Consider the following 57,671-nt stretch of genomic DNA (forward strand, 5'->3'; position numbering starts at 1 on the left):
AACAGCACGCGCGGCTGCAGAATGGAGGCGAAGCCGCGATGTAGTAACCGTCGCCGGGCCTGTAATTGTTAGGAACTGCCGAAGAGTGGGCCACTACGTCAGGTCCTGATAAGGGTTGTAGGCTACTTCCCAGTAATGACCTTCCGGATCTTGAAAGTAACCGGAGTAACCGCCCCAGAAAACCTCCACCGCCGGTTTAATGAGTTGAGCGCCTGCGGATACTGCCTGACTGAGGACAGTATCAACTTCTGACTTGCTTGCAACATTATGGGCCAGTGTAATGCCGGAAAAACCGACCTGAGTCGGAATGGGCAATCCGATGTCCTTAGCCAATTCCTCCCGAGGATAGAGCGCTAACCATGTTCCTTCCAGACTGAAAAAAGATATGTTGCCACCTTCAAAGTCGTGCCTCGGCAGGCCAAGGCCTTCGCCATAGAAACGAGAGGCCCTTTCCATATCGTCCACACCCAGTGTGATAATGCTGATTTTAGGTTTCATGACGTCCTTCCTAATGCTTGCAGCATGCACGCCTACAAAATGGAGCCGAAGGCGCAATGTAGTAGGCGTCGCCGTGCCTGAACTTGTTAGGCCAGGTTGTTTTTCGAGACCAAAAGTACACCACCCGCGCCTACGAATGTGCCGCCAAATAATCTGCCTGTAATTCTATATAGCTTAGAATTGCCTATCGTTGTGAACGTTCGACGTACTGCAATTAAGCAAGCATGAAAACGAAAGAGATATGAATGTTAATACCAGTAATAGGAATTGCGGCAATACATTCGTAGTAGGATCAATAAACTGTGGAAATAGTGCCGTTGTAAATAAAATTGCTTTTGGATTTGACAGAGCGACGGCAACTCCTTGAGCGTACAATGAAACCACACTTTTTTGTTTACTATCAGTTTTTGCATTCAAAGGTGATAAGCCCTTTCTCCACAAGTTCACTCCCAAGTAAATGAGATACATGGCTCCCATAATTTTGACAGCAGTGAACGCAATTGGAGTATGCACAAGTAGTGAACCGAGCCCAAGCACTGATAGCGTAGATAGAACGGTAAGTCCGGTGACATTGCCCGCAATAGTAAAAAAGGTTTTTGCAACACCGAAACCAGTGCTATGTGACGACACAAGCAACATCGCAGGGCCGGGAATGGCAGTAGCTACTACAGCCACCAAAACGAACATGATCCAAACCTCAATATCCATGTATTCTCCAAGGCGTATGGCCCCAACGCCCGCACAGAGCGCGCGAGGTACGAGCGGCGCATTTGACGCGATTGTTATGCTTGTACGGCATCGTTCCTGACTTTGGTCTTGGTGTAGTTAACCGGCGGATACTCACAGTGATTCTGGAAGTACCACCAAAGCAATTGTCCTTCAGCTTCCAACAGGGAACTACCGAACCGCTTAAAAGGACAGACCGCTATAGTTATTGGGCCGTATTCTCTAATGATTGCTTCAAACTTCAGTTTATTCGCTTTGGAAGAGGCATGAAGACTTGAGTACTGGAAATAGCGGTTTTTAAAGCTGCCCTTCGTTTGACCGATGTAAATAATCCTGCTCTCTCCGACAAGTCTCGGAATGGGCTGAGCCGATAGAAATAAATAAACTATCCCCTTCGCCAGAGAGGCCCTAGGCGAGCCATAGACAGTTTGAAACGCCTGCGTAGAAACATTATCTATCGCTCCAGGAAGAAGCTCAAACTCCCTAATCACTTCGTAAAAATTTGTACTATCTATCATCTGTCTCTCGAATATTGGTGTATAGCGCTGCGTTAAGTGGTGAACAACCCGATCACCTAACCTAAATCATTGTACCCTGAACACTAAATTCGACTTACACTGAAGTCGCCAAACGTTGTGAATCCACCTTAAACGCCTTGTTATGGGCAATCTAAACGCGCCTGACCATCTTTATATGAGGAACTCTCGTAATCTTGGCTATATAAGATTGACCTGAACCCTTAAATCCCAATTTTTCATACATTGATACGGCATGTAGCCTAGCATTTAAATAAATTTCTTTCGCTCCATTTGCAAGCGCTTCATGTGTGAGCTTCGTTAATACTCTAGTGCCTAAGCCCTGACCTTGCATGTTTGGGCGAACGACCATCTGTGAAATCTTAAAGACTCGATGACTTTCTTCGCTTAATCGTCCATATGCGCACAATGAATCATTTTCTATCGCTGCAATATGAAAACTACTACTCTCAAGACCATCAAACATAATTTCTCGCGGAAGGTCGAGAGCTCGGAAGAACAAGTCATACCGCAAATCTAATGCCTCTTTGTATAGCGCATCCGTACGTTCTAAGTGAATAAGTTCCATTTTATCTCCTTGTCCATAACACCCATTAAGGTGTGAGGCACGCAATACCGATGCTGCCGCATACCATCTTAAACACTAAAACCGACGCATAATAAAAATGCCACGCGTGCTGAATCACTCTTAATTTTTTGTTAGGAGATTGTTCTCGACATGCTGTAGAACCTATCATCAACGTTATCAACCACAAAACCAACTCTTTCATAGAGATGGAAGGCTGGGCTGACTTTAAATACACGTAACCTAAGTCGATTAGCGCCTGATTCAATTGCTAACCTTTCACATTCAGAAAGCGCTAACGCACCAATACCTTTATTTTGGTATTTCTCGCTGACTTGCAAGTCACGGGCATAGCAACCGTCGTTATCAAATGCCAAACGAATCGCCCCAACGACCTCACCATTGAACAGAATATCGAAATTGGTTAAATTATGGATTTGATCTTCAATTTTTGAGCAATCCCAATCAACAGAGTAATGCTCGTAGTATGAACGCATGTTTAAGTAAGTAATCTCAGCCGAAGCTGATAAATCTTCTGTTTGTCGATACGAAACCATTGAATCTCCTAACGTTGCCAACACGCGTGGCTTTGGAGTGGAGGCGAAGCCGCAACGGAAAAACCATCGCCGTGCTTGGCCTGGTTATGCGATTCTCAATGACTAGACTACCCATTTTCTCCCCAGATCCGTGGGACACTTCCTGTCTTTCTGGTCTGAATATTGCAGTAATCGACTGTTTCTAGGATTTCTACCGGGAAATTTTGTAGTGGCTGATTATCGTCAAACACCCAATGGTAGTATGCCAGCAAGATATTGTGCAGAACCCTTACGCTGAAATACCACCCTCCTTCAACTGTGACAGCCGGAACATTCTCATGGAAAAAATATGAGAACCAGTTGGCTTCAAGTCCATCGTGTACTTCGCTAATCTTCCGCTTATCTGCGGAGCTTTGATCCAACTGAAAGTGCTTACTTCCATTTGCCAGATCTCTAGTAATATCTAGTATAAGATTCATCTGCGTTGGCAACTTTGCACGGTTCCGTTTTGATCTACTTAGCGATGTCTTAGGATCACTTTTCGTCCAATCCTGAAAAAGATGCCAGGAAGTTATCAGAAAATCGGTAGCGTCATGAGCATCCCAACTTCCACGCAAACCTTCCGCATCCCGCAAGAGCTTTCTGTAATAATCTGTACTTGATGCAAAACCAAGTGTCGCGCCATCTCTACCTGAAAGCTTTTTACCCATTTTGATTTGGCCTTTCTAGTTGACCGCTCGTAAATGCGAAGCCATAGATAGAATCTACGACAGGATCGAATTTATTCACATAACAGTGATTATACGGAAGGATAGATAACCTCAATGAATTTTATGGTACGTTCATTAAGGTTATCTCGCTGCCTTGATCAAATCTGCCTCATTGATTCTATTAGGAGCAAAGAAAAACTTGGCTGCATATTAAAAATTCGCGCGCCTTCTCGCTTACCCTGTAGCGCACATAATTGGCGGCTGCGATCATGTTTCACCTACAGGCAGCGGCTAATGAGCTAGTCGCCTATTGATTAGCTGCGGGGCTGGCTTAATAAGTAGTGGAGATGTGCGCGCACTTCTGACCACTCTCCCCTGAGCAGGCTATACATCACCGTGTCGCGAATGGTGCCATCACGGCGCAGCTTTTGCCCTCGTATCACACCATCCTTTTTAGCCCCTAGGCGCTCAATGGCACGTTGGCTTGCGTAGTTAAAGTTGTCGGTGCGCCAGCCAACCACGTTACAACCCAACGTATCGAAAGCATGCGTTAACAGCAGCAGCTTGCAGGTGGTATTGATATGGGTACGCTGCGCACGTTTGGCATACCAGGTGTGGCCAATTTCTACCCGTTTTACCTCAGGCAAGATGTCGTGATAGCTCGTCGTGCCCAGCACGGTACCACTGGCCTCATCTATAACGGCAAAGGCAAAGCGGTGGCCTGCCTCTCGGTCTTTCAAGGCGGTTTTAATAAAGGCGCTTGTTTCATCAGGCGAAGGCACCGCTGTAACGCGTAGATTCCACAACTCACCATCGGCGGCGGCAGCACACAAACCCGCTTCGTGATCATGCGCTAATGGCTCAAGTTTTACACCGTGCGCGTTAAGGGTGACAGAATCAACGTAAGCCATATCTATTCAAATACCTCTTTTTATTGGCGATAGAGAAAGCGATTATTAGTTGATCTTACTAAAATCAGATTCAGAATAGCCGCTAATTTTTTTATAAAAACAGTGGTTCGGGCATGAAGCACGGGATTCTAACTTTCCTATGATGGATTTTCATCGCGACTCATCTCTGGCGAAAGAGCTTAAAGAAATGCCCGCGGTCTAGGCGTGGCAGCGTCCACGGTGATGAGCGCCCAGCCATCGGGTAGTCTAATCGATACTTAAAAAGGGCTTCAGGAAGCTATCAATGAACTCAAGAGTCGGCTGAGCGAAGAGGATAAAGAAGCTCGCCGCGAGCTTAAAGTGCAGAAGAAGATATGGCCAAACTTGACCGCACTCTGGCCCAGTTAAACTCCAATGCGCTCTACTCTTCGCTAGGCCAGATGCTGTCTACTACCATAAACAGTGCCAGCATAGCCGCTGTTAGCATTAGTGCAGAGGTTTAACTAGAACGACTGCTGAATGACGCTGTTTTTTTATGGCGAAACATTATTCACTGTTGCAGCAGTCGTTTAGCTAGCTAAGAGGTAGATCAAACGTAAAATTCTTGATAACACTAGGATGTAAACAGCTACGTAAAAACGTGTTCATAGGCTTCATATCATTTGACGAGTAGAAATCCAGCATCAATGTATTGAATTCCTGCTGACGTTTAGCGGGAACGTTAATAATTGGAAATCCATATGCCAGCAAGATGCCGTTCATCAAAAAACGACCTGTACGCTTGTTTACATCCCAAAAAAACTGAGCCCTGGCTATTTGAAGAAACGCAGTGATCGCTTGATCATAGCAATCAATTTCACTTTTCACCTGCCTCTGTAAGCTCTGCCATCTTGCTTCAAGCTGCTCAGGCGCGGGCGGCTCATAATCAGACCCTGAAATCGTGACATAGCCGGAACGAAACTTTCCCCATTCCAAAGCTTCCTCTTTACCCGCTATGGCATGGATATTTAAAACTGTTTCTTTATCAAAGCTAAACTTACCTTGATCGACTAGATCAAATATATATTTCCAAGCCTTCGCCTGATTAATCGCCATATTCTGATCGCTGATTTTGTGACCACCGACCGTAATCCCATCCAGAATCGTTTGCACTTCAGGTAGCGTCATGGCGACCCCTTCCAGGTTCACCGCATCGTAAACGAGGGCTGGTACATCCCGCACAGCAAGTTGCCGAGCCAAGCGAACGTTAGGCTTCATATTCCACTGTTTATCGTGTGCGGTTGTCATAGAACGTTCTCTGTATCCAGCAAGTTGATTAAATATATCACTACGGCACGGGCAGTAGATCGGCTACATGCACCATCGATTTATTTCAGGGCAGAAATATCCCCAGCGGTGGTTTGCGGCTAATACTCACTGGTGATGGCCAGAAGCCAATAGCTTTAGCGCCTCACCAGTGCTAAAGATAGCCGCATACTCCCCTTCCAAGTTCGCCAGTGACATGGCGTGCACTTCATCCGCCGTACGGTAAGTGCCTGCGTAGTCCTGCTTGGCAAAGGTAAAAGTGGCATCCGCGACAACGTGGGTATCAAAGCCAAGATTACCGGCTGTGCGAGCGGTGGCTTCAACCGAATTGCTGGTACTCACACCAACGATAACCAGCCGCTTGATCTCGCGAGCGTGGAGCCAGCGCTCTAAGCCTGAGTGGGTAAACGCACAGGGTATGTTCTTTTCTACTACGTGCTCTTTAGGTTGCGGGGCTAGTGCAGGCTGGAACTCTGCGCCTGGTAACCCCGGCCAAAATGGCGAGCTGGGGGTGCGTGAGATATGGCGTACATGCACTACGGGCCAGCCCGCTTTACGCCATTCAGTGAGCAGGCTCTGAATATTATTTTCGGCATCCGGGTTATTGCGCTCACCGATGGCGGGATCGCTCATTCCTCGCTGCATATCGATGACCATCAGGGCGACAAGTTGATTACTCATTGCTAATTCAACGTCCTCTTTTGTGTGCTTCTTGGATCAGGAATACACTCAGGCACGAATAGGAAAGCTAAGCGATACTGACCAACCATTACTTTCAATTATTTAAAATACTTCAACCACCGATACAGCTTGCCTAAAAAACGTGTGCCCAGCATTAATCCAATGCTGAGTATAACCACTGCCAGCGAACCGTAAGCTACCATTCCGCCCCACGTCCATTGGCTAATCGCCGTGCCCAAGTGCTGAACGAAAAGATACACGCCGATTAAGAAACTACCGGCCCGTACCAAGCCTGCCTCGCTGATGGATAAGGCTGAGCCAACACTATCACTGTCATGAATTTTATTGGCCAGAGTTACGGCAGAAAACCACAGTGCGATGCCCACGATAATAGGAATAACAACGGTGGCCACTAGTCCTGGCAGCCACTGGGTTAGCTCTGCCTCAAAGCTTGGGCTAAACAGCAACGGCGATACGCTAAGTAAAGGATTGATGGCAAGGTAAACGGCGAGCAATCGAATCAGCAAAATAGAAAAAGGTTTCATGGGTTTACCTAACACGCAAAACTTAAGCATAAGCCAACTTTGGCACGAAATCCCGATAGCAGATACAACATCGCCCTGATAATTGTTTATCAAGGCGATGAGGCAGCACCGTTATATCAAGAGTTATTGGATCGGTTAATTAACGATCGCGAATGGCAATAGGCCCAATAGGTGCAACGTTGGGCATAAAGATGGTGACCTCATTAACATCGTGCAGAGGGGCAACGAAATCTGCTTTCCAGGAGCCGACGCGAGGGTTCTTGGAAGGATCATAATTAAAGCCCAGATGCAGGTTATCCGGTGCGACCACGCCCCCATCTTTACGTAGCAACGAGAATGACTGGTCACCAAACTCGGCGTAGATCTGTCCATCAATGCGCTCTAACGGAATGTCTTCGTAAATAAGTTCGCCGGAATAACCGGGGTAGTCGGTCACAAAGCGCACCTCAATATGCAAAACGCCATCCTTGCGCACGGCCTTGTAAGGCTCGGCATAGGCGTGGCCACTGGCAGTGGGTGCCTGCTCAGCGTTGAGGGCAAGGGCCGGGCTGCTAGCCACTGCCGCCAGCGTTAGAAAAGAAAGGCTTAAAAAAGTGGTTCGAAGCTTCATATCTGGCTCTATTCGAAAGTTTCGTAAGTGTCTAACGGAATAGAGCCGCCCGAAGGCGGCTCTTAGGTAATTGCAGTACGTGAGTATTTACTCGGCGTCGATACCAAAGGCGTTCAGGCCCGCGCGGAATACGTCGGTGTTGTCGACCCAGTAGTGGCTGTCTGCATCCACTTCGTAGCGGGAAAGTCCTTCTTCTTGCTGAGCGATGTCATAGAAGAACTCGGCACCTGCACCGTGAGCATACAGCGGCACCAGTTCACGGGTGTGGGTGTCGGAGTGCCAACGTACCAGCGGTAGCGCACCAGCGCCCTGATTGACGATCGGGCTATAGGCATTGACGTCAGAATCAGGACCTTGCAGCAGGCCGTTGCCGTGGTCGGTAGTAACGATGATCAGCGTATCGTCCCAGGAGCTGTTGTTTTCTACCCACTCGACAGCGGCTTCGACGGCTTCGTTGAAGTCGATCTGTTCTTCGATGATACGCGGCAGGTTATTGGCATGAGCGGCCCAATCGACGGCGCCGCCTTCAACCATCAGGAAGAAGCCGTTTTCGTTGCCGGTTTCGCTGGCGTTGAGCACGTTCAGGGCAGCCCCGGTCAGGGTAGCCAAGCTCGGAGAGGTATCCAGGAAGTTGCCACCGCTCACACCAGGACGGTTGTATTGAAGGGTCTGAATGTTCTGCACCAGGCCCAGCAGCTTGTCCTTGGGCAGGTCGATTTCACCGGCGGCCAGCGCTTCAAAGTCTTCCTTACTTTCGATAAAGGCGTAATCCGTTTCGCCGTCCATCAAACGCTGGTAGTACTCTTCACCACCGATAAAGCGAAAATTGCTCTCCCCGGGGTTATCGACACGCTCGCCTGCCGCATCGTAATAAGGGTGGCCGGTACCGATGGCCACAGTGGCAAGGCCGGAATCAACGATTTCACGGCCAATCGCGCTGTAGTCGTTGCGACTTACGTTATGGGCCAGGAAACCGGCCGGAGTGGCGTGTGAAATCTGCACGGAAGAGACAACGCCTAGAGCACGGCCGCTTTCCACCGTGTATTCGCCGATATGCTTGAGCGACTCATCGTCGTTGGACCAGTTGATGGCATTGTTGAAAGTCTTTTGGCCGGACGCCAGTGCAGTCGCCGCCGCGGCGCTATCGGTGTAATCGGCGCGGGCATAGTCGTAACCGGCAAAGTAGCCTTTGTAGTTACCCAGGCTGCCCTCGTAAACGGTGTCTACCGCTTCGTCGTTCCAAAGCTCGGCTGGCTCAAACGTGACCGTACCCTCATCGCTCTTGGTGGGCGTATTGGAGGTATTCAGCGGATGAGTGGCCATGAAAAGCTGCACATCAAACTCATCGTAAACTTCATGACCCAGCGCACCATGACGGAAGTAACTTGCCGCGCGGAACGTCTCAATACCGGTACCGTCGGTGATCATCAATATAACGTTCTTAGCCGTATCTTCCTGCGCTAATGCTGGCGTAACCATGATTGATGCCAGTGCTAACGTGAGTGCATTCCACTTAAAATTTTTCATTTTCATCCCTTGGCTAAATTTAGCTAACTCGTTATTCGGCTAAGCCTAACGTTTGAAAATGTCATTTCTATGAATCTGAATTAATAAAATTAATTTTTGCTAATAAACGATTGGCTGCTTTCTACTCACTCATTAACGGGCCATTCAATAACGCCCCGTCTTAGCCATAAATTCGCCAATAAATCGCCCAAGGCTTGCACGTTCAGCCACACCGCATATACTGTATATATAAACATATATACAGATAGAGGCAGGCGTATGGCGTCTCTCGGTAAACCATCAGCGCAAACTACCGTGCATAAAGGGCGTGGGGCTACTTATGATCCGCACAACCGCTTTGCGCCAACCCACAGCGTGGCGGAGGATGATGGCTGGTGGCGAGAGGAAGCCTCCACCACGTTGGTCACGGAAGTACGCGAAGAAACCAGTAAAAGCGCGCTCTCCTGGAATAAATCGCCCGACCTTCCTTTTGACCGCTCGTTGAATCCTTACCGAGGCTGTGAGCACGGCTGCGTTTACTGCTACGCCCGGCCCTCCCATGCTTACTGGGATTTATCGCCGGGCCTTGATTTTGAAACCAAGCTGATTGCTCGCAACGGCTTGGTGGAGCGCTTAAGTGAGGAATTTTGCAAACCGGGCTATGTCTGCCGGCCTATCAACCTCTCGGGCAATACCGATTGCTACCAACCGCTGGAAGCCAAGCGCCAGTTAACGCGCCAGCTGCTTGAGCTTTTATTGGCATGCCGCCATCCGGTCATTATCGTGACCAAAAGCACTCTGGTGCTAAGGGATATTGACCTACTGGCTGAAATGGCGGAACACTGTCTGGTGCGTGTGTTTGTTAGCCTGACCAGCCTGGATGCCAATATGAAGCGCACACTTGAACCCCGTGCGGCCTCTCCTCAGGCACGCTTAAAAGTCATCCGCGAGCTTAATACCGCAGGCATTCCTGTGGGCACTTTGGTTAGCCCGGTTATTCCAGGGCTTACCGACCACGAAATAGAGCGCATTCTGGAAGCCGCCAGCCGCGCAGGCGCACGAACAGCCACCTGGATGTTGCTACGTTTGCCTCATGAGGTAGCGCCGCTTTTTGAAGCATGGCTTGAAGCTCACTACCCTGAGCGAGCGGCGAAAGTAATGAGCCTGATGCGCCAATGCCGGGGCGGGAAGGCCTATGATGCCCAGTTTGGCAAACGCTTTCGCGGTGAAGGAATTTTTGCCGATATGATCGCCCAGCGCTTTAATCGCGCCAGCCGTCAGTGGAATTTCCAGGCACGCACCGAGCAGGGGCTGAATACCCGAGACTTTCGACCGCCCAATGCCCAAGGCGATCTCTTTTATTAGCGCTTAATAAAAAGGCATCTGATCGGCGTTCTCTGGATAGCAAAGAGTGCCTGACAAATGCCTTGAAGATACTATCTATACATAGCCTTAATTACGCCGCTCACGCAGCTCATTAAGCACCAGTGTGAAAAAGCCTCGGATCTCATCGAGTTTGGGACGCGCTTGTTCAATCAGCGTATCGAACGGCTCCAGTTCGCGCTCCTGAGCTTCTCTCTCGGCCAGCTCATCGCGTATTTCTTCAATAAGCTCGGCTGAATCATCGAGCATGGACTTGAGTTCAGCGGTCGAGGTTGAAACGATCTTTTGATGGGGCGTCATGTTTTTTACCTCAAAGCAGCGTCGTGAATGCGATCAGGATGGCCGGTATGACAATAAATACGCTTAATACCCAAGCGGCCGCCAAAGCTTTTCTTTCTGAAGCTACACGGCCTAACCATTCAGCGCCTTTTACCGGCAGCGGGCGAAGAAACGGAAGTCCGAAAATGACGACTACCGCCAATAGATTAAAGAATAGATGAACCAGAGCGATCTCAAGGGCCAATATGGCCGTGGCGCCGGTTATTGCGGTGGCTGCAAGCAGCGCCGTAAAGGTCGTGCCGATGTTAGTGCCCAAGGTGAAGGGATAAATCTGACGTAATGAGAACGCGCCTGACCCCGCTAATGGCACCATTAAACTGGTGGTCGTGGATGAGGACTGTACTAAAAATGTTACCACCGCGCCGGAAGCAATACCGGCAACCGGGCCACGCCCGATGGCTTTATGCATTATATTTTTTGCCTGTCCTACCATTAATACTCTCAGCAGCGCACCGATATAACGAATCGCTAAAAAAATCAGCGCAATGCCAAAAACAATCATGGCAATTCCACCGGCAACCGTGGGCAGGTTCATGGCCACACTTTCAACAGTAGAGGTAATCGGCTTCGTTGCCATGCCGACAATATTGATGCTACCCATGGAAAGATCGGCGTCGCCGTAAAATAGAAATGCCGTGCTTTGCGCCATCTTCTCCAACGGATGAAAGATAAGTTCGATAGGCAGGAAAATAGCCACCGCCAGCAAGTTAAAAAAGTCATGCACTGTTGCTGCGGAGAACGCGCGTTTAAACTCAGCTTTATCGCGTACATGACCCAGGCTTACCAGCGTATTGGTAACCGTTGTGCCTATATTCGCGCCCATGATCATGGGGACCGCGGTGGCAACCGGCAATCCACCGGCCACAAAGGCGACGATAACCGAGGTAACGGTGGAGGATGACTGAATCAACGCCGTAGCGACAATCCCGACCATCAGGCCAACAAAGGGATTGGTGGCAAACTCAAAAAGCTGTTGGGCATGATCGCCAGCAGCTATTTTGAAACCGTTACCAATAATTGATACTGCACAAATCAAAAAGTACACCAGCAAGGCAAGCGTGAGCCACTGCCTTAATGTCCCTTTGCGCCTGACCTTTACCCTTCCACGCTGGCTGGGTAACACCTCTTGTACAGCGCTATTAATATTCTCGGCCATTTGCCACACCCTCTTGGAAGGAAAAACGCCCTGATGCCCACCTACTTCAACGAAGGATGGCGGCTATAGGTGACATAAGCGTGACAACAGCGTGGCACTATGATGTTAGTGCAAATAGAGTGGACACACATATTAAACGGTGGCTGTGGCAAAAAGCGTTCCGTATGCTTTAGCCGACGCTCATTTTTAAGGCAATCACACTTATGGCCGATGCTCTCAGCAAGACAAAATCCAGCTTCTATCGCCGTCTTTACGTGGCTTACCTGATCGATCAGGGAGTCTCTAGCGTGCCTGCGCTCGTGAGCTTCTGCGGCATGCCGCGTCGTACGGCTCAGGACACCATCACCTCGCTTGCCGAGCTGGATATTGAATGCCAATTTCAAACGACACAAGGCGAGCGCCATAACAGCGGTGAATACCGGATTATCAGTTGGGGTCCTATTGATCCTGCCTGGGTCAAGAAGCAAGCAAACCAGCTGGCCGAAGCGCTTGACTACCCCGCTCTCTCGGCTTGATTAATGTGCTGATTCAGCGGATCAGTCGCGCCAGGCAAGCCGTGCGGCGTTCAGCGTAACGCTTAATGAACTGGCGACCATGGCCAGCACCGCCACCAGCGGTGGAATGGCCATAATGATGACAAGCCCCAGTGCCAGCGTGTTATATAGCGCCGAAAGGGTTAAGTTTTGGACCATCACGTGACGGGTAGCGCGCGCGGTGGCAAGGCCCGTCACTAAACTGGCAATGCCAGGTTTTAACAGGTGCGCAGCGGCGCCTTCTCGGGCAGCGTCGCTGGCATTAAAAGGGGCCATGCCGACATCGGCGGCGGCTAGGCTTAAGGTGTCATTAATCCCATCGCCGACAAACAGAGTGGGAGCAGGCAATCCTTGCACCAGACGCGCTTTTGCTTCTGGCGAGCGCTCGGCATAGCAGGCTTCATCGGGCAACCCCAGCTGCTTGGAAGCGGCGTACACCGCGCTAGGCCGGTCACCGCTGAGCATAGCGACCCAGTAGTTAGCCTGCAATGCGTGAACGCTCTGCGCCGTATCCTCCAACAGGGCATCCTCTAGATAGAAGCTGCCTAGCCAGCCTTCCTCATCCGCGAGCAGTACTTCTGACGCCGATGGGCTTGAAGCACTGGCCGCCTGAGGCGGCAGCTTAATGCCCTGGCTTTCAAAAAAGCGTTGGCTGCCCAGCCAGATATCGCCGTGTTCAGGCAAGCGAAGATGCACGCCCTGCCCTGGCACATCCTGTGTCACACTGGCGTTTATAGTCGTTGTTTTCTCAGAACGCGCCCAGCGCGTCAATGCCTGGGCCAGCGGGTGCTGGCTATTAGACGCGGCCTGATAAAGTGTGGCCTTAAGCGTCGGCTCTGCCACACCCTCTCGGCTTACCCAGGCCATAAGCGCAGGCTCGCCCTGGGTAAGCGTGCCGGTTTTATCCAGCGCAATCGCCTGAATTTTAGCCAGCGTTTCAAGTGCTGCCGGGTCGCGTAATGCAATGCCTTGCTGAAGCAGTTGCCCACTTCCCGCCAGGCTTGCCAAGGGGACGGCAAGCCCAACGGCGCATGGGCACGCAACTACCAACACTGATAATGCGCGCACGGCGGCCTCTTCAATACCCAGCCCGAGTAACAGGCCCGCCGGAAAGGCGGCAACTCCAAGCAATAATGCCACCGGGCTTAACCAGGCGGCAAAGCGGTCGGCGAGTTTTTGAAGCTCGCCTTTCTGGGCCTGATAGTGACGCATTTGTTCACGCAGACGGTCCAGGCGGCGCTGGCCTAACGCCTGGGTAACGGTAATGACGACTTCGTCGCTGCCTAACAGCCGACACCCGGCGTAGACCGCCTCCCCTCTTGAAAAATGCCGGGGAATACTTTCCCCGGTGAGCGATGCGGTATCCACCCAGGCAGCGCTTTCCAAAATGCCATCCAGTGCAATCAGCGTTTGAGGCGCAAGTTGTATCCTCGCCCCTGGCTCAATCTCAGCTAATGGAGCTACCCGCCACTGATCCCCCTGCCATACCGCGGCTTCGTTATTGGGCTCGGGCAAGGCGTCTAGTGCCTTTAACCCTCGGTGGCGGCATAGGGTTTCTACCAGACGCCCGCCTAGCAGCAGCACAATCAGCATCACGGCAGTATCAAAATACACCTCTGCCGAGCCGCTCAATAAAAGCCCTATGGAAACCACTACAGCGGCAAGAACGCCGAGGGTTACCAGTACATCCATGCCCGGTCGCTTGGCGCGTAGCGTACGCAGGCCCGCACGATAAAACGGCCAGCCGGCAAAGGTCACAACCGGAATAGAAAACGCCCCGGACACCCAAGCGACGACCCACTCAATCGTTGGATTAGGCAACGCGCCGGCATAGATCAGGATGGAGGCGAGCATGGTCCACATGCCAAATACCGAACCTACCAGCAGGCGCAAGCTCAAATAGCGGCTTTCCTGCTCTAAGCGTGCATGCGCATCAGCATTGGGTTCCAGCTCGGTTAAACGGTAGCCCAGGCGCTTTACTTTAGGAGCCAGGGCCTCGAGCGAGATAGCCTCAGAGGCGCCCTTTACCCATAGCGTGGCCGTCGGGTAATGCACACTGATACTCTCAACACCTTTACGGTGACTAAGCACTCCCTCAACGGCGAGCGCACAGCTGGTGCACCACATACCGTTTAGGGTATAGAGCGCCTCGTTATTGCCCGGCTCACCCGGTGCCGTTTGAGTTGCCACACTAAACCCTTATAAACAAGGCGGCAGACCCACCATTGGCCCGGCAACAAACATCACGCCTCCGGCAGAAAACACATAAAGCCAGGCGGAAACAAAGGCGTTAAAGTGCCGCCGTCCTTCATGCATTTTGGCTTCCTGGAAACATCCCCAGGCTAGCCCTGCCAGTAGCAAAGCAGTCAGCAGGCTCAACAATAACAGGCTGATATTGATTGTAGTGAGTGCCCCCTGCGCGGGATCGGGCGGCGCCACGGCGCAGGCGACCGAAAGGCCGCCATATATCGTGATAAACCAGATACTCCAAAGCGTTAGCCCGCCGACAAAATGGCCCGGATGAGTGAGATGCAAACGCTGAATAATAGCTTTCATGCTTTAGCTCCCAATCACTCTAGGTAACACGGCCAGCGCAACAATCAGGATCCAGAACACCACTGCGTTATAACGCCAGAAATAGGCCACTACCACGGGCTCAAACGGCGCATGAACGCCTACATAGCGATAGCCAACACGCATGCCTTGAAGCAAAGAAATTACTGCTCCCAAGGCGCTGTGCAGCAATGCGTAGTACAGGCCTACCATTAAGATAGCGTCATGGGAGGTTTCCGTAACTGCCAAATCAGCGCGCCACATTACCCATAAAATCAACGCAAACTGTAAGGCGCCTAAAATCGCTGCCCCGTAAAGGCGCATCGCCAAGCCGCTGTCCTGCTGCTTACGTAGCTTACTGACACTGCTCTCCATTAGCGCCGAGCCTCCCAGCAAGGCAACCCCGGCGACCACTAACGCAATTAATGAAAGCGGCGAGGCGTCAGGCATCCTCCACCCTGGCGACACGGTCCACAAATAGAACCAGCCAAAAAGGTAAGACAGGAAGAAGGACCCGTTGGCGATCATCGCCGTGGTCATGGCCCATAAACCGGGGCCATCCATGGTACGCGAATGAAGCGGGGGATCGCCGGGCATCACCTTGGCATCGGGCGCCGCTCTGGGGTGAGCGCCATTTTCCCACGACCAGCGCAGTAGAAAGCCGATGGCAATCAACACGCCGACCCCAGCCACTGGATACCAGCGCAGCAACAGGCTGATACACACCACGGCCAGCGCCATAGCCGCAAACAGTGGCCACCAGGAGTTACCGGGCAAATGAATGACCTCCCGCACTTTGCCGGTCAGCGGGTCAGTACCCCATAGTTCACGGCGGCCGTGGTCGGCTGTCGCCAGGCCATGCTTGCCTTCCTGCATCTGCTGTGGCAGTTCAGGATGCTCCCAAAGCGGGTGGCGGGTTTCGACGGGTGGCAGGCTGACAAAGTTATAGGGGCTAGGCGGCAGTTGGTTGGCCCACTCAAGCGTGTCGGCATTCCAAGGATTGGTCTTGGCGGGTTTGCCGTAGCGAAAGTGTAAGGCAATATCGATCAGTACCATGGCAAACCCGGCGGACATCACAAAGCTACCGACAGACGACAGTAGATTGAATATGTCCCAACCAAAGCCGGTCTCGTAGGTATATACCCGCCGCGGCATACCCAAGAGCCCTGTCCAATGCATGATTAAGAACGTGGCATTAAAGCCTATAAACACCAGCCAGAAGCCCCACTTGCCGATCGTTTCAGATGGCATACGCCCGGAAAACAGCGGCAGCCAGTAGTAAATGCCCGCCATCAGCGGAAACAGCATGCCCCCCACCAGCACATAGTGCATGTGCGCGACCACAAAGTGAGTGTCATGGACCTGCCAGTTGAACGGCACCAGCGCCAGCATGACGCCGGTCAACCCGCCGCAAACAAAAATCACCAGAAACCCGACGATCCATAACATGGGTAGTTTCATTTTAGGCTTGCCAAGCCATAGCGTGGCCAACCAGGCAAATATCTGAATACCGGTTGGGATCGCCACCAGCATGCTGGCCGCCGAGAAAAACGCCTGGGCCAGTTGAGGGATACCCACAGTGAACATGTGGTGAACCCACAGGCCGAAACTGATAAACCCCATGACGGTAATCGCAAAGACGACCCAGCCATATCCTACGATAGGCCGCCCGGCAAATACGGGAATGATCGTTGATACAATGCCCGCCGCCGGCAAGAAAATGATGTAAACCTCTGGATGGCCAAATAGCCAGAAAAGGTGTTGCCAAAGTACCGGATCACCGCCGCCTGCAATATCAAAAAATGGCATACCCACAGCACGTTCAAGTTCGAGCAAAATACTGCCCAAAATCAATGGCGGAAAACCCACCACGATCATTAGCGCCATAGCGAGGATGTACCAGGCAAACAGCGGCATTTTATGCAGCGCCATGCCCTGCGTGCGGGTACGCAAAATGGACACCACCAGCTCTACACCGGCAGATAATGCGGAGATCTCAACAAACGTAATGCCCAATAGCCAGAAGTCGGACCCCAGTCCTGGCGAGTATTCGCTGCTACTCAGCGGCGTATACATGAACCAACCGCTGTTGGGGGCCATTTCGAGCACCATGCTGAACGACAAGATGATACCGCCAAATAGATAGCACCAGTAGCCCAAGGCAGTTAGCCGTGGGCATACCAAGTCGCGTGCGCCAATCATCTTGGGGATCATGTAGATCGCCAAACCTTCCAAGATGGGAATGGCGAACAGGAACATCATCACCGTGCCGTGCATGGTGGTCACTTGGCTATAGATATCCGGGGTCAAAAAATTCTGATCAGGCGTCGCAATTTGCGTGCGAATCAGCATCGCCAATATGCCGCCAATCAGAAAAAATGCCATCCCGGTGACCATAAACCGCAGGCCAAGCGTGGTGTGGTTAACGATGGTTAAGGCTTTTAATCCGCGTGGATTTCCCCAAACATCAGACAGGTCATCATGCAGCTTTTGCAGATTTTCTGGGCCGGTTGCTTCTGGGTTTCTCGTGGTCATGGTGTCAGGGTCTCCAGCCAAGCACCCAGGGACTCCAAGGTGGCAGTATCCATATAATCGTGCGGCGGCATTTTGTTACTCGGTTTAAGCGTTTGATGATTTTCCAACCAGTAATGGATGGCGCCCTCTTCCATGGGCAGCACGCCAGCACCCAGATTATGGCGCGCGCCTACATCAGACAGATCGGGTCCGATGGACGATGAAGAAAGTCCGGCCACGCTATGACAAGCGGCGCAGGTGGAGGCAAAGGTTTCGCGGGCCTGGGCAAAATTCTCATTGGCAATGGCCAGCTCCGCCAGCCGCTCTTCCTGCCGGTCAGCCAGCCACGCCTCATACTCCTCGCGCTCGACGGCCTCTACGTAAAGGTTCATATGGGCATGTTGCGCGCCACAAAACTCGGCGCACTGAGCGCCAAAAATGCCCGGCTCATCGGCCTCAAGACGAATAACGTTAACCCGACCGGGTAACATATCGATCTTGCCACCTAATCGTGGCACCCAAAACGCGTGGATCACATCAGCGGAGGTAACGTGAAAGTCCACGGGCTCACCGGCCGGCATAATCAGCTGGTTCGAGGTCACGACTTCGCCACCCTCTGCGCCTGGGTAGCGTACTTCCCACCACCACTGGTGGCCGATAACTTCTATAACGTCCGGTGGCTCGCTTAACGGCAGTGGCAGCATACGTTTACCGGTCGGTACGCCAAAAATGAGGAGCGCGCTGACACTGAACACGGGCAATAAAATTCCGCCGCCCACAATCCAGCGGCGAGCAATTTTACGCTCTTGCTGAGGTGTCCGTTCATGGTGCTTGCGCTTAAACGCATAAAGCCACAGCGCGATGACCCCGATAAACACGACCGTGGCAAAGGTCAGCATGATCCACCAAATAAGCACTACATCGCGTGCAGCTTGCCCAGCGGGGTCTAGAATAGACTTATCACCGGCACACCCCGTGAGCCCAAACAGAGCCACCAGCGATACGTACGTTAACCGGTTGACCCGCCGCGCAACAGCACGTTGAATACACAACGAGGCGACGTGATATAAGTAACGCTCCCTCATGTTTTTATCCCTATTTCTGCCCACAGGAAGTGATTATGGCAAACCCCAATAGGCGCACAATTAAAAGCCGCGCCGCGATTGCTGGCCACCCGCTGCACCCGTTGATGGTGCATTTCCCCGTCGCCGCACTCATGGCCCTGGTAGCCTGCGATTTGGGCTACTGGTATACCGCCGACCCTTTCTGGCTGCGCGTTGGACTTTGGCTGGCGGGCATTGGCGCGCTCGGGGGCTGGCTTGCGAGCATCGCCGGCACGATTGATCTGGTCAGCGTGGGGCAGATTCGCCGTTTGATCACAGGTTGGAGTCACGCCATTGTTGCCGTTGTCATGCTGTCGCTGGCATCGTTTAATTGGCTGATACGCTTTAATCAGCCCGAGATGGTGCTGCCCTGGGGCATTGCAATTTCCGTCATCACCGCTGGTTTGGTGGCGCTGGCAGGCTGGCTGGGTGGTCAGTTGGTGTATGAACATGCGGTGGGTGTTGAAGTAGAGGAATAGCTTGGCACTGGTCATGGCGGGTTAACTCCAGTCCAAGGGTTTAGCCAATACAAATCCTAATACGCTAAGAATACCCGCCAAAGCCAGCAGCAATGCTAAAATCGAGGCCGTTTTTACACCTTTATAAATGCCCATTTCCAAACGCAGGATTAACCAGCCGCAGCTGCCATGCGCCGCGACCATGGCCACGACCGCGGCTAGTTTAAAAGCTAACCACCCCCCCATTAAGCCGTGCAATAAAAATAACGCGGTGCCCGAAAATATGGCGACCAGGGCTGCAGGGGTTGCCACGGAAATATAAAAAAACCGCGGCATGGGAGGCGAGCCTTGAGCAAAACCCGCATCTTTACGCAGCTGAAGCGAGTAGCTCAGTAACGCAGGCAGGTATAGAAGTGAGCCGCACCAGATAACGAGCGAGGCTATATGCAGAAGTTTTAGCCAAGGCATTGTGGCTTCCTTGCGTTGCGTTAGGCTTGGATGAATTGCGCTCCCTATACCTTAGCCAACACTTGCCACTCTAGCTAGCCGATTTACGTGAGGCTAATTTCGTAACCTGTGAATTTTCGGAGATTAATTACGCCAGTATCCAATATCAGATACTGTCCTTTAATGCCTTGGAGCACTCCCTCGACCCGCGGCTGCTTGTCAAAATTATGCGATACCACCTTACGTGGAAACGTCTCAACCGGGTAGTCAAAGGCGTGCGGCGCCTCATCCAGCGTGCGGATAGCGTCCTGCCCATGCAGATCGCGCAGCTTGTCTAATCCGTCACTCAACACATCCAACAGGCGATCGCGCTCAGCGTTTAAGTCAAGCGGCTCGACTTCCCCTTTTAGCATAGCGCGCCAGTTAGTGCGGTCGCTCACCTGCTCTTTAAAGAGCATCTCGACAAACCCCGACTGTTGACGCGTATTGACTTCGAGTATGGGCAGCGCCTGAATAGCGCCCTGATCCAACCAGCGAGTAGGCATCTGCGTTTTACGCGTAATACCTACTTTTAAGCCTGATGAATTAGCCAGGTAAACAATATGTGGTTGAAAGCAGTGTGTTTCGCCCCATTCCGGCTCGCGGCAGGTACCCAAAAAAAAGTGGCAGGTTTCAGGCTTCATGATGCAGGTATCGCACTGCGCCAAACGTTTGAAACATGGGTAACAGTGACCTTGGGCAAAGCTTTTCTTGGTTGCCCGCCCGCAGTGCGTGCAGGCAATGGCGCCGCTCCATTCAAGCGATAACGGCATTCCAATACGTGAATTGAGGGGAATCTCTTGATCCCCTGCCCGCAGGTGATAGACCACCTTATCGCCTAGCTGGTCGGGCAATGTGGCGGACATCTTACGTAAGCACCCTTGCACTACCTGATCAGTCACGCGTTGCATCCCGGCCAAGCCCTGCCATTTCCGGTGTAACGCCAGCACCTGAGGACGCTGCACCACAAGTACGCTGCTCCAGGTAGCCCACCCGGTTTTCTTCAGCAACGTTATTTTCGGCCTCGTAGCGCATTACCGCTTCCAGACATAGCTCTGTTTGTTCGGCGGTTAGAAAGCGGCCGTCGGGCCATTTACGCAACGACACAGCCTGTTTAAGGCTTTCATAAATCGCCGGGGTCATCTGGTTGATCATTTTATCAAACGTCATATCGCTCATTGCGGGCCTCTTAATCTGTTTTCAAACGGCGTGAAGAATAATACCAGCCTGTGACAAGCCCCACGAGAAGCCCACCTAAATGTGCTTCATTGGCGACATTGCCAAACCCTACTGAACCAGCCAGATCCGTCATGGTAAATACCATCCATCCCAACATGAATACGACTAGCATTTGCGGAACGAAAAAACCGCTACGCGGCACGCGGCGAGACATCAGCCAGACATGCCCCAGCAAGGCATATACCACGCCCGACATTCCGCCAAACAGCACCGTGCCAGTGACGTACTGAGCGAGGTTGGCGCCAATACCAGCGATTAACAGCATAAGCAGCATGGTACGGCTGCCCTGTAACGCTTCGATTTGGCGCCCAAAATACCATAGCCACATTAGATTGAAGATAAGGTGCATCAAGCCGAAATGCAGAAATGCCGGAGAAAGCAGGCGCCACACCTGACCAGACGTCAGGGCTTGCGTTAAATTGCCGTACACCAGCTGATTGCCCTCGATGCCTACCGGCACAATGGTCAACGCCATGACGATAACGTCACCAAACATTTCGGTTAAGGCAAATATCGCAAGGCTTATCGCAATGGATAGCACGGTTACCGGCACGCCACGCAGCAGCGTCAGCATATTGCCTGTCGTACGCTTGCTTGTGGCAGGCCGATCCAGAATCAGTGGTTCGCCACGCTCCCAACGCCCTACCAGGGCTTTTAATTCTTCATGCTGGCGCGGGTCGGCCACCCATAACAGCGGGCCATCGGCTTCATCAGTAATACGGTGGCCGATTCGGTGGTGCCATAGTGCTTTACGCAATTCCTGCGTATCGACGCCACTGGGTAAACGTATAACGGGGTGCATAGCCTCTCCCTGTTGAAGGCCTTGAAACTTAACCACCACCCTATAGATCAAGCCACCAATCTATAGACAAAAAAAATCCGGCGGAGGGGCCGCCGGAAAAAAGCAAGGGATCATTCAAGGGAACACTTACTCTGATAGCCGACCGCACAGTTAGTTCAGCAGTTTCATAAAAAAAATGTAACCAGTTGTATCTATGACTAACGCAGGTTAATAAAAATCTTTCGCGTTTATTGAAAAACAGTTTTAACCCTCGTTAACCACCTGAACCCAAACAAAATTATCCGAACTTAGCTGCTTTTCTCCGCTCCACCGATAGGCCACCAGACGGCCATATTTAACCGCACTATAATCCAGACAGGCGATATTGTGGGTAGGCAACGCGGGGATTCCTTCGCACCAATAATGGCCTATAAAAAGCGGTGGCTCTTCCGGGCCATAATAGCTCAGGCGCTGGTGCTCACTCTCGGAGAGCACACGCTCTTCCAGGTCGCCCGGCAGGTTATCCGGTTGAAAAACGACATCGCCCCACTGCTTAGGGCGAGCCGACCAGAAATGCGCCCGAAAGCTCTGCCGGGTATAACCATCGCCGGATTGAATGGCGATGCCGCTAGGCAGCGGAATATTCGCTCCCCGGGTTAGCCGGTCGATAATACGATAAGCCTCGGTAGATGTGTCGGCAGATTCAATTAAAAACTGGTCATCCAGACGTCCATTAGGTAGGCGCTGCTTTAATTGCCCGATCAACCCATCATCCCAGCAGGCGTGTACTACGCGGATTCCGTCTATTTCTAGAAAAAGCGGCAGCGTTTTAAACCAGGCAAGCGTGTCTTCCCACTCGCTGGGGTAATCCTGGTACTGGGCCAAAGTGGCTTCAATAATACGGTTATGGCGCGGTGTGTGCTCACACAGCCAGCGTTTATGGCTGTCTGGCGGCGCCGGGTGGGTATACGTCAGAGCATTGTGCTCGTGATTACCCATGACGATATGCGCCTCCCCCGCCTCCACCATACGCCGTGCAACGGTGACGGCAAGACGAATACGTGGGCCACGGTCAATTAAATCGCCTAGAAAAATAACTTTTCGCTGAGGATGTCGATAAACGCCCCCTGAGTCGCGATAACCCAGTTTTTCCAACAGGGCAATCAGCGTTGCACCGCAACCATGCACATCACCAATCAGGTCGTAACCTTCCATGCTTAATCTCCCAGCCGGTGGCTCCAACCTAATTTACTGCGCAGCACCTCATAAAAGTTATGTCCAATAGGGTGTACAAGCTTGACGCGCTCTGGCTTGCGCTTAATGACTAGTATGTCGTCTGGCTTGGCCACCGCTCGTGTTTGTCCATCACAGCTTATGTGTGGGTAGGCCTGATTGGTTTCACCAATATGAATTCGAATTTCGCTGGCCGCATCAACCACGATGGGGCGGCTGGAAAGCGTATGCGGGAACATGGGTACCAACGTCACCACATCAAGCTTGGGATGCATAATCGGGCCGCCGCCGGAAAGCGCATAGGCTGTCGAACCCGTCGGCGTTGCAATAATCAAGCCGTCGCTGCGCTGGCTATAAACAAACTGGCCATCAATGAACAGCTCAAACTCGATCATGCGCACGGCTTTGCCAGGGTGCACGACCACTTCGTTTAACGCATCACCATTACCGACGGCGACTCCGTTACGATACAGCACCGCATCGAGCAAAAAGCGCTCTTCAATTTCAAACTCGCCAGCCAGCACTTCACCCACCCGGCTTTCCAGTTCGTCGGGCGAGATATCGGTAAGAAACCCCAGCCGACCCCGGTTCACGCCCAACATTAACGTGCCGCTGCGGCACAGCGTGCGTGCCGCGCCCAGTAGGCTGCCGTCTCCGCCAATCACAATTACCAGGTCACACAGTTCGCCCAACATCCGCCGGCTGGCTTCAGGCTGGCCGTGGCTTGGAATTACGGTGGCCGTGCGATCCTCAACCAACACGTTATAGCCGTGCGCTACCAGATAGCTGATCAACCGTTGAAGCGAATCGACGACTTTGTCGCTGCCTAAACGACCAATCAAACCAATCGTTTTAAAGGGCCGTGTACTCCTTTCGCCGGATAACGGCGCGGAAGATGGCGGTTGAGTGTTAAGCATGGGAGGCTCTCGCTGGCATCAGCCTCACATTATGGCGATACCGGGAGTAACGGGCAAATAAGCTTAACGAACCCAAAGTAATAACTCAGGCCACGCTTGCGGTCCGACGCGTCAGCCACCAATGATTCAACCATAGTGACCCGACCATGATGAGCGCGCCCACGGCTAACCGCACGATATCCGCATCACGGTTCCAGATTAGCAGGTTGACCAGTAAACCGGCCGGCACAAGGGCATTATTCATAATCGCCAGCGTACCCGCATCGACCTTGGTAGCGCCCTGGTTCCAGGCAAAGTAACCTACGCCTGAAGCCACTAGGCCCAGCCACGCCAATACCCCCCACTGCAGTGACGTGCTGGGCAGCGCTGCACTATTGCCAAACAGAAGGTAAGCGGGCAGCGCAACCAGCATGGCGCCGATAAAAAACCAGCCAAACACGTTATGCCAGGCAAGCGTTGGCGGCAGGTCGGCCGCTAAGCGGCGATAGCCAACTTGGCCAAGCGCAAAGCAAAGGTTGGCGCCCTGAACCACAAAGAAACCCTGCCAAAAGCCGCTATCGATCCCATCGTAGCGAATAATGGCGGCGCCGATTACCGCCAACAGCGCGGTGATAAGGTACATAGGCGTAAAGCGGCCAAACAGTAAATCGTCAAGCAGCGCGATATACACAGGCGTAAAGATAGTAAAGAGGAGCACTTCCGGTACGGAAAGCAGCAAAAAAGATTGGTAAAAAAACGTGTACATTACGCCAAGCTGTATCGCACCCAAGCCCATCAAAGCGAGGCGTTGCTTACCGCGTAGCAGGCTTGGGCGTAAAAAAGGTAAAAAAACCAGCATTGCCAGCGTTACCCTAATCAGCACCGCGAAATAGCCATCGACCTGGCCCGCCAGGTAAACGCCTATTAACGAAAATGAAAACGCCCATAGCGCCGTTACACTAATTAGATAGCCCACTGGTAAACCTCGTTTATTAAAATGGTTTACGCAGATTATACGGACTTATCGCGGCCTGCCAACTGGTAAACCTGCATAAATGTCCTAGTTAACGACGCTCTATACACGCTTGAGCCACCATAGCGCATAAATTACGCCAGGCAGCCAGCCAACTAGGGTGAGCACCACGCCGATAACAATACGCGTAGCGCCGGCACCGGTTAACGCCAATGCTAACGGCGGTAATAAAACAGCCAGCGCCATATAGGCAGCTTTTAGCGCTTTAGGCTCGGAGACGGGGGAGTCCGCGCCAGTTTTTTCCGATTTAGCCTTATCAGAAGTAGCCTCTTCAGCCTTAGCTTCCAATTGAGCGCCGGCTGGCTTGGCATGAGATGGCAACGGCTTGGATTGGGGTGAAGATTCCGGCGGCGTAAAATGCTCCACTGCTGGCTGAGCACGCTGAGTTTCGGATTGTTCACGGGCTTCTTTGCGGTGGGCCTGCTTATCGATTTTTTGCTCTAATTCAGTGGCACCCTGAGCGAGATCATCGTGGTAGCGCTCCCAATCTTCCCAGTCGTGCGGGGTGCCGGATTTGGGTCGCTGCTGCCCTGCCCCACGGGCACGTTCCCAGGATTTTTCCTCAAGGGTATTCGGACGGTCGGGTTCGCGTTCAACGCCCACACCTTTGCGATTAAGATACTCACGTGCATCCATTTGAAGCTCCTTACGTTAGCGATACGCAAAGCGTTGAATGTAATTAGTGCCAATTCACACCAAGCATGGCTCTAAATCATCTACATTGGTAAGAGCGTTTGAGCTGTAAAATGTTTAAGCCGTGACTACGCATTATCGAATAACCTAGCTCGCGTTGCACTTAGCTATCACGCGTTAAGACCTCGTTGCACACAGGTGTGATTCATATACGAAGGTGTGCATAAGGAGTGACCGATGAACCAGCAAGCCCCGCATACCGTTCGCGATATTATGTCCCGAGACTGTTACCGCGTCTCGCCCTCCACATCCATTACCAACTTGGCCCAAGGTTTAGCGCTTCATCGCCTGCCGGGTGCCCCCGTTGTTGATGCATCAGACCGACTAGTTGGTTTTATTTCTGAACAGGATGTATTGGGTCACGTACTTGATTGCCTTTATCATGACCACGAGACACCAATGGTCGGCGAGCTGATGCGCCAGGAGGTGCTGACGACCACTCCCAATAAAAGCATTACCGACCTTGCCCAGGAAATGCTCGGCAAAAAACCTAAAGTTTACCCGGTCGTTGAGCAGTTGCGCTTGGTGGGTATCGTTACCCGGCGTGATATTCTGATTGCGCTTCTTAAAATTCGCTGCCATTAAGCGCTGATAGCAAGCTAACCACTGAACAACGGTCAAAAAAAACCGCTGCTTTAAAAGCAGCGGAAGCAAGGGATCGAAAACAATAGCTAGGACAACACTATTAGCGACTGCTATCGCTACGTTGTCTGTACTAACTCAGACACTCTCTAATGAAAAAGTTCGCTACTCCGTAAAATTTTCGTCTCCAAAGGGGTGCACGCGTATACTAAAGCTTACATATACGCATAAGTGGTTAGGAGTGAATACATGGCACTTTACCTACTGGTGCTTGGGGTTTGCCTGTTGGTGATGGGTGCCGTTTTACTGGTATTAATGACGGCGGGTACCCCCAGGTATCGCACCGAACCAAAAGATTTGCTGGCCCTTTTTGACAAGGCGTTAGTTAGCCAGGTGAGCGAAACCGAGTGGAATGCGATTATCGGCTACCCGATACGCCATAATGAGTATCTGGATGGGGTTCGCCGACGCGCTGCACACCTGATGGAGCTACATGGTCGACGCTGGCTGATCGCTCAGGGTAAACCGCTTTTAAATCATGAAGGGCAAGCAGAGCTGCAAGCATTACGCGACCATCTGGCGGCCCATACGGCGTTGCATCAGAAGTAGATGCGGCTAAACGCGCCGAGGAGATAATAGCCATGCCGAGTACCATCCGCAGAATCCCACTGGATAGCGCCACACATCATCACTCGCATGATTTTCACCAAATCGTGATAACCCTGTGTGGCTCATCGGAATTTGAGATTGAGGGGTTGGGTGGCCGCGTGAATGCTTTTTCAGGCTGCATTGTGCCGGCGAACCATGAGCACTACTACTCAGGCCAGGGCCACAACCGGCAGCTCATTCTGGATCTTCCAGAAGATGCACCAGCACTTACCGGCGAGCATCGCGAGCTGGTCGCCCTATTTGATGCCCCGCGCTTTTTTGCCCTGGATAACCCATTACGCCATTATTTGGCATTTATGGAGAGCGAACTCGCCCAAGGATTTGACACATCCTATGCATCTTTTCAGCAGGACCGCTTGGCAGCCACCCTACTTGGCTCACTAAAAGCCCGGCTTGGCAACCCACCAACAGTATGTCAGCGGCGGATTGACCTTACCCAGATTGATCGTTTTATCCACCGTCATCTTGCTGATGCGTTACGTGTGGCTGATTTAGCCAAGCTCGCCTGCCTGAGTGAGGCGCACTTTTCAGAACGTTTTCGGGGGCAAACCGGGCTTTCTCCATGGCAATACGTCAAGCGCCAGCGGCTGCACGCCGCCCGGCAGCTTATTTTGCAAAGTCGGCTACCCTTAACCGATATTGCCATTCAAACCGGCTTTGCCAATCAAAGTGCGCTTTCTCATGCGTTCAGACATAGCTACGGCGTATCACCTCGCATGCTGCGCCAAGCGACATCAGAGCCACTATCTAAAGCGTCACCAACCAGAGCTAAAAATCCTCTGGCAGCACAAAAATCATTCCACTAAAGTCTAAAAACCACAGCGCTTGCCACGGAATTGACATGTTTTTCCGAGGAAACGACATACACCAAACTTGATAGCACTCTACATTCGACCGCTGCTTGGGCGAAAAGCCCTACCACCTATTTGTCTTTATTTAGATTTTCGGGGGCCTCAATGCTCAACGCTAAAAAAATGCGTGATTCTGCCACCTGGCAAACTGATCTTGATACGCTAATGGCCCAGGTGAGCGACCACTATTTGGTGGACGAAGAAACCTACGTTGGCGAGCTTATCAAACTGCTGGATGCCGATCGCGAAGACTTTGCTCGCATTGAGGCCAATACGGCGGCGCTAATACGCGATGTGCGTGAAATGGACACGGCCGTCGACACCATTGACGAGCTTTTACAGCAGTACAGCCTGGACACGCATGAAGGGTTGATGCTGATGTGTCTGGCCGAAGCCATGCTGCGCATCCCCGATAAGGCGACCGCCGACGCTCTGATTGAAGACAAGCTTGGTCCGGCCGACTGGCAGTCTTACGCAGGCAAAAGTGAGTCGTGGATGGTCAACGCTTCCACGTGGGGTCTTTTAATGACCGGCCGCGTTCTAAAGCTCGACCATCCGCGGGATGGCCAGCCAGCCACCTTTATTAACCGCATGGTTAATCGTATGGGCGAGCCTGTGATTCGTCGCGCGATGGTTGAAGCGATGAAAATCATGGGTAAGCAGTTCGTATTGGGGCGTGATATCAACGAAGCCCTGAAACGCTCCAAACCGCTTTTCAATAAAGGCTACACCTACTCTTACGACATGCTGGGTGAAGCCGCGCGTACGCGTGATGACGCGAAGCGTTACTTTGATGATTATGCCCGCGCCATTGAGCAGGTGGGTAAAACGTCTAAAGCACTGGGCGAGAAAACGCCCGCCCCGTCTGTCTCGATCAAACTTTCTGCACTTCATCCGCGCTATGAATTCGGCCGCCGTGAGCAGGTACTCGCAGAGCTTGTCGACACCGTTATCAAGCTGGTAACTAAAGCCCGCGAGCTGGATGTTGCCGTTACTATCGATGCCGAAGAAGTTGACCGCTTAGAGCTTTCGCTGGAAGTTTTCCGCGCGGTTTACTCAAGCGATTCGGTAAAAGGCTGGGGCCACTTTGGCCTGGTGGTTCAGGCGTACTCCAAGCGCGCCCTGCCGGTGCTTCACTACATTAACCGCTTGGCGGATGAGCAAGGCGATGAAATTCCGCTGCGCCTAGTGAAAGGCGCTTACTGGGATAGCGAAATCAAAGAGTCGCAGCAGCTGGGTGTCGATGGCTACCCGGTTTATACCCGTAAAGCATGTACCGATGTTGCTTACCTGGCGTGTGCCCAGTTTCTGCTTTCAAACGATACCGTCGGGCGCATTTTCCCGCAGTTCGCCACGCATAACGCCCATACGGTCACCAACATTCTGGAATTTGCCAACCACGACAGTCGGCCGTTTGAGTTCCAACGCCTGCACGGCATGGGTGAAGCGCTTTACGATGCGGCCCTGGAGCGCGCGCCCAAAGGCACGTACTGTCGCATCTACGCCCCAGTAGGCGCACATAAAGATCTGCTGCCCTATCTGGTGCGCCGCCTGCTGGAAAACGGTGCTAACTCGTCGTTCGTCCACCAGCTGGTTGATCCAGAAGTGCCGGTGGAATGGCTTTGCCAGCACCCGATTGAGACCTTGCGTCAGCAGAAATCATTGACCAATACGCGGATTCCGTTACCCAAGGATATTTACGGACCCAAGCGGCGTAACTCGCGGGGCGTTAACCTAAATATCCGCAGCCACTTCTATCCGCTGATGGATAAGATGGCCGCCTTCATGGATAAGCAGTACCTGGCCAAACCGCTATTGGCGTTCGATGTGGCAGACGATGCCGCCAATACCCACAGCGTGACCTGCCCGTTTGATCGTCGTCAAAGCGTAGGCAGCATTCAGTGGACGACAAAAGAGCAGGCAACCGAGGCACTGGATGCGGCCTGGAATGCCTTCCCACGCTGGGAAGCCACGCCGGTTGCTGAGCGCGCGGCCGTGCTGCGTCGCTTAGCCGACCTGATGGAAGACAACATGCCGGAGCTTATGACCCTTTGCTCACGCGAAGGCGGCAAGCTCTTAACGGATGGTGTGGACGAAATCAAAGAAGCCGTTGATTTCTGCCGCTACTACGCCATGCGCGCAGAAGAGTCTTTCGGCGAGCCCATTGAACTGCCGGGACCAACCGGCGAATCCAACCGGCTGATCATGGGCGGTAAAGGTGTGTTTGCTGCGATAAGCCCCTGGAATTTCCCGGTGGCTATCTTCTGCGGTCAGATTGTTGCCGCTGCCGTTGCGGGCAATACCGTACTGGCCAAGCCTGCCGAGCAAACATCGATTGTCGCTCACCGTGTGATTAAGCTGCTTTACGAAGCAGGCCTGCCGCGCGATGTGGTTCAGCTACTGCCGGGCGATGGCCCGACCGTGGGCAGCGTGCTGACCTCCGACCCGCGAATCACCGGCGTAGTTTTTACCGGCGGCACCGACACGGCGCAGATCATCAACCGCGCCTTGGCTGCGCGTGAAAACGCACCGCTGCCCACGCTGATCGCTGAAACCGGCGGCATGAACGCCATGATCGTCGACTCTACCGCCCTGCCCGAACAGGTCGTGGTCGATGTTATTCAGTCTGCGTTCCAAAGCGCTGGCCAGCGCTGCTCGGCGTTGCGAGTTCTTTACCTGCAAGACGATGTTGCCGACCGCGTCATCACAATTCTTAAAGGCGCTATGAACGAGCTGCGCATCGGTGATCCGCGCGATTTGGGTACCGACGTTGGCCCAGTGATTGACGAAGAAGCCCGCAAAGGCCTGCTTGAGCATATCGAAAAGCTTAAAGGCGAAAACCGCTTAGTCGCTGAAACACCGATGGCTGCCGAGCATACTCAGAACGGTACATTCGTGGCGCCCGTAGCCTTTACCATCGACAGTATCAATTCGTTGACCCGAGAGCAGTTTGGTCCTGTGCTGCACATTGTGCGCTACAAGGCCAGCGAGCTTGACCGGGCAATCAATGATATCAATGGCCGTGGCTACGGCCTGACTTTTGGGGTGCATAGCCGCAATGAGTCCTTTGCCGCTGAAATTGCGCAGAAAATTCGTGCGGGCAATGTATACATTAATCGTAATATCATTGGGGCCGTGGTGGGCGTCCAACCCTTTGGTGGTCAAGGACTTTCAGGCACAGGCCCTAAAGCGGGCGGGCCGAATTACCTGCAGCGCTTTATCACTGAAAAAACGGTTACCAATAACACCGCCGCTTTAGGTGGTAACGCGTCTTTACTGGCGCTAGGCGATGAGTAAATAGCTCATCATAATAACGAACCTGAACTCCTCAAAAAGGATCTCTCATGGTTGAAAATAATAGCGCAACGGCCTTTACGTCCCCCCTCTTGAGGAGGGGGACATTAGGCATAGGGAACGTTACACATAAACGCTCGAAACCTCTTTTTGACGACTCCTTCGAGGAACGCTCGAAGGTCGTAACGTGAATAAGAGACAGGGTTAACAACAATAAGTCCGTGCGATTACCAAGCATTGCTCGGTAAGCGCACTCACCAGTCGGTGCTATCCGACTTGATAAACGGGAGAATTTCATGGCTATTGGCGTTTGGATCAGCCTTTTTGCTTATTTTGCGCTTATGATCGGCATTGGCCTTTATGCCATGCGCACATCCACTTCGACCTCTGAAGACTACGTGCTGGGCGGTCGAACCTTGAGCCCCAAAGTAGCGGCCCTGTCAGCGGGTGCATCAGACATGAGCGGCTGGCTGCTGCTGGGGTTGCCCGGTGCGATGTTCGTGTCTGGTTTGGGCTCGGCCTGGATCGGTATTGGCCTATTCGTGGGCGCCTTCTTCAACTGGTTATTGGTCGCACCACGCCTGCGTGAGCAAACCGTTCACTATGGTAATGCGATCACTATTCCAGCCTTTCTGGCCAATCGGTTTCCTACCCGGGCAATGTCGCTAAGAACGGTATCGGCCATCGTTATCGTTATTTTCTTCGCAGTTTACACAGCGTCTGGCCTAGTGGCAGGCGGGAAGCTGTTCGAAAGCGCCTTTGCGGGGATTATCAACATTGGCGACATGAGCGACTACGCTCTGGGCATTATCATCACTCTCGGCGTGGTGCTTATTTATACGGTAGTGGGCGGTTTCTTGGCCGTGAGCATGACGGACTTTGTGCAAGGCTGCATCATGATGCTGGCACTGATCATCATGCCGGCAGTTGTGCTCTTTGGTGAAGGCGGCGGTGGTTTCACTCAAGCATCGCAGACGCTTAACGACGTCGATCCCACGCTGCTGTCGTGGACAGAGGGCCTGACCTTCATCGGCTGGCTTTCTGCCGTTACCTGGGGCTTAGGTTATTTTGGCCAGCCGCATATCATCGTGCGTTTCATGGCCATTCGCCACCTGAAAGATGTGCCTACTGCACGTAATATTGGTATGGGCTGGATGGCGATTTCTCTGATTGGTGCGGTTTCGCTCGGCATCTTTGGTCGGGCTTACGCTATCCGCAACGGTATGGATATTCAGGATCCGGAAACGATCTTTATTATCCTGGCAGAGCTGCTGTTCCATCCGCTGATTACCGGCTTCCTGTATGCGGCCTTGCTTGCGGCAGTCATGAGTACCATTTCCAGCCAGCTGCTGGTGGCGTCGTCATCGCTAACCGAAGACTTCTACCGTCTCTTCCTGAACAAGCAGGCATCAGAAAAGCAGACCGTTACCGTGGGCCGGATTAGTGTGGTACTGGTAGGTTTGGTGGCAGCCTTTATTGCCTCCGACCCCGACTCTCAGGTGTTAGGCTTAGTCAGTAACGCCTGGGCAGGCTTTGGTGCAGCGTTCGGCCCCCTGATTATCTTATCGCTGATGTGGTCACGCACTAACGGCGCTGGCGCCATCGCAGGCATGATCGTCGGTGCTGTCACCGTGATGGTCTGGATCGCGCTGGGCTGGAATGGCGAATTCATGGGTGGCCCTGGCATCTACGAAATCATTCCTGGCTTCATTGCTTCCTTCATTGCCATTCTGGTGGTGAGCAGCGCGACTGCCGATGCCGGTGAATATCAGCATATCGAACGATAGAAAGAGTCTGAAATGATCTTTGAAGGCCACCCCCGGGTGGCCTTTTTCATGCGCTCATTGCCCTGGGTCAATAATGCCGCCGCACCATGACGATATCCTTTATTCATAAGTGACAGACACTTATCGAGTAACGTCAACAGCAAGGAGCAACGTCATGCGCCATCTATCTTTCCCCGCACTGTTAACCATGGGGCTGGCCACGGCCACCCTGGCCGCCAGCAGCCAAGTATTTGCCTACGGTGCAGGCGACTTTTTTACCCGTGCAGGGGTCGCCAAAGTGGCCCCCAAAAGCCACAACGGAGAACTTGCCGATGGCGCCTTTGCGGTCAATGTACAGGATAAAACGGATTTCGCTTTTACCCTTGGTTACCGTTTCCACGACAAGCTAGGGGTTGAGCTTCTCGCCGCCCTCCCGTTTGAGCATGATATTGCTCTCAATGGGGATAATCTGGCATCAACCAAGCATCTTCCCCCGACCCTGACACTGCAGTATTACCCGCTCGGCGGTACGCAATCCCGAGTGCAGCCCTATATTGGCGCAGGCATCAATTACACGCGTTTTTCAGATGAGTACGTGGCGATTGGTGAACTTAATTTGGAAAACTCCTGGGGGGCAGCAGGCCAAGTAGGTGTCGACCTACTGATCGACGACCACTGGGCGCTTAACGCGGCCGCCTGGTATCTGGATATCAATACTGATGCCACTATTAACGGTACGGCTGCGGGCTCTGTGGACATTGATCCGGTTGTCGTGATGGGCGGGCTAAGCTATCGCTTTTAACGGATAGCACTAGGAAAAGTGCTTGGCGAACCAACACAGGGATGAATTTTTCCTACCGGGCCAGCCAGTGCGCAGGCCCGATGGGTTAACCGCTAGTTGTCTGTGACTAGCTGATCGACCTTCTCAAATGCCCGCACCACCAGAAATTGGTCACTGGAGCGCACTTTTTCCTGGATCAGATAGGCGGCAATCGCAGGGGCCACTTCGCATTTGGCGGGTAACGGCGCATTGGCATCAATAAGCGCATTAAGCCGGGCGACAAACACAAAGCGCACCCACTGGGGTAGCGACATGGTATCGATACAAAAGGGCTCCTGACTTGCAAAAGCGCTTGCCTGGGGAGTTTCGACACGCCATAAGTTGGCGGCCTTCATGGCGGCTTCAAGCTCGAGAAGCGCGGTTTGAAGCTGTTGATGGACGCTCATAAGCACCTTAATTAATCAGTAACGGTTCACCTTTATTATCCCAACTCTATACGTGAGTTGCTACTTATACCCAGTAATTAACAGTTACCCACCGATTCACAGAAAACCTGCAAGAGCCTGTGGATAAACTATGGAAAGGTGCCGGAACCGCTACTCTCAGAAGGCTTACAGGAAATTGTTTGTTTTTTGATCACTAACCAAAAGAAAGCACCGATTTAACCGCCGTTTCGGCTGACACTGTGCGGTGGGCAAGGTAGAGTGCAAGCTTGAAATGCGGAAGGACATCATGCAACCAATTCAGACCATTGATGAGTTTTTTACACGCAGCGGTGCCGAGGTTTCGCTCTATCATATGGGCCGGCGTGTCTCCGCCTGTACGCGCGATACGCTGGCAAGCTTTGAGCTGGGTCATACCGCTTGGCCCGAGCCATGGCAAGGCCAGGCGCGAATAGCGGCCGTTTTTCGCCTTGGGGATATGCCAGAACCTGCGATTTGGTTTTTAGCATTGCCTCTAGACGAGCAAGGATTACTCTCCCCCGCCCAGCGCGACGGTTTTTTAAACCGGCTGATCGAGACGCTGGGAAAAAATGTTGCTCAAGCGGGGCAAAACGTTAAAGACGCAGATCATCTAATGAAGGATAATCCGCTCGCTTTCACGCCAAATGTGACTTTTCAGGCAATGCTTAATGCCTACGCCACCCTTGAGCGAGGATTGCCCGCCAGCCAGCATTTTGAGCCGGTTGACGCCTATTTGAGCGGTCAAATGGATATCGACTGGCAAGCATTAGGGCTTCAAGGTATTGCCGACTATACGGTCAGGCTGGACGACACCCAGGCAGAGGCGCTTGCTTCTCGTCTAGCGACGCTGCCAACTAGCGTTGTGCACTCACTCTGCTACTGTTTAGAACACCAGCCACTGCCAGTATCCATGATACTGGCGCTGCGCGAGATAGGTGAGCAGGCAGCGAACAATGGCGACATGGAAACCTTATGTAGCTGCATTCGTGCGGTAGGCAGTACCTCTCATCCGGCGGTTGGCGACTGGTACTCAAGCCTGTTAGATGATAAACACGCCTGCGGGCCGGATGTACTCGCAGCTATTGCCGGGCGAGGCTGGCTTTTATTGGAAGACGCATATCGTTTACCACTTTTCCTCAACCTTTTGGCTGAAGATGAGCGGACTAGCTTTGCCGCTGTTGTTCGTGATATTGCGCTTATCCCGCGCTTGCGGCTGCCCGTCATGATGGCACTGCGAGACGCTCCGGCAGGCTCAGCGATACAGCGTCGTTTAGCAGCCATGACACAGGCAGCTAGCCGTTAGACGGATAGCACTATCTATGCATTGCAAGGAGTAAGCCGTGAAGGAATTACCCTATCAGGCTAAAGCGGTCATTGGCCGCCGCGAGATGGTAACGTTGCCTGAACTGGGCCTTCATCTATGCTGTAAAGCAGATACGGGCGCCCGGACTTCAGCACTGCACGCCGAAGATATTCAGACCCATGAAGATGAGCACGGCCAGTTATGGGTAAGCTTCATTACCCATAGTGGCGGGCCGACAACGCCTGAACACCGTATCAAGCTGCATCTTCATGATCGGCGCCGGATTACCAGCTCAAACGGACATAGCGAATGGCGCTACGTGATACGCACGCCAATGCAGATGGGCCAGCTGAACTTTTTCGTTGAGCTCACTCTGACAGATCGCAGCAATATGCGTCACCCTATGCTGCTTGGACGCCGCGCCATGCGTCGCCTGCTGGTTGCCCCCGGCGCTGCATTTTTACATGGCGAACCCTAACCTAACAATGATTAGTCTTTTATTTGGCCCGGAGTCCTGAATGCACATCGCTCTACTATCACGTAATCGCAACTTGTACTCTACTCGCCGCCTTATTGAGGCCGCGGAAGTTCGGGGCCATACAGCGCGCGTAGTAGATACACTGCGCTGCTATATGAGCATCGCCTCGCATCACCCTTCGATTCATTATAAAGGCCAGGAAATAGAGCCGTTCGATGCAGTCATTCCGCGGATTGGCGCGTCAGTTACGTTTTACGGCTGTGCGGTACTGCGTCAATTTGAAATGATGGGTACCTACGTCATCAATGATTCGGTAGCGATTACTCGCTCGCGGGATAAACTACGCTCACTGCAACTTTTATCACGTAAAGGGCTAGGATTGCCGATCACTGGTTTTGCTCATTCACCAGATGATATTCCCGACCTGATTACCATGGTCAAAGGCGCGCCGCTGGTCATTAAGCTGCTGGAAGGCACCCAGGGGATCGGCGTAGTACTCGCTGAAACCAATCAGGCGGCCGAGTCGGTTATTCAGGCCTTTATGGGGATGAAGACCAATATCATGGTGCAGGAATACATTAAAGAAGCGCGCGGTGCGGATATTCGCTGCTTCGTGATTGGCGATAAAGTGGTTGCCTCAATGAAGCGCCAGGCGGCAGAGGGTGAGTTTCGCTCTAACCTCCACCGTGGCGGTACCGCAAGCGTTATCCGCATTACGCCTGAAGAGCGCTCTACTGCGATTCGCGCAGCGAAAGCCATGGGGCTAAGTGTGGCAGGTGTGGATCTTTTACGCTCTAACCACGGGCCGGTCATCATGGAGGTAAACTCCTCCCCCGGTTTGCAGGGCATTGAAAACGCCACCGGCAAAGATATTGCGGGCATGATTATCGAACATATCGAAAAAAATGCCTCTCCGGTTCGTAAAGCGCCCCCCAAGCCTAAAGGCTAAGAGGAAAAACCAAAAATAATCCGCATTAGGGGTGGCAAATAGACGCTGCCACCCCCACAATCTGCGTCACCGAAGGAGGTAGACGCTCATGTTTCTCGACAATCGCCAAGTGGCGATGGACAGCGTGCTGGAAGCGCTGGCCGATAGCATTGATTATTTCCAGGATAATATCGAACGCTTGCGTCCCTCGCTGCGTGATGCACTGAAACCGCACTATACTGCGCGGTTAAAGCAGATGCGTAAACTGCAGGAATTGGCACGTGCGCATTTAAAAATGCTGCCGCGCGATGCTGATGTTGAACGCGATGATTTTTTATGGCTCTGGAGCCGTCTTAAAAGCTTCGTTGGCAACGATAGCCAAGTATTAATCAATGAACTGTTAGAGCAAGAGCGTGTGCTGATGCAGGCGTTATCCACACTCTTTACTCACCCCCTACCCGACCCGATCGAGCCAGTCGTCGATGAGTGCATGCAGGGGTGTCGGAAGCTGATTCGTGAGCTTTACGGGCTGCAAAAACGTAAAGCGCATCGCTAGCTAGCATCTATTCGCTTGATTCCGGTTCAAATATATAAAGCGTCGGCGTAATGACTGGCTCGACGCTTCGCAGCTCGATGGGCTCGGCGGGTCCTAAAAAGTAGGGCTGCCTGTCCCACACGTAAATATCTCCAAGCGTGGCTACACGTGCCGCCCACTCGCGCACTCTTAAGCGCCACTCGTCCGCGGTGGGCCTTTCTTCGGCCACACATCCGGTTACATCCATACCCAACGCCCGACCAATAAATATTGCCCTCGGCAAATGCCAGCTTTGAGTTACCAAAAGCGCATGCTCAAGCTGAAAAACATCTCGGGCCCTCGCCAGCGTGTCATAGGTGCTAAAGCCAGCAAAATCCATGGTGAGCTGGTCAGCAGGCACCCCCCGCCGATGCAGATCACGCCACATGGCACGCGGCTCGTTATAGGCCTGGGTACGATTATCGCCGGATAGCAGTAGATGCGATACACGCTGCTCGGCAATCAACGTGGCGGAGGTGCGCATACGCGCGTGAAAGTGAGGGTTGCGTAACCCGCTACGCGTCCAGTGAGACGTGCCAAAAACGATGCCTACATCCGCTGGACGGCACTCAGGTATCTGTCGATCGATATAGCGTGCCGTAGTGCCGAGCACATATAAATTACCGAGCACAAACAACAATGCCGCCAGCAGCAACAATGCTCCTAGCGACATCAGCAGACGCTTTGCCCACCTCAACAACATGCTGTACATCTAGCGACCCAGAGGCGTTTAAAACATGCCGAGCTCAAGCTTAGCCTCGTCGCTCATCATGTCACGGCTCCAGGGAGGGCTGAAAACAATCTCAGTGTGCACTTTATTTATTTGCGGCGCCCCTAAAATTTTATTACGTGCATCTGCCGCGATGACGTCCCCCATACCACAGCCGGGGGCCGTTAGCGTCATGCGAATGGTTACTAACCGCTCGCCGGTAATCAGGCGCTCAATACGACAGCCATATACCAGCCCCAGATCCACGATATTGACGGGGATTTCCGGATCAAAACAGGTGCGCAGCTGTTCCCATACAAACTGCTCGATCTCATCTTCACTAGCACTTTCAGCCAGGGTTGGGCGCGGCAGCGCCTCAAGCCCCAAGGCGTCCAGGTTGCGTCCTTCAATAAGATAAAGGCGCCCTTCAAAACCAACGCTGACCGAGCTACCTTTCGCCTGCATGACGCTGACGATGCTGTCTTCCGCCAAGGTTTCCGTTTTGCCAAACGGAATCGCAATAGCCTCCACGTCACGCTGGAGCGGCAGTTTCTGGCCTCGATCAAGGCTAGCGATTTGCTCGATATCCATAGGATTCCTTAGCGCACCATACCAATAACACGATTAAGCGCTGCAACAAATGCATCCACTTCGTCGAGGGTATTATACGCAGCAAACGAGGCACGGCACGTAGCATCCACGCCAAAATGATGCAGCAGCGGCTGTGCACAATGGTGCCCGGTACGAATGGCCACGCCTAATTGATCAATTAATAGGCCGATATCTTGGGAGTGTGCGCCGTCAACCACAAACGACAGCACGCCCGCCTTATTCGGCGCGGTTCCTAAAATACGCAGCCCATCAATACGCTGCACTGCCTGAGTAGCATGCTCAAGCAGCACGCTCTCCCACTGCCCAATGGCGGTGATACCCACGCTCTCAACCCACTCAAGCGCTCGGCCCAGTGCGATAGTTTCCGCAATGGCGGGCGTACCCGCCTCAAATTTATGCGGAATACTTGCAAAGGTGGTGCCTGCGTCGAAAGAGACGGTTTTAATCATCTCACCACCGCCCTGCCATGGCGGCATGGCCTCCAGCAGCGTTTTTTTACCATACAGCACGCCAATACCGGTGGGGCCATAAACCTTATGGCCGGAAAAGGCGTAAAAGTCAGCATCAATCGCCTGCACGTCAACTGTTTGATGCGGTGCAGCCTGCGCTCCATCGATGAAAATCAGCGCACCGTGCTGGTGAGCAAGCGCCGCCATCTCTTTTACCGGGTTAATCGTGCCCAGCGCATTAGAGACATGGTTAACGGCGACTAGCTTGGTGCGCTCGCTTAAAAGCTCACGATAAGCGGCCATATCCAGCGCACCCGTGTCATCGACCGGAATGACCTTGATGGTAAAACCGCGCTCAGCGGCCAGCAGCTGCCAGGGCACAATATTGGAGTGATGCTCAAGCAACGAGACCAGCACTTCATCACCCGCGGTGAGGTTAACGCGCCCCCAGGTTTGAGCCACCAGGTTAATTGCTTCCGTCGTTCCACGAGTAAAGATAATCTGACGAGTATCTTCGGCATTGAGAAACGCTTTTACACGCTCACGCGTGCCTTCAAACGCCGCCGTCGCTTCATCGGCCAGCGTGTGCAGCCCACGATGGATATTGGCGTTATAGCGCGAGTAGTAATCGCTAAACACGTCAATGACCTGTTGCGGCGTTTGGCTGGTCGCGGCGTTATCCAGATAGACGAGCGGCTTGCCATGGACTTCCCGACCAAGAATCGGGAAGTCTTCACGAACCGCCAGCACATCATAGGGCGCCTGGCCACTCGCTGTCGCTTTCTCAAGAACCGTTGACGACATTCATCACTCCTCATGTAAGCGTTGAGCTTAGTCGTTAAGATAGCCGTTAAGACCAGTTGTTAAGACTAGTCGTTAAGCGCGACGGCGGTTTCCACCAGGCCTGCCAGGTTGAAGCGCTCAGGCAGCTTACCGGCAACGGCCAGCTCGACGCGCTCGGCAATTTCATCCAGCGCGACTTTATCCAGCACTTCGCCTGCAAACGCCAGGGTCAGAAGACCACGTGCCGTGGCTTCATCAATACCGCGAGTACGCAGGGCATAAATCGCCTCTTCATCCAACTGACCGGTCGTGGTGCCGTGAGAGCACTTCACATCATCGGCGTAGATCTCAAGCTCAGGCTTGGCATCAATCTGGGCGCGGTCAGACAGCAGCAGGTTCTGGTTGCTCTGGAAACCTTCGATCTTCTGGCTGTCACGCTTGACGTAGACCTTACCGTTAAACACACCGTGAGCGCGGTCATCCAAAATGCCTTTGTAGTTCTCGTTGGAGAACGTTAAGGGCGCGTTGTGATTGACCTTGGTATGGTTATCCACATGCTGGCGGCCTTGGCCAAAGAACAGTCCGTAGAAATTGGTTTCAGCACCCTGGCCGTTCAAGTCACTGATCAGGTCGTTACGTACCAGCGCCCCGCCCAGGTTCAGGTTGTACGAGGTATAGCGAGTGTCGCGGTCCTGCTCGACGTGCATGCTGGCAATGTGCAGGTCGTTAAGCGGCGCTTCCTGCAACTTGTAGTGGTTCAGGATGGCACCGCGATCAAGCATGAACTCGCCTACCACGTTGGTGAAGTTAGCGGCTTCCTGATCACCACAATAGTGCTCAATCAACGTGGCTTCACTGCGCCCACCGGCCTCTACCAGAATACGCGGATGGCTCATCACCGGCGCACTGTTAGCCCGGGAGAGAAACTGCAGCACGATGGGTTTATCAACCACCGTACCGGGCGCGATACGTACCACAGCGCCCTCTTCCATAAACGCGGTATTCAGCGCGGCAAACGAGGAGAAATCCACGCCGGTCAGACGGCCAAGCGGCCCACCCACTGCTTCATGGTTTTCAGTCAGCGCCTTGGAAAGCGGCAACACGTGAACGCTTTGGGGCAGCGCATCAAGGTCTGAAAGCGCCGGAGCAAACACACCATCGACAAACGTGAGGCGATAAGCCGAGATAGGCAATGTGACGGCCGCCGCCTGCGCTGGTGAGAAATCAGCGTTATCGGCTAGCGCAAAGTTGCCTTGGGCAATAGCGCGAACGTCGGTATATTTCCACTCTTCATCACGACGCGTGGGGAAGCCCAGCGCTTCAAAGCGTGCAGCGCCCGCCTGACGGCGCGCGGCAATCCACGTCGGCTCCGCCTCGCGTTGCTGGCTACGCGATTTCAGCGTGTCCAGAAAAGTTTGCGTATCGCTCATGCCGCGGACTCCTCAATACCTTCGTAACCATTGGCCTCAAGCTGCTTGGCAAGCTCGGCATCGCCGGTTTTGACGATTCGACCATCCACCAGGACGTGGACTTTATCGGGAACGATGTAGTCAAGCAGACGCTGATAGTGAGTTACCAGCAGAATCGCCCGCTCTTCGGCGCGCAGGCTGTTAACACCATCCGCCACGACTTTCATGGCATCGATATCGAGGCCCGAGTCGATTTCATCAAGCATGGCAAGCTTGGGCTGAAGCACCAGCATCTGGAGAATTTCGTTGCGCTTTTTCTCGCCGCCGGAGAAGCCTTCGTTAACCGCGCGCTGCAGGAAGCTGGCATCCATCTTCATAAAGCCGAGTTTTTCTTTAACAAGCTTCATAAACTCAGGTGCTGGCATGTCCTCAAGACCGCGGGCTTTACGCTGAGCGTTAAGCGCAGATTTCAGCAGGTAAATATTTTTAACCCCCGGAATCTCGACCGGGTACTGGAAACCTAACAGCAGGCCCGCCTGGGCGCGCTCTTCGATTTCCATTTCAAGTACGTCTTTACCTTCAAAGGTGATGCTACCCTGGGTGACTTCATAGCCATCTTTACCGGCAATCACCGCTGACAGGGTTGATTTACCCGCGCCGTTAGGACCCATAATGGCGTGCACTTCGCCTGCGTTGATGGTCAGGGTCAGGCCCTTGAGAATTTCTTTATCTTCAACGGTGACGTGTAAGTCAGTAACTTGCAGCATAATCTTAAACCTTCTAATTCTGGCGAGTCGCTGGCGCGACGCGTATCAAAGTAATTTGTACGGCAAACCGGCTAAACGATTAGCCTACCGCGCCTTCCAACGTCACGTTCAAGAGCGCTTCCGCTTCTACCGCAAACTCCATCGGCAGCTCCTGGAATACATCCTTACAAAAACCATTCACGATCATACTGACCGCATCTTCTTCGGAAATGCCCCGGCTACGGCAGTAGAACAGCTGGTCTTCACCAATCTTGGAGGTGGTAGCCTCGTGTTCAATAGTGGCCGTGCTGTTGCCAATTTCCTGATAAGGGAAAGTATGTGCGCCACACTTGTCACCAATCAGTAGCGAATCGCACTGGGTGAAGTTACGTGCGCCTTTGGCACGTGGGCCAATTTTCACCAGCCCGCGGTAGGATTGGTCACTTTTACCTGCCGAGATACCTTTGGCCACGATATAAGAGCGCGTGCCTTCACCGATGTGAATCATCTTGGTGCCGGTATCTGCCTGCTGGCGGCCGTTGGTGACGGCGACAGAGTAGAATTCACCGATGCTGTCTTTACCGCGCAGCACGCAAGAAGGATATTTCCAGGTAATGGCCGAGCCGGTTTCAACCTGCGTCCAGCTAATGCGCGAACGCGCACCGCGGCAATCGCCACGCTTGGTCACAAAGTTATAGATACCGCCCTTGCCGTTCTCATCACCGGGGTACCAGTTCTGTACGGTGGAGTACTTGATGTACGCATCATCTAACGCAACAAGCTCAACAACCGCCGCATGCAGCTGGTTCTCATCGCGCATCGGCGCGGTACAGCCTTCCAGGTAAGACACCTGAGCACGGTTTTCACAGATAATCAGCGTGCGCTCGAACTGCCCAGTATTGGCGGCGTTGATACGGAAGTAAGTGGATAGCTCCATCGGGCAGGTAACGCCTTCTGGTACAAACACGAACGAGCCGTCGGTAAATACCGCCGAATTAAGCGCGGCAAAGTAGTTATCCGCTACCGGCACCACGGTGCCCAGATACTGCTTGATCAGCTCGGGGTAGTCGCGAATCGCCTCAGAAATGGAGCAGAAGATAACGCCGGCTTCAGACAGCTCTTTTTTGAACGTAGTGGTAACCGATACCGAGTCAAACACGGCATCGACGGCCACACCGGCAAGCGCTGCACGCTCATGCAGCGGAATACCCAGTTTCTCGTAAGTTTCCAGCAGCTTGGGATCGACCTCATCCAGGCTTTGTGGGCCATCTTCCGGGCGCTTGGGAGCACTGAAATAGGAAATAGCCTGATAATCGATCGGCGGGTAATCCAGATGCGCCCAGGAGGGTTCCTTCATGTTCAGCCACTGCCGATAAGCGTCAAGACGCCACTCAAGCATCCACTCTGGCTCGCCCTTTTTCTTGGAGATAAAAGCAATCGTGCCTTCATCCAGGCCAGGAGGAAGAGTGTCGCTTTCGATATCGGTTACAAAGCCATCTTTGTATTCGCGACGAACCAACTGTTCCATTTCTTCGGTTGCCATGGTGTTACCCTCCGGGCAGTTGGTGGCGAGGTCTCCTCGCCGTCAATAAGGATAAATTGCCTAGTCGTTACGCAGAAACCGCCGATAGGCTGATACTTTGAATCGGTAATTGCACGGGCAGCTTAAGGGGCGTGGACGCCGCTAAATGGGCCAATGTCACGCTTTCAAGCAGGGTACGAATCGCTAGCGACACGCGCTGCCAGTTATCGGCCACACCGCATGTTGCAACCAAGTCACACTCGCCTTGGGCTTGGCTACACTCCGTCATCGCTACGGGCCCTTCAATGGCCGAAATAATGTCGGCTGCGGTAATCTGCGACGCGGGCCTAGCGAGCCGATAGCCCCCCTGAGCGCCGCGCTGCGATGCTAAGAGCCCTGCCCGAACCAACATTTTAAGCGTTTTACTAACCGTTGGATGCGGTAGCTGAACGGCTTCGGCGAGATCAGCTGCCGCATGCGATGCGTGAGGGTGACGCGCAATCTGCGCCATAACCACAGCGGCGTAATCAGTCAGCCGAGAAAGCTTTAGCATGTCGACTCCTATTAATTAGTCAGTCATCAAGCTGGCGTACGTATTAATTGGGTACCATTTTAGTCCTGTATAAAATTGATGTGAAGCCCTAACGCACAATCATTGGCAAATTAGCCTTATTCTTGGCACGTTCGATGCAAATGCCATCAAAAACGCCAATCATTATCATTTAAGAATTCTATTTGCTACTCGATATAAAAAAACCTACCGCGTAAAGGGGTAGGTTTTATAGTGCATTAAGCAATCAGGCCTTTTTAACAAACTCCGATTTGAGCTTCATAGGACCAATACCATCAACTTTACAGTCAATATCGTGGTCGCCCTCGACGATACGAATACTCTTGACCTTCGTGCCTACCTTAACCACCAACGAGCTACCCTTGACCTTCAGATCCTTGATAACCGTTACGCTGTCACCGTCAAAAAGCAGGTTACCGTTAGCATCACGCACGCTTGGAGCGTCATCCGCCGCGTCGGTATTTGCCGTTTTTGACCATTCATGGCCACATTCCGGGCACACGTACTGCAAGCCGTCATCGTATGTAAACGTTGAGGCGCAGGAGGGACAGTTAGGCAGTTCGTTCATGGACGGCTCCATCGCGGGCAATAAGAAAGCGATGGAGCCTACACCGAATGGACAAAATGCTCCAGTCTGAGAGGCTATCAGCCCCGCTGGTAAGTGCCCACCAGGCGGTCAATGCCTAATAGATGCGGCTCAACTTCTTTTAAAAGCTCAGCCATGCTGAGCCCTTCCGGCAGCGCCGTTTGATGATCCAGCGCCAGCACCAAGAAATAGTAAAGGTGCTTGCCATGCCCTTCAGGTGGCATCGGGCCGCCATAGCCGCGCTTGTCGAAGTCGTTGCTGCCTGGCGTACCGATCGGGGTATTTTCCTCAAGGCCCGTAATATCGCCCGGCAGATTATAAAGAGTCCAGTGAATAAACCCGTAGCTGCCGTCTTTAACAAGCGGCGCATCGGGGTCATGGCAGATCACCGCAAACCCTTTGGTACCTTCAGGAGCGTTATGCCAGGCAAGCGGTGGAGATACGTCCTCACCTTCGCCGGTATAACGTGCAGGAATCGCCTGATGCTGCTCAAAAGCCGTACTGGTAACTTGCATGGATGATCGTGCAAATGCCATTTGTCTCTCCTTGGGTTAGCCAATGACGCTTAGTACAGGGTGGCTGGAAAGAGTGCCGCTATCAAGGCCGGTTCAGAAAACCTGAGTTTTGTTGCCACCACTGCCGAGCTATCTCGACATTTTCTGCGTTACCGGCAGGATTCAGCACGGTGGGCAGCTGAACGTAGCTTCCACCTGTGTTCACCATCAAGAGCGGATCTTGCGTTGCCAGCTGTAGCGCATACAGCACCAGCATTTGCTCATACTCATCGTGTGTATCCAAACGTGAAAACAGCAGAGGCACGGCGGGCAAGCCAATTTCGCCTAATCGTTCTGCCGCGATATACCACACCCGTGGATTGTCACGATCACCGTAGGTGGAAACAAACCGCCGGTCGGAAAGCCGGCTTACATAGTAAGACGCCTCTTCTTCAGGGCTTACAAAGAGCGGCGGCACCCAGTCGGTCGCCGAAGCCGTATTGGCGTAAGTAGTCGGCGCTGCCGGGGGCAGCGTTTGGGAAACCGGCACGTCAACCGTGCGCGGATTTTCGGGCGCGGATGTACGCTGGCTGCCCGCACATCCGGCTAACAATACGCTTCCCAGCAGTAAGACATACAACACTTTTTGCTGCATTTTCATGCTCCCTGTGCACTCCCTCACAATAGACCTGCCATATCCATGACCAACATCATGACCAACGGCCCTGGCGTTTTAAACGTCTTTTTACCCAGCCATCATACAGCTTGCGTAACCCGGGTTTAATAAGCGGCAAGCCAATAACCCAGGCCACTGGACGCAACAATGCAACGCGCGCCATTAATAGCCGATAGGCATCAATCCCCTCAACGATGCGCCCGTCGGTTTGCTCAATATGCAGCGACCTTAAGGCCGCCTCCAGCGCTATCCCTTTATTTTGCAACGCCTGCTGATATTCGCTCACATCGCACCAGCGAATATCGCTTGCCCCTTCGCCCGCCCAACGCTCATAGCGCTGTCTGTCTTTGCGGCAGCTGGGGCAAACCGCATCGTAATAGACATTGATGACATCGTGATTAGGCATAGTCAGCTCTAGGTAACGTTTTACCGATTAAGTGTGGCACTTACCCCGCCAGAGGCAACCCCACTGCAGCGCAACTCGGCAAGCATCCGCGGTTAACCGTCAAACTACAATCAAAAAAGCCTGCGATGCCAAATGAACGGCCTCGCAGGCTTTATTAACACCTTCTATTTCATTAGCACCACTGTGAGTGCCAAAGAAGCCCTACTTATGCACGTTACATCAATGCGCTCTGCGCATCGTCCTGTACTCCGCTAATGCTGACATCGTCGCTAAGAGCAGCTACCTCCTCATCTAGATAAGCAGCATCATTCGCTTCAGAGGCCATGGCCATCATCATACCCATGTTCGAAGCGCTGGCTGCTTCCGCGCCCGCATCTCGAGTGATCTGGAAAGACGCCAGATCCATGGAGCCGCCGTTGAAGGTAATGCGCAGAACCTGAACGCCTTCCTCTAAATCCAGCGTCAGCGAGGGCCCATCGACATACACACCCCAGTCGCCGGAGTTGGGTACCGAACCGCTGGCCTGCTCATAGAAACCGCCATTTTGCTCCACCGCTGCGGTGATCGTGCGCCCGTCATTGGGGCTTGAGGTAACGAACGACAGGGTATGATTTCCCGCCTGCTCAACGTTAATGGTGTACTCCAACCACTCGCCCTCATCCACCCAGCCGACAGCCTCCCCTTCCCCGACGATATCCACACCGTCGCCAGGGCGCACTACTGTGCCGATCTGGAAGGCATCCGCATCGTTGTAGGCAACGCCTTGACCACCCTCATCGTAGTTCACCGCATCGAGCGTCAAGCCATCATTGGCATCCACTAGCCATGGCGTTCCTTCAGCGTTGAACGCCTGCTGCCCATCGCGCGACAGAGTGAACGAGGCCAAGTCCATCGATCCACCATTGAAGGTGAGCCGCAATACCTGCTCGCCAGCTTCAAGCGCTACCTGAGAAGCATTGGTGGGCTGGAAGTTACCCCAGCCGCCGGTCGGCGATACCACCACCGGGCCGCTCGATGAGTAGGGCGTACCGTCACCTTGAGTAAAGGTGGCTGTAATGCTGCGCTGAGAGCCGTTAACGTCCCCAAGCGCTGACAGGAAGGATAGGTCATAAACGCCGGCCTGCTGAATGTTGAGCGTGTATTCCACCCATTCGCCTTCATCCACCCAGCCGATGGCATCGCCATTACCCACGATATCCACACCGTCACCGGGACGTACTTCCGTACCGATCTGGAAGTCATCGACATCGTTGTAGGCAACCCCCTGACCTCCCTCATCATAGTTTACGGCCTTAAGGCTGAAGTTACCGCCCACTAGCCACGCCTCACCATTGGCGGTGAAGGCCTGTTGACCGTCATCTACGGGGGCTTCTTCTACTGCTAGCGTAAAGCCTGCTTGCACGCTAGCCTGGCCGTCAGAAGCCGTAACGATAATGTCGAAGCTTCCCGCCGCGGTAGCCGTTCCGGAGAAAACTCCGTCCGAGGACATAGAAATTCCGCTGGGTAGGCCACTGGCGGTATACGCCAAGCTATCGCCATCGGCGTCGACAAACGCATCCTCAGGCAGGCTGAAGCTAATTGCTTCCCCCTCCACCAGGGTGACATCGTTGATGGCTTCCTCTACCACCGGCGCCTGATTGACTGGGGTCTGATCGACGGGCGCCAGGTTGAACGAGGCCAGATCCATGGACCCACCGTTAAAGGTAAGCCGTAACACCTGCTCGCCGGCTTCAAGCGCTACCTGCGTGGTGCTGGTCTGGGTGAACGTCGTCCAACTGCCGGTTGGTAACACCCCTACCGGTGAAGCCGTTACGTAAGGCGTATCGCCCTTGGCAAAGCTCGCGGTAATGGAGCGGGCGGTCGAATTGGTCGAGGCCATGGCGGTCAAAAAGCCGAGATCATAAACACCATCTTCTGCCACATTAATGGTGTACTCGACCCATTCGCCGTTCTCTATGAAACCAATCGCTTGCGATGGAGTGGAGATATCCACCGCCTCGTCGGAGCGGAAGGAACCACCCTGGTGGGCGGCATCCGAGTCGTTATAGGCCACACCCTGGCCGCCGTTATCATACAAACGTGCCTCCAGGCTCAGCCCATCAGCGCCTACCTCCCAAGCGGTTTGGGTGTCGTTGTAAGCACTCTGGCCATCATCGACAGGCGCTACAAAGTCGAGGTTGAACGACGCCAGATCCAACTGACCACCGTTGAAGGTCAGCCGCAGCACCTGCTCCCCTTCCTCCAGATCGAAGGTCAACGGGCCCACGGTCTGGAAGCTGGTGAAGCTACCGGTGTTGGGAAGACTCTGCACCTGCGATGGGGTGTAGAACTCGCCATCCTGCTCGAACGCGGCGGTAATGGTCTTGCCACCGCTCGTCGCAGAGGTTGAGAAGCTCAGCGTATAGGTGCCCGCTGTTTCTACGCTTAAGGTGTACTCGACCCACTCACCATCCGCGATGTAACCCAGTGCCTCGGTACCGTTTGAGATATCGACCGCCTCGTCGGAGCGGAACGCAGCACCCTGATGGCCTGGCGTGGTGTCGTTATACGCCACGCCCTGGCCGCCGTTGTCATACAGTTTCGCTTCCAGCGCTAATCCTTCACTGCCCACCACCCAGGCGGTCTCACTAGCATTAAAGGCGGTCTGGCCGGTTGGTTCAGGGTTATCGAGGAAGTTCGGCACGCCGTCGTTGTTATCGTCGTCGTACAGATCCACCCGGCCGTTGCCGTCGGCATCCTCCGCTCCTGTCGGGTCGTAGGGGGTAACGTTTTCGACCAGGAAGATATTGTCGTTGTAGTCGTAGTTCACCCCGGCATAGTCCTGGATCACGATATAGGTGTCAGGAATGACGTTGCCCGCGGCGTCCTTGGCGATATACACGCGGATCAGATGGCCGTCGCTTGCGTCCCAGTTGAGATTGGTGCCCGGGTTACCAATGGCATCAATAGTGTCCTCGTAGAGGTTAGCATCCGGATCCGACCAGGAAATGTAGCCCTGACGGCCCGATATCTCAGCGAAGAAGCCAAACGGCGCATCACGATCCAGGGTAGTTATGGTCAGCTGGTTGCCGTTGTTAAGCGTGCGCGGCAATAACGTCTGACCATCCGCCTCGTCGTGGGCCAGAATTTCATCACGGTTGCGGCTATCCACATCGTGGATGAATAGCCGAGCCACATCGCCTTGGGTGTGATAGGCCGCCAGCTGAGAGATCTTGATTGGTGAGCTGCCCTCAGCACGCTGGAAGTACGGCGCCAGAATTTCGTCACCATTGGCTTCCACCAAACCACCCTTGTTCATCTGTCCTTCAGCCACATTGGTGGTGTAGCCAAAGGCGTTGATGATTTCCTGGACCAGGGGCTCTTGACCGCTTTCAGACTGGTTTTGAGCCAGGCCCGCCAGTTGGATAACCTTTTCGCCCTCGTCGGCATCGCTTGAATTGATGATCAGGCTCGCTTCATAGAGGCTTGCATCGTTGGGGTCATTGGCAATAAAGCGCACCGTCACATCAATGGCCTCACCAGGCTCCAGCGTCACCGCAGAGAACGCCTGGGTAAGTTCGAACAATGTCGTATCGCTGACCTCGATGCTTTCGATATCAAGGTTCTCAATACCATCGTTTCTGAGCGTGATGGTTACTTCATCATGCACCATTTGCGCCGCGTTGGCCGGGTTCTCGATGCGTGACATCACCAGGCGGTCATTGGACGGCACGCCGTCGTTATTAATCACCGTGAGTTCACCACCGATCACCGGCGTCACGCCCTCAATGAGGAACATGTTGTCGTTGTAATCGTAGTTGATGCCGGTGTAATCCATGATGCCCAGATAGGTATTGGGAATCACGTTGCCGTTAGCATCCAGCGCCCGGAACATACGCACGGTGTAGCCCCGCTCGATGCCTTCAGCACCGGCTGGCGGCGTACCACCACCTTGGGGATTAAGCGACGGGTCGGTGGAAAGATTGGCAACCTCAATCCCAAACACGCCCTGGCCGGTCCAACTGCCGGGAATATCGTCAAGCGAGAAGCTCGCGGTAGCGAACTGCCCATTGCTTTTTACCGGTAGAAGGGACTGGTTATTATCTCCCGCATGGTTGCTGAAGATGATGTCCTGGTTTTTATTTCCTGGATTATGGATGCCCAGGGTTGCACCACCATCGCCATGATAGGCCGCTAACTGAGTAATCTTGGCTTCCCCGACGCCATCTGCCAATGCCCAATAGCGCGACATGACTTCATCATCGTTAACGGGCCGATAGAGATCGAAATCGTTGAGCACGGAGTTCTCTCCGCCGCCCACCGTGGTCAGGCCATCGATACGGTTACCAAAGCCAAACACTTCCCAGACTTCATTGACGTTGGGTTCCCAGCCGCCCTCGTCACGCGCCTGCCAGAAGCCGGCCATATGGATCTCAGCCACCGGCGAATCAGCGTCATTGGTGACCAGACGAATGCGGCCTTCGAACACACCATCTCCCGCGTCGTTGGTAGGTGCTGTGTAGCTGCCACGGTCGAACAAGACCGTCACCTCAAGCGATTCACCGGCGGCGAGCGTCAAGCCTTCAAAGACGCTGGGGTTTTCCAGCACAAACGGGCCTTCAATATCGGCGTCGAGTATCTCAAGCACATCGCTGCCGGTGTTGGAGATCGTGACCGTCGCGCTTTCCTTGAAGTCGCGATTGGGGTTCGAGGCGCTGTCGTTCTCCAGATAGCTGAAGTGCAGCCGATCAGAGAAATAGGCAGCATCGCCGCTTTGCACCGCGATATCGGCATTATCGTTGCCAGAGACTGGCATTACATCCAAATAGTCCAGATCATCGGCGCCATCGGCCGTGGAAACGGCACGCAGGTTGTATTCCACACCCGCTTTGAGCTCGACATAAACACCCTCTTCGCCAGCCTCTCCCACGCCCGGATAGGCCAGTACTTTAACCGTCTGGCCGTTAAGGGTTAGCGACAGCCCCTGGCCATCGTCACCGCCAACATTCGCGGCTAGATCCAGGCGATAAAGGCCGTCGGCATCGACCGTGAAGTAGAAGTCGGCGGTTAGCTCGTTAATGGTGCGAGCACTGTCGCCGCTCTCAAGCTCGATACGCGACCCATCCGAAACGTCGGCATATACCGGGACGAAGTTATCGGTCGGCGCATTCGGCACCTGCAGCAGGTCGATGTTGGGGCCCACGCCGTTCGGCGCAGTCAGGGTAACGGTATTGCTGCCCGCTTGTAATGTCACCAGAGTGTTTTGGAAGAACCAGTTATCCTCGGCGGCGTTGCTTTGACCTTCAAAGTTCAGTTGTCCCAGATCGACACCGTTGATAGTCAGGCCCAGCGGGCGATCAGCTTTTGTCGTATCCAAGGCATAGCGGAAGCCGATGTCGTAGCTACCCGCCTCACTGACATCAATGGTCCAGGTAATCGTCTGATCGCCCGTTCCATCAAAGTCGACAAAGCCGTCACCGGAGGCATTGCGATCATCGTTACTCGAAAGTACTACCACCGGGCCATCCAGCGTCGCGCTTTCGGCTTCATATTGGATCACGTCCGGCGTGGTATCCGGCGTGCCTTGCAGGATTTCCAGCTGATCGATATTGGGGCCGGTATTGGCAGTGGCTTGCAAGCGCACCGTATTCTGGCCGCTGACCAACGTGGCCGCCACGTCTTCGGTCAACCACTCGGCCCAGGCCGCGTCACCGGTCAGTCCTGGCGGCGGGCTAAAGTCGAATACGCCGACACTGACATTGTTGACGAACACCTCAAGAGGACGATTGGCATCGCCACCGTTGGCATAGCGCAGCCTGAGTACTGAATCGCCTGCCTGAGCGGCGCTCAGATCAAAGGTGAAGGTGAGGAAGTCGACGTTAGTAGAGCCAAAATCGGCATAGCCTCCCAAAACACCATCGTTATCGTTGGTATTGCCATCCACACCGAAGGATCCCGGGCGCAGGCCGTTGGGCAGGCCTTGGGTAGTTTCCGGGTTACTGGCATCGCGGATCTGGATCTCGGCGCCAGCACCGGTGGCAATCGTCACGGCGGTGCCGTCATCCGGCGTCTTATCTTCTGCCTGAATGATCAGCAGCGATTCCAAATCACCTGGTTCGGGATCAACCGGATCCACCACTCCACCCGGCGCCGGGTCTAAGCGAATGATTTGGCTCTGGCCATTACCGCGGTTCAGCGTCAACACGTAGAGCTGTCCAGTAACCGGGTTCTCGATAATATCCAGCGGATCTACATAGGTGATAACGTTGCCGTTAGGATCGCGCAGCACGTCATCACCGATCACATTGCCGTTAGCATCCAGCGTGATTGAGCGAATGTCGTCGCCACCCGAGTACTCGGTGAACAGTACGTTACCTTGCAGGTTGCCGCCGAACACGCCACTGGTGTACTCCACCGCGCCGTTGGGTGAGCGGTTTTCGCCAAGTGAATAAACGCCAGAGATATCGTAGGTGCCCTCAGGGTTGGTGCCGACCGGATAGCGGTCAACCTGGTTGGGGTCGCTGCCGCCCGTCGGGTTGCCGCCATTCATGATGTACTCATCGCGCAGCGGATTGGGGTGACCGTAATAGCCCCCCTCAACGATCTTGAACAGATAGTCGTCCTGTTTTTCGACGTTGGTGTAACGCTCGTTTTCAGGCGTTGAAGGGTCGTCCGGTACGTTGCCGCCTGCCGCCGAGCCGTTGGTCGGCACATACAGGAAGCCGTTGGAGTGCCACACCAGGTCATAGGCGTTCCGCGCCCCGGTGGCGAAGATCGTCAGCACCGCGTCTTCGGCATAGGGGTCATAAAAGCTCTGGAGCACGGTGCCGTCAGCATCCTGCACCGTGGCGACACCACGCTCATCAAATACCAGGAATTCGCCGTTGCCCATGGGAATCGGATCATCCTTGGGATGGCCATCCGGGTCATCATAGCGCGTGTTCTGGCCGTTATTAGGCACAGGTTCAGTGGAGACATCAAAGCCTCCAGGAGGCGCATCGCGGGTCGGATCAATCTCCATCACGGCGGCGTTCAGCAGACGCTCGGGGCGGTTGCCCCAGGCGCTATCCGGTTCACCCATGGCCGAGTTGGAGCCTTGAATCAGATACAGCAGATGCGTCGGCACGTCGGGGTTGGTAGCCGCGTCATAATCCGGATTGGCGCGGAACTCGAGGCTGTTAGTCACGTGGTCGCCGTTAGAGCGCGGAAGCCCCGTAATGTAGGGCTCGGCGACACCGGAAAAATCGCTGCCGCCATCCAGGGTGATCTTGGTAATGCGACCGCTGAACTCCGGCACGCCGTTATCGCGCCCATTGAGCGGGATGGGATAGTTGTCGGTGATCCACAGCACGTTCGAATCGGTGGGATCGACCGTCAGGCCGATAATGCCCCGTCGGTCGTTACCGCTCTCAGCCCCCGCTTCGAAGAAGTAATCGCTTGGCAGCGAAAGCTCCTGACGGTTGACCAACGAGCCGTCGCTTGGATCGATGTCAAAGCGCAGGATCTGGCCGCCAATGGTGGCCACGTACATGGTCGAACCGTCAGAGGTAATTTCAAGCGACGTGAAGCCAAAGGCGTTGTCTGCGGCGCCATTGAGTTCAACCACATCGTTGAAGGCCACGTCACGGGCAACCACCTCGGGCGTTTCACCAGTGACGAAGGTATTGGTGTATTTCTGGAACTCACGGGTCGGCGCCAAAGCGTCATCGTTAGGGCCACGGTCCTGAAAGCCATCAATTACTAACGTATAGCTGGTAAACGGTTTGAGTATGCCGCTGGGCGAAATCGTCAGTGAGTCGAAACCGCCCGTCGTATTGACGTTAAAGGAAACCTCCTCGCCGGTGACCGTTTCAAACAGCTTTACAGAGCCATCGTTAAGGCTCTCAAGCAAGGCTCCGCCACGCCCGTCGACCACCGAGATACCTACGAAAATATCCGAAGTCGGGTCAACGCCGGTAGGAATAGCGCCATTCTCTGGATCAAGATCAACCTCCACCTCGTTTTGCCCGACACCGGCAATAGCCCGCGCATCGGTGAAGAAGGCGTAATCCTCTGGGGCGGCGCGGTCATCGTCCGGGGTCAGGTCCGGCAGCGACTGAATCTCAATGTACTGGATCTCAGTGTTCTCGTTATCCAGGCCCATAGAGTCCAGCGTCAGACGGCCATCAGTGACCTGCACGATACGAGTCACGAGGTCAGAACGTACACCATCGGTGTCGTCGGCCGGGTTACCGTCGGCTGGGAAATCATCTGGTCGGAAAGGCGTGAAGGGGTCGTTGAACAGCTCGCCCTCCGCATTGAGCACGTTGCGGCTGTCGTAAGGGCCCGAGGTGTCGCCAATCGAGATGGTGACCTCATAGTAGCCGTCGGCAAGCTCAATCTCCCAACCGGCGCGTATATAGTTGCTTCCGGGCTGGTCAAAGTGGGCATAGGTGCCCTGGCGTGGGTCGAGACCCGCGATATCATCGGTACGGTCATTGACCGCCACGCTGGTCAGGCTCGATATATCCAGCGGCGTAGTGCCGGGTTCACCATCGTAAATCGACGCTTCGGTCACCCAGCCGTACTGGTAGGTTTGGCCATCGATGGTCACCGACTGAGTGCCGAAGGCTTTACCGTTATCGGCGATATACCCTTCAGGCACCGCTACTCCTTCTGGCTGGAAGTTTATCTTGACCGAGAAGCGCTCACCCGGCTCTACCACGTCCGGCGGCTCGACACCGTCACGGGTAATGCTCAGGCGGTCGATATTGGGGCCCGCTGCGGTCAGATTCTCCAGTCGGATGGTGTTGCTGCCCGCCTCGAGTTCAACCTCGATCGTGGTATCCGTCCAGTTCTGCCAGTCGGTGGTACCCACGCCGGTTGATACAAAGGCCAGGCTGCCCTGGGACTCACCTCCGACCAGAATATCCATGGGCCGGTCAGCACCGTTGCTGCCCGCATTGGCATAGCGCACGGTCAACGTATAGGTGCCCGCCTCATCGGCGACAACATTGAAGGAGGCGGCGTCGCCAATATCACCGCCCATATCCAGATAGCCGCTTCCCGTAAAGCCATCCCAGAGGCCATCGGCACCGGCGGCCTCGTTAGTTTCAGGATTCGCGGCATTGCGCACCTGGGTATCCAATGTGGTGCCTACGTTATCCGGATCATCGATGGCTAGCGCTTCGCCCTGAATCTCGAAGGTAAACGGTGCAGGAGGCGTTTCGCCATCATTGAAGTCGAATACGATCTGATCGATATTAGGGCCGTTAGCCACGCCACCATTGGCTGCCGTGGGAATCGTCAGCGTTAACGTATTGGCGCCCTCTTCGAGCGTTACCTGTATCTCCTGCTCAAGCCACGCATCCCAAGGGTCATTGACGCCATCATCTAGCGCATTGGTAAAGGCAACTTGGGGTTGTCCTGCACCATTAACCGCCAGATCCAATGGCCGAGGCGCAGTCCCCCCGTTGGCATAGCGGATGGTGGCGGTGTAGGTGCCCGCGGTGGGCGCATCAATGTTAAATGTGATTTGGTCACCCGCATCGGTGCCGAAATCCATATAGGCACCGCCTACCGCACCTTCCCGGTAATTGCCGAAGTCATCGGGATTGCTTGCGTCCACCGTACGTGTAACGGCTCCTTGGGCCGTGCCGCCAACGTCGGTAACGACGGCGTCTTCACCTTGCACGGTAAAGGGCTCCACCACTACGCTGCCATCGTCGATGGTGACGCTATCGCTGGCTTCAGCTTCGTTACCCGCAGCATCTGTCACGATCAGCGTCACGGTAACGTTACCGCTCTGACCGCTGAGATCCACGCTGATATCGCCGTTTGCTGCAGGCGTTACGGCAGTGCGAGTGGCGCCGCCATCAAAGCTGACTTCATAGGCCACGATGTCGTCATCGGCACCGGCAACATTAAACATTGCCGTGGCGAGCTGGCCGGGCTCCAGAGTATCGTCGGCAACAGTCAGGCTCAGGTTGCCATCTTCATCTGCGCTGTCATCGACCGGGATCGGGCCGCTGCCCTCCTCGGTGATTTCAATGCGGTCGATATTGGGGCCGGTGGTCGCGCCTGCGGGAATAGCCAGTGAAACACTGTTACTGCCAGCCTCAAGGGTGATCGTAACGGTTTCAAAAAGCCAGTGGTTGAATCCTTCCTCGGGGCCGGTGCCATCGGGATCAGTACTGGCAAACGGCAGCGCGTCGACATCACTTCCGTTAACGCTAAGATCAAGCGGGCGACCGGTGTTGCTGGCGTAGCGAATATTAAGATCGTAGCTACCCGCTTCCGGAACCGTGATCGCAAACGTTATTGCATCACCCGCGGTATCGCCGAAATCAAGGTAACCTTCACCCGTGAACCCGGGTCGCAAGCCGTTGGGCAGGTCGGAATTGTCTTCGAGATTATCCGGATCACGAATGGTGGTAACGGTAGCGTTTGAGCCATTATCCAGGATGGTCAACACGCCCTCTTCGGCCTGAACAGCGAAGGGGATAAATTCGGCAACCTCCGCGTCATCTTCACTCACGCTACCACTGGCCGTGGCGGCGGCACTGTCGATAGCGAAGCTGTCATCCGTGGCGCCCGTAAGCGTGACGGCGACCGTCTCGGTGTCGTTGTCCTCATCATCGTTGGCTACATCAACCGCGAGCGTAGCGACGCCGTCGGTAAAGGTCACGGTACGGGTCTCGGCGACACCATCAATTTCTAGTGCAAGCTCTACATCGCCACTGAAAGAGTCCGAGGCGCTCAAGGCGAAGTTCAGCGTCGTGACGCCCGTATCGCCACCTTCTACGACCGTATCCGCATCAGCGATGCTGATCAGGATGGTGGGTTCAGGTTCAGGATCGACGCTGCCCATAGGCACAAACTCGATATAGTCGATGCGCGCGTACTCCAACGCCGTCGAGTTGGCGGTGAGCGTCAGGGTGGCGTCATCGCCTACGGTCACATCGGTAAAGGTGACGGTGCGGAAGTTTTGCACCTGAACGCCGTTGCCGCTGTCGGCATCATCATCAAAGACCCAGTTGCCGCTGAAGCTTTCGCCTTCGGCGCTGCCGATACTCAGCTGGGCGGTGCTTTCACCGTCGTTTTCATCGATATAGCCAACAATAATGGTGTAGGTGCCTGCTGCCACCTTGCCATCCAGTAAATAGCTCGCGGTGCCTTCGCTGTTGCCGGGCATGCGAATTGCCTGGCCACCATCGGCGGCGGCAATATTTTCAATAGTGAAAGTGGTTGCGCTGTCGAAATCTTCCGCCTGCAGACGGATCGGTTCGCCAGGCGCTGCACCATCGTCATCTTCACTGACGCTACCGATAGCCGTGGCCGCGGTGCTGTCAATTACAAAGCCGTCACTCGTCGCGCCGGTAAGGGTCACCGCGACGGCGTCTGTGCCATTGTCCTCGTCATCATTGGCTACATCGACTGCTAATGTAGCAACGCCGTCGGTAAAGGTAATCGTACGGGTCTCGGCGGCGCCATCAATGTCGAGGGAAAGTTCTACATCGCCGCTGAAATCATCCGAAGCGCTCAAGGCGAAG

52 protein-coding genes (1 of these 52 running past the window's edge) are annotated in these 57,671 nt (G+C 53.8%); 13 read left to right on the forward strand and 39 right to left on the reverse strand.

Going from position 1 to position 57,671, the window contains the following annotated elements:
- Nucleotides 1-93 precede the first annotated feature (93 nt).
- From ACT3R7_RS11260 to ACT3R7_RS11315, 12 genes are all read right to left on the reverse strand, one after another.
- Nucleotides 94-498, reverse strand: coding sequence for a VOC family protein (locus ACT3R7_RS11260; protein WP_441674971.1), 405 nt, complete (start codon nt 496-498; stop codon nt 94-96).
- Nucleotides 499-672: 174 nt separating this feature from the next.
- A complete protein-coding gene (locus ACT3R7_RS11265; protein ID WP_441674972.1) occupies nt 673-1,206 on the reverse strand; it encodes a LysE family translocator in 534 nt (177 codons plus the stop codon).
- Between the two features lie 74 nt (nt 1,207-1,280).
- A complete protein-coding gene (locus ACT3R7_RS11270; RefSeq protein ID WP_441674974.1) occupies nt 1,281-1,742 on the reverse strand; it encodes a GIY-YIG nuclease family protein in 462 nt (153 codons plus the stop codon).
- Nucleotides 1,743-1,893: 151 nt separating this feature from the next.
- Nucleotides 1,894-2,328 carry a GNAT family N-acetyltransferase gene (locus ACT3R7_RS11275; protein WP_441674976.1) on the reverse strand — a complete coding sequence of 145 codons (435 nt, stop codon included), beginning with the start codon at nt 2,326-2,328 and terminating at the stop codon, nt 1,894-1,896.
- A 131-nt stretch (nt 2,329-2,459) separates the two neighbouring features.
- Nucleotides 2,460-2,882 (reverse strand): GNAT family N-acetyltransferase, encoded by a 423-nt coding sequence (locus ACT3R7_RS11280; RefSeq protein WP_193092923.1) that lies wholly within the window; start codon nt 2,880-2,882, stop codon nt 2,460-2,462.
- A 107-nt stretch (nt 2,883-2,989) separates the two neighbouring features.
- A complete protein-coding gene (locus ACT3R7_RS11285; protein WP_193092924.1) occupies nt 2,990-3,571 on the reverse strand; it encodes a hypothetical protein in 582 nt (193 codons plus the stop codon).
- A 314-nt stretch (nt 3,572-3,885) separates the two neighbouring features.
- Complete coding sequence (locus ACT3R7_RS11290; RefSeq protein ID WP_193092925.1) at nt 3,886-4,482, reverse strand: GNAT family N-acetyltransferase; 597 nt, start codon at nt 4,480-4,482, stop codon at nt 3,886-3,888.
- A 552-nt stretch (nt 4,483-5,034) separates the two neighbouring features.
- A complete protein-coding gene (locus ACT3R7_RS11295; RefSeq protein ID WP_193091701.1) occupies nt 5,035-5,748 on the reverse strand; it encodes a Fic family protein in 714 nt (237 codons plus the stop codon).
- A gap of 126 nt (nt 5,749-5,874) precedes the next feature.
- Entirely contained in the window at nt 5,875-6,447 is a 573-nt protein-coding gene (locus ACT3R7_RS11300; protein ID WP_193091702.1) for a cysteine hydrolase family protein, read from the reverse strand.
- 98 nt (nt 6,448-6,545) lie between these two features.
- Nucleotides 6,546-6,992 (reverse strand): hypothetical protein, encoded by a 447-nt coding sequence (locus tag ACT3R7_RS11305; RefSeq protein WP_193091703.1) that lies wholly within the window; start codon nt 6,990-6,992, stop codon nt 6,546-6,548.
- Between the two features lie 139 nt (nt 6,993-7,131).
- Complete coding sequence (locus ACT3R7_RS11310) at nt 7,132-7,602, reverse strand: hypothetical protein (protein WP_193091704.1); 471 nt, start codon at nt 7,600-7,602, stop codon at nt 7,132-7,134.
- Nucleotides 7,603-7,689: 87 nt separating this feature from the next.
- A complete protein-coding gene (locus ACT3R7_RS11315; RefSeq protein WP_193091705.1) occupies nt 7,690-9,129 on the reverse strand; it encodes an alkaline phosphatase in 1,440 nt (479 codons plus the stop codon).
- Nucleotides 9,130-9,387: 258 nt separating this feature from the next.
- Here ACT3R7_RS11315 and ACT3R7_RS11320 point away from each other — a divergent pair, with 258 nt between their 5' ends.
- Nucleotides 9,388-10,473: a PA0069 family radical SAM protein gene (locus tag ACT3R7_RS11320; RefSeq protein WP_193091706.1), complete on the forward strand. Its 1,086-nt coding sequence runs from the start codon at nt 9,388-9,390 to the stop codon at nt 10,471-10,473.
- A gap of 87 nt (nt 10,474-10,560) precedes the next feature.
- Here ACT3R7_RS11320 and ACT3R7_RS11325 read toward each other — a convergent pair whose 3' ends face one another.
- A complete protein-coding gene (locus tag ACT3R7_RS11325; RefSeq protein ID WP_192537622.1) occupies nt 10,561-10,791 on the reverse strand; it encodes a hypothetical protein in 231 nt (76 codons plus the stop codon).
- A gap of 10 nt (nt 10,792-10,801) precedes the next feature.
- Nucleotides 10,802-11,986 (reverse strand): Na/Pi symporter, encoded by a 1,185-nt coding sequence (locus ACT3R7_RS11330; RefSeq protein WP_226940128.1) that lies wholly within the window; start codon nt 11,984-11,986, stop codon nt 10,802-10,804.
- 203 nt (nt 11,987-12,189) lie between these two features.
- Between ACT3R7_RS11330 and ACT3R7_RS11335 the strand changes: the two genes are divergently transcribed.
- Nucleotides 12,190-12,501 carry a winged helix-turn-helix domain-containing protein gene (locus tag ACT3R7_RS11335; RefSeq protein ID WP_192537623.1) on the forward strand — a complete coding sequence of 104 codons (312 nt, stop codon included), beginning with the start codon at nt 12,190-12,192 and terminating at the stop codon, nt 12,499-12,501.
- 21 nt (nt 12,502-12,522) lie between these two features.
- On the opposite strand, the gene ACT3R7_RS11340 is transcribed toward ACT3R7_RS11335, so the two are convergent.
- The 4 genes from ACT3R7_RS11340 to coxB are packed head-to-tail and all read right to left on the reverse strand — an operon-like array spanning nt 12,523 to nt 18,671.
- On the reverse strand, nt 12,523-14,709 hold the full coding sequence (locus tag ACT3R7_RS11340; protein WP_193091707.1) for a heavy metal translocating P-type ATPase: 2,187 nt from the start codon (nt 14,707-14,709) through the stop codon (nt 12,523-12,525).
- Between the two features lie 9 nt (nt 14,710-14,718).
- The gene (locus ACT3R7_RS11345) at nt 14,719-15,075 is read right to left on the reverse strand and encodes a hypothetical protein (protein ID WP_193091708.1); all 357 of its coding nucleotides are present in this window, start codon (nt 15,073-15,075) and stop codon (nt 14,719-14,721) included.
- A gap of 3 nt (nt 15,076-15,078) precedes the next feature.
- On the reverse strand, nt 15,079-17,607 hold the full coding sequence (gene ctaD, locus ACT3R7_RS11350) for a cytochrome c oxidase subunit I (protein WP_193091709.1): 2,529 nt from the start codon (nt 17,605-17,607) through the stop codon (nt 15,079-15,081).
- The gene (gene coxB, locus ACT3R7_RS11355; protein ID WP_192537626.1) at nt 17,604-18,671 is read right to left on the reverse strand and encodes a cytochrome c oxidase subunit II; all 1,068 of its coding nucleotides are present in this window, start codon (nt 18,669-18,671) and stop codon (nt 17,604-17,606) included. Before coxB ends, ctaD begins: the two co-directional genes overlap by 4 nt.
- 35 nt (nt 18,672-18,706) lie before the next feature.
- Between coxB and ACT3R7_RS11360 the strand changes: the two genes are divergently transcribed.
- Entirely contained in the window at nt 18,707-19,168 is a 462-nt protein-coding gene (locus tag ACT3R7_RS11360) for a DUF2231 domain-containing protein (protein WP_192537627.1), read from the forward strand.
- A 21-nt stretch (nt 19,169-19,189) separates the two neighbouring features.
- On the opposite strand, the gene ACT3R7_RS11365 is transcribed toward ACT3R7_RS11360, so the two are convergent.
- The 8 genes from ACT3R7_RS11365 to ACT3R7_RS11400 all read right to left on the reverse strand — a co-directional run bounded on the left by ACT3R7_RS11365 (nt 19,190) and on the right by ACT3R7_RS11400 (nt 25,451).
- A complete protein-coding gene (locus ACT3R7_RS11365) occupies nt 19,190-19,615 on the reverse strand; it encodes a CopD family protein (protein ID WP_018917476.1) in 426 nt (141 codons plus the stop codon).
- 83 nt (nt 19,616-19,698) lie between these two features.
- Nucleotides 19,699-20,544 carry a DUF2797 domain-containing protein gene (locus ACT3R7_RS11370; RefSeq protein WP_226940129.1) on the reverse strand — a complete coding sequence of 282 codons (846 nt, stop codon included), beginning with the start codon at nt 20,542-20,544 and terminating at the stop codon, nt 19,699-19,701.
- Nucleotides 20,528-20,812: a YeaC family protein gene (locus ACT3R7_RS11375; RefSeq protein WP_018917478.1), complete on the reverse strand. Its 285-nt coding sequence runs from the start codon at nt 20,810-20,812 to the stop codon at nt 20,528-20,530. The genes ACT3R7_RS11370 and ACT3R7_RS11375 overlap by 17 nt, the downstream gene beginning before the upstream one ends.
- A 10-nt stretch (nt 20,813-20,822) precedes the next feature.
- The gene (locus ACT3R7_RS11380) at nt 20,823-21,674 is read right to left on the reverse strand and encodes a rhomboid family intramembrane serine protease (RefSeq protein ID WP_193091710.1); all 852 of its coding nucleotides are present in this window, start codon (nt 21,672-21,674) and stop codon (nt 20,823-20,825) included.
- Nucleotides 21,675-21,917: 243 nt separating this feature from the next.
- Entirely contained in the window at nt 21,918-22,868 is a 951-nt protein-coding gene (locus ACT3R7_RS11385; protein ID WP_193091711.1) for a metallophosphoesterase, read from the reverse strand.
- A gap of 2 nt (nt 22,869-22,870) precedes the next feature.
- Entirely contained in the window at nt 22,871-23,803 is a 933-nt protein-coding gene (locus ACT3R7_RS11390; RefSeq protein WP_192537630.1) for an NAD(+) kinase, read from the reverse strand.
- Between the two features lie 85 nt (nt 23,804-23,888).
- Nucleotides 23,889-24,758, reverse strand: a complete 870-nt coding sequence (locus ACT3R7_RS11395) for a carboxylate/amino acid/amine transporter (protein ID WP_193091712.1) — start codon at nt 24,756-24,758, stop codon at nt 23,889-23,891.
- 99 nt (nt 24,759-24,857) lie between these two features.
- Nucleotides 24,858-25,451, reverse strand: a complete 594-nt coding sequence (locus tag ACT3R7_RS11400; RefSeq protein ID WP_193091713.1) for a YqaE/Pmp3 family membrane protein — start codon at nt 25,449-25,451, stop codon at nt 24,858-24,860.
- Between the two features lie 234 nt (nt 25,452-25,685).
- Here ACT3R7_RS11400 and ACT3R7_RS11405 point away from each other — a divergent pair, with 234 nt between their 5' ends.
- From ACT3R7_RS11405 to ACT3R7_RS11430, 6 genes are all read left to right on the forward strand, one after another.
- Nucleotides 25,686-26,093 carry a CBS domain-containing protein gene (locus ACT3R7_RS11405; protein ID WP_192537633.1) on the forward strand — a complete coding sequence of 136 codons (408 nt, stop codon included), beginning with the start codon at nt 25,686-25,688 and terminating at the stop codon, nt 26,091-26,093.
- A 246-nt stretch (nt 26,094-26,339) separates the two neighbouring features.
- Nucleotides 26,340-26,699: a hypothetical protein gene (locus tag ACT3R7_RS11410; RefSeq protein ID WP_192537634.1), complete on the forward strand. Its 360-nt coding sequence runs from the start codon at nt 26,340-26,342 to the stop codon at nt 26,697-26,699.
- A gap of 32 nt (nt 26,700-26,731) precedes the next feature.
- Nucleotides 26,732-27,565, forward strand: a complete 834-nt coding sequence (locus tag ACT3R7_RS11415) for an AraC family transcriptional regulator (protein WP_193091714.1) — start codon at nt 26,732-26,734, stop codon at nt 27,563-27,565.
- 150 nt (nt 27,566-27,715) lie between these two features.
- Nucleotides 27,716-30,907 (forward strand): bifunctional proline dehydrogenase/L-glutamate gamma-semialdehyde dehydrogenase PutA, encoded by a 3,192-nt coding sequence (putA, locus tag ACT3R7_RS11420; RefSeq protein ID WP_193091715.1) that lies wholly within the window; start codon nt 27,716-27,718, stop codon nt 30,905-30,907.
- Between the two features lie 293 nt (nt 30,908-31,200).
- On the forward strand, nt 31,201-32,691 hold the full coding sequence (putP, locus tag ACT3R7_RS11425) for a sodium/proline symporter PutP (protein WP_192537637.1): 1,491 nt from the start codon (nt 31,201-31,203) through the stop codon (nt 32,689-32,691).
- A 154-nt stretch (nt 32,692-32,845) separates the two neighbouring features.
- Nucleotides 32,846-33,472 carry an OmpW/AlkL family protein gene (locus ACT3R7_RS11430; protein WP_192537638.1) on the forward strand — a complete coding sequence of 209 codons (627 nt, stop codon included), beginning with the start codon at nt 32,846-32,848 and terminating at the stop codon, nt 33,470-33,472.
- A gap of 92 nt (nt 33,473-33,564) precedes the next feature.
- On the opposite strand, the gene ACT3R7_RS11435 is transcribed toward ACT3R7_RS11430, so the two are convergent.
- Nucleotides 33,565-33,897 (reverse strand): YqcC family protein, encoded by a 333-nt coding sequence (locus ACT3R7_RS11435; protein ID WP_192537639.1) that lies wholly within the window; start codon nt 33,895-33,897, stop codon nt 33,565-33,567.
- 286 nt (nt 33,898-34,183) lie between these two features.
- Between ACT3R7_RS11435 and ACT3R7_RS11440 the strand changes: the two genes are divergently transcribed.
- The 4 genes from ACT3R7_RS11440 to ACT3R7_RS11455 all read left to right on the forward strand — a co-directional run bounded on the left by ACT3R7_RS11440 (nt 34,184) and on the right by ACT3R7_RS11455 (nt 37,180).
- On the forward strand, nt 34,184-35,218 hold the full coding sequence (locus ACT3R7_RS11440; protein WP_193091716.1) for a DUF3549 family protein: 1,035 nt from the start codon (nt 34,184-34,186) through the stop codon (nt 35,216-35,218).
- Between the two features lie 37 nt (nt 35,219-35,255).
- On the forward strand, nt 35,256-35,696 hold the full coding sequence (locus ACT3R7_RS11445) for an ATP-dependent zinc protease family protein (RefSeq protein ID WP_018917491.1): 441 nt from the start codon (nt 35,256-35,258) through the stop codon (nt 35,694-35,696).
- A 40-nt stretch (nt 35,697-35,736) separates the two neighbouring features.
- Nucleotides 35,737-36,645 (forward strand): 30S ribosomal protein S6--L-glutamate ligase, encoded by a 909-nt coding sequence (rimK, locus tag ACT3R7_RS11450; RefSeq protein ID WP_192537641.1) that lies wholly within the window; start codon nt 35,737-35,739, stop codon nt 36,643-36,645.
- Between the two features lie 88 nt (nt 36,646-36,733).
- Nucleotides 36,734-37,180 carry a hypothetical protein gene (locus tag ACT3R7_RS11455; RefSeq protein WP_192537642.1) on the forward strand — a complete coding sequence of 149 codons (447 nt, stop codon included), beginning with the start codon at nt 36,734-36,736 and terminating at the stop codon, nt 37,178-37,180.
- 7 nt (nt 37,181-37,187) lie between these two features.
- Here ACT3R7_RS11455 and ACT3R7_RS11460 read toward each other — a convergent pair whose 3' ends face one another.
- The 12 genes from ACT3R7_RS11460 to ACT3R7_RS11515 all read right to left on the reverse strand — a co-directional run.
- Entirely contained in the window at nt 37,188-37,910 is a 723-nt protein-coding gene (locus ACT3R7_RS11460; RefSeq protein WP_192537643.1) for a SanA/YdcF family protein, read from the reverse strand.
- Between the two features lie 18 nt (nt 37,911-37,928).
- A complete protein-coding gene (gene sufT / locus ACT3R7_RS11465; protein WP_018917495.1) occupies nt 37,929-38,498 on the reverse strand; it encodes a putative Fe-S cluster assembly protein SufT in 570 nt (189 codons plus the stop codon).
- 8 nt (nt 38,499-38,506) lie between these two features.
- Entirely contained in the window at nt 38,507-39,772 is a 1,266-nt protein-coding gene (locus tag ACT3R7_RS11470; RefSeq protein WP_192537645.1) for a cysteine desulfurase, read from the reverse strand.
- A gap of 65 nt (nt 39,773-39,837) precedes the next feature.
- Entirely contained in the window at nt 39,838-41,181 is a 1,344-nt protein-coding gene (sufD, locus tag ACT3R7_RS11475) for a Fe-S cluster assembly protein SufD (protein WP_193091719.1), read from the reverse strand.
- Nucleotides 41,178-41,927: a Fe-S cluster assembly ATPase SufC gene (gene sufC / locus ACT3R7_RS11480; protein ID WP_018917498.1), complete on the reverse strand. Its 750-nt coding sequence runs from the start codon at nt 41,925-41,927 to the stop codon at nt 41,178-41,180. The genes sufD and sufC overlap by 4 nt, the downstream gene beginning before the upstream one ends.
- Nucleotides 41,928-42,006: 79 nt before the next feature.
- Nucleotides 42,007-43,449, reverse strand: a complete 1,443-nt coding sequence (gene sufB, locus ACT3R7_RS11485; protein ID WP_192537647.1) for a Fe-S cluster assembly protein SufB — start codon at nt 43,447-43,449, stop codon at nt 42,007-42,009.
- Between the two features lie 67 nt (nt 43,450-43,516).
- The gene (locus ACT3R7_RS11490) at nt 43,517-43,981 is read right to left on the reverse strand and encodes an SUF system Fe-S cluster assembly regulator (RefSeq protein ID WP_193091721.1); all 465 of its coding nucleotides are present in this window, start codon (nt 43,979-43,981) and stop codon (nt 43,517-43,519) included.
- A gap of 244 nt (nt 43,982-44,225) precedes the next feature.
- Nucleotides 44,226-44,567, reverse strand: a complete 342-nt coding sequence (locus tag ACT3R7_RS11495) for a zinc ribbon domain-containing protein YjdM (RefSeq protein ID WP_192537649.1) — start codon at nt 44,565-44,567, stop codon at nt 44,226-44,228.
- Nucleotides 44,568-44,644: 77 nt separating this feature from the next.
- Entirely contained in the window at nt 44,645-45,121 is a 477-nt protein-coding gene (locus ACT3R7_RS11500) for a YbhB/YbcL family Raf kinase inhibitor-like protein (protein ID WP_192537650.1), read from the reverse strand.
- Between the two features lie 61 nt (nt 45,122-45,182).
- Nucleotides 45,183-45,734 (reverse strand): hypothetical protein, encoded by a 552-nt coding sequence (locus ACT3R7_RS11505; RefSeq protein WP_193091741.1) that lies wholly within the window; start codon nt 45,732-45,734, stop codon nt 45,183-45,185.
- Between the two features lie 55 nt (nt 45,735-45,789).
- The gene (locus ACT3R7_RS11510) at nt 45,790-46,161 is read right to left on the reverse strand and encodes a thiol-disulfide oxidoreductase DCC family protein (protein WP_193091722.1); all 372 of its coding nucleotides are present in this window, start codon (nt 46,159-46,161) and stop codon (nt 45,790-45,792) included.
- Nucleotides 46,162-46,375: 214 nt separating this feature from the next.
- Nucleotides 46,376-57,671 carry the 3' portion of a carbohydrate-binding protein gene (locus tag ACT3R7_RS11515; protein WP_226940131.1) on the reverse strand. 2,327 nt of this gene lie beyond the right edge of the window, so the window shows 11,296 of its 13,623 coding nt (coding positions 2,328-13,623); its start codon lies beyond the right edge, outside the window — the gene reads right to left on this strand; it ends in the stop codon at nt 46,376-46,378.

The organism is Halomonas sp. AOP43-A1-21 (genome assembly GCF_052376775.1).
Taxonomy (GTDB): domain Bacteria; phylum Pseudomonadota; class Gammaproteobacteria; order Pseudomonadales; family Halomonadaceae; genus Vreelandella; species Vreelandella colorata.

Coding starts and splice junctions, on each gene's coding strand:
- ACT3R7_RS11260 (WP_441674971.1), bottom strand. CDS start 498: ATGAAACCTAAAATCAGCATTATCACACTGGGTGTGGACGATATGGAA.
- ACT3R7_RS11265 (WP_441674972.1), bottom strand. CDS start 1,206: ATGGATATTGAGGTTTGGATCATGTTCGTTTTGGTGGCTGTAGTAGCT.
- ACT3R7_RS11270 (WP_441674974.1), bottom strand. CDS start 1,742: ATGATAGATAGTACAAATTTTTACGAAGTGATTAGGGAGTTTGAGCTT.
- ACT3R7_RS11275 (WP_441674976.1), bottom strand. CDS start 2,328: ATGGAACTTATTCACTTAGAACGTACGGATGCGCTATACAAAGAGGCA.
- ACT3R7_RS11280 (WP_193092923.1), bottom strand. CDS start 2,882: ATGGTTTCGTATCGACAAACAGAAGATTTATCAGCTTCGGCTGAGATT.
- ACT3R7_RS11285 (WP_193092924.1), bottom strand. CDS start 3,571: ATGGGTAAAAAGCTTTCAGGTAGAGATGGCGCGACACTTGGTTTTGCA.
- ACT3R7_RS11290 (WP_193092925.1), bottom strand. CDS start 4,482: ATGGCTTACGTTGATTCTGTCACCCTTAACGCGCACGGTGTAAAACTT.
- ACT3R7_RS11295 (WP_193091701.1), bottom strand. CDS start 5,748: ATGACAACCGCACACGATAAACAGTGGAATATGAAGCCTAACGTTCGC.
- ACT3R7_RS11300 (WP_193091702.1), bottom strand. CDS start 6,447: ATGAGTAATCAACTTGTCGCCCTGATGGTCATCGATATGCAGCGAGGA.
- ACT3R7_RS11305 (WP_193091703.1), bottom strand. CDS start 6,992: ATGAAACCTTTTTCTATTTTGCTGATTCGATTGCTCGCCGTTTACCTT.
- ACT3R7_RS11310 (WP_193091704.1), bottom strand. CDS start 7,602: ATGAAGCTTCGAACCACTTTTTTAAGCCTTTCTTTTCTAACGCTGGCG.
- ACT3R7_RS11315 (WP_193091705.1), bottom strand. CDS start 9,129: ATGAAAAATTTTAAGTGGAATGCACTCACGTTAGCACTGGCATCAATC.
- ACT3R7_RS11320 (WP_193091706.1), top strand. CDS start 9,388: ATGGCGTCTCTCGGTAAACCATCAGCGCAAACTACCGTGCATAAAGGG.
- ACT3R7_RS11325 (WP_192537622.1), bottom strand. CDS start 10,791: ATGACGCCCCATCAAAAGATCGTTTCAACCTCGACCGCTGAACTCAAG.
- ACT3R7_RS11330 (WP_226940128.1), bottom strand. CDS start 11,986: ATGGCCGAGAATATTAATAGCGCTGTACAAGAGGTGTTACCCAGCCAG.
- ACT3R7_RS11335 (WP_192537623.1), top strand. CDS start 12,190: ATGGCCGATGCTCTCAGCAAGACAAAATCCAGCTTCTATCGCCGTCTT.
- ACT3R7_RS11345 (WP_193091708.1), bottom strand. CDS start 15,075: ATGAAAGCTATTATTCAGCGTTTGCATCTCACTCATCCGGGCCATTTT.
- ctaD (WP_193091709.1), bottom strand. CDS start 17,607: ATGACCACGAGAAACCCAGAAGCAACCGGCCCAGAAAATCTGCAAAAG.
- coxB (WP_192537626.1), bottom strand. CDS start 18,671: ATGAGGGAGCGTTACTTATATCACGTCGCCTCGTTGTGTATTCAACGT.
- ACT3R7_RS11360 (WP_192537627.1), top strand. CDS start 18,707: ATGGCAAACCCCAATAGGCGCACAATTAAAAGCCGCGCCGCGATTGCT.
- ACT3R7_RS11365 (WP_018917476.1), bottom strand. CDS start 19,615: ATGCCTTGGCTAAAACTTCTGCATATAGCCTCGCTCGTTATCTGGTGC.
- ACT3R7_RS11370 (WP_226940129.1), bottom strand. CDS start 20,544: ATGCAACGCGTGACTGATCAGGTAGTGCAAGGGTGCTTACGTAAGATG.
- ACT3R7_RS11375 (WP_018917478.1), bottom strand. CDS start 20,812: ATGAGCGATATGACGTTTGATAAAATGATCAACCAGATGACCCCGGCG.
- ACT3R7_RS11380 (WP_193091710.1), bottom strand. CDS start 21,674: ATGCACCCCGTTATACGTTTACCCAGTGGCGTCGATACGCAGGAATTG.
- ACT3R7_RS11385 (WP_193091711.1), bottom strand. CDS start 22,868: ATGGAAGGTTACGACCTGATTGGTGATGTGCATGGTTGCGGTGCAACG.
- ACT3R7_RS11390 (WP_192537630.1), bottom strand. CDS start 23,803: ATGCTTAACACTCAACCGCCATCTTCCGCGCCGTTATCCGGCGAAAGG.
- ACT3R7_RS11400 (WP_193091713.1), bottom strand. CDS start 25,451: ATGGATGCACGTGAGTATCTTAATCGCAAAGGTGTGGGCGTTGAACGC.
- ACT3R7_RS11405 (WP_192537633.1), top strand. CDS start 25,686: ATGAACCAGCAAGCCCCGCATACCGTTCGCGATATTATGTCCCGAGAC.
- ACT3R7_RS11410 (WP_192537634.1), top strand. CDS start 26,340: ATGGCACTTTACCTACTGGTGCTTGGGGTTTGCCTGTTGGTGATGGGT.
- ACT3R7_RS11415 (WP_193091714.1), top strand. CDS start 26,732: ATGCCGAGTACCATCCGCAGAATCCCACTGGATAGCGCCACACATCAT.
- putA (WP_193091715.1), top strand. CDS start 27,716: ATGCTCAACGCTAAAAAAATGCGTGATTCTGCCACCTGGCAAACTGAT.
- putP (WP_192537637.1), top strand. CDS start 31,201: ATGGCTATTGGCGTTTGGATCAGCCTTTTTGCTTATTTTGCGCTTATG.
- ACT3R7_RS11430 (WP_192537638.1), top strand. CDS start 32,846: ATGCGCCATCTATCTTTCCCCGCACTGTTAACCATGGGGCTGGCCACG.
- ACT3R7_RS11435 (WP_192537639.1), bottom strand. CDS start 33,897: ATGAGCGTCCATCAACAGCTTCAAACCGCGCTTCTCGAGCTTGAAGCC.
- ACT3R7_RS11440 (WP_193091716.1), top strand. CDS start 34,184: ATGCAACCAATTCAGACCATTGATGAGTTTTTTACACGCAGCGGTGCC.
- rimK (WP_192537641.1), top strand. CDS start 35,737: ATGCACATCGCTCTACTATCACGTAATCGCAACTTGTACTCTACTCGC.
- ACT3R7_RS11455 (WP_192537642.1), top strand. CDS start 36,734: ATGTTTCTCGACAATCGCCAAGTGGCGATGGACAGCGTGCTGGAAGCG.
- ACT3R7_RS11460 (WP_192537643.1), bottom strand. CDS start 37,910: ATGTACAGCATGTTGTTGAGGTGGGCAAAGCGTCTGCTGATGTCGCTA.
- sufT (WP_018917495.1), bottom strand. CDS start 38,498: ATGGATATCGAGCAAATCGCTAGCCTTGATCGAGGCCAGAAACTGCCG.
- ACT3R7_RS11470 (WP_192537645.1), bottom strand. CDS start 39,772: ATGTCGTCAACGGTTCTTGAGAAAGCGACAGCGAGTGGCCAGGCGCCC.
- sufD (WP_193091719.1), bottom strand. CDS start 41,181: ATGAGCGATACGCAAACTTTTCTGGACACGCTGAAATCGCGTAGCCAG.
- sufC (WP_018917498.1), bottom strand. CDS start 41,927: ATGCTGCAAGTTACTGACTTACACGTCACCGTTGAAGATAAAGAAATT.
- sufB (WP_192537647.1), bottom strand. CDS start 43,449: ATGGCAACCGAAGAAATGGAACAGTTGGTTCGTCGCGAATACAAAGAT.
- ACT3R7_RS11490 (WP_193091721.1), bottom strand. CDS start 43,981: ATGCTAAAGCTTTCTCGGCTGACTGATTACGCCGCTGTGGTTATGGCG.
- ACT3R7_RS11495 (WP_192537649.1), bottom strand. CDS start 44,567: ATGAACGAACTGCCTAACTGTCCCTCCTGCGCCTCAACGTTTACATAC.
- ACT3R7_RS11500 (WP_192537650.1), bottom strand. CDS start 45,121: ATGGCATTTGCACGATCATCCATGCAAGTTACCAGTACGGCTTTTGAG.
- ACT3R7_RS11505 (WP_193091741.1), bottom strand. CDS start 45,734: ATGCAGCAAAAAGTGTTGTATGTCTTACTGCTGGGAAGCGTATTGTTA.
- ACT3R7_RS11510 (WP_193091722.1), bottom strand. CDS start 46,161: ATGCCTAATCACGATGTCATCAATGTCTATTACGATGCGGTTTGCCCC.